Annotated in this window: 55 protein-coding genes (1 of these 55 running past the window's edge); 33 read left to right on the top strand and 22 right to left on the bottom strand. The window is 39.5% G+C overall.

Features of this window, described 5'->3' with window-relative positions; genetic code table 11:
- From HDF25_RS09925 to yidD, 3 genes are all read right to left on the bottom strand, one after another.
- Nucleotides 1–110, bottom strand: the 5' portion of a protein-coding gene (locus HDF25_RS09925; protein WP_184624603.1) for an AraC family transcriptional regulator. It extends 772 nt beyond the left edge of the window; the window shows 110 of its 882 coding nt (coding positions 1–110); the start codon lies at nt 108–110; its stop codon lies off the left edge, out of view.
- A 72-nt stretch (nt 111–182) separates the two neighbouring features.
- Nucleotides 183–1,373 (bottom strand): 4-hydroxybenzoate 3-monooxygenase, encoded by a 1,191-nt coding sequence (locus HDF25_RS09920; RefSeq protein WP_184624602.1) that lies wholly within the window; start codon nt 1,371–1,373, stop codon nt 183–185.
- A 283-nt stretch (nt 1,374–1,656) separates the two neighbouring features.
- Nucleotides 1,657–1,944 carry a membrane protein insertion efficiency factor YidD gene (gene yidD, locus HDF25_RS25985; protein WP_184624601.1) on the bottom strand — a complete coding sequence of 96 codons (288 nt, stop codon included), beginning with the start codon at nt 1,942–1,944 and terminating at the stop codon, nt 1,657–1,659.
- Between the two features lie 329 nt (nt 1,945–2,273).
- On the opposite strand from yidD, the gene HDF25_RS09910 reads away from it, so the two are divergent.
- Nucleotides 2,274–3,101, top strand: coding sequence for a phospholipase D family protein (locus HDF25_RS09910; RefSeq protein ID WP_184624600.1), 828 nt, complete (start codon nt 2,274–2,276; stop codon nt 3,099–3,101).
- Between the two features lies 1 nt (nt 3,102).
- Here the strand turns inward: HDF25_RS09910 and HDF25_RS09905 are convergent, their stop codons facing one another.
- The 6 genes from HDF25_RS09905 to HDF25_RS09880 all read right to left on the bottom strand — a co-directional run bounded on the left by HDF25_RS09905 (nt 3,103) and on the right by HDF25_RS09880 (nt 9,697).
- The gene (locus HDF25_RS09905) at nt 3,103–4,161 is read right to left on the bottom strand and encodes an HNH endonuclease domain-containing protein (protein WP_184624599.1); all 1,059 of its coding nucleotides are present in this window, start codon (nt 4,159–4,161) and stop codon (nt 3,103–3,105) included.
- On the bottom strand, nt 4,158–5,033 hold the full coding sequence (locus HDF25_RS09900) for an HNH endonuclease (protein ID WP_184624598.1): 876 nt from the start codon (nt 5,031–5,033) through the stop codon (nt 4,158–4,160). Before HDF25_RS09900 ends, HDF25_RS09905 begins: the two co-directional genes overlap by 4 nt.
- 292 nt (nt 5,034–5,325) lie before the next feature.
- Nucleotides 5,326–5,664, bottom strand: a complete 339-nt coding sequence (locus HDF25_RS09895) for a hypothetical protein (protein ID WP_184624597.1) — start codon at nt 5,662–5,664, stop codon at nt 5,326–5,328.
- Nucleotides 5,665–6,502: 838 nt separating this feature from the next.
- A complete protein-coding gene (locus HDF25_RS09890; RefSeq protein ID WP_184624596.1) occupies nt 6,503–6,763 on the bottom strand; it encodes a hypothetical protein in 261 nt (86 codons plus the stop codon).
- A 48-nt stretch (nt 6,764–6,811) separates the two neighbouring features.
- Nucleotides 6,812–8,776, bottom strand: a complete 1,965-nt coding sequence (locus HDF25_RS09885; protein WP_184624595.1) for a M1 family aminopeptidase — start codon at nt 8,774–8,776, stop codon at nt 6,812–6,814.
- 120 nt (nt 8,777–8,896) lie between these two features.
- The gene (locus tag HDF25_RS09880; RefSeq protein ID WP_184624594.1) at nt 8,897–9,697 is read right to left on the bottom strand and encodes a helix-turn-helix domain-containing protein; all 801 of its coding nucleotides are present in this window, start codon (nt 9,695–9,697) and stop codon (nt 8,897–8,899) included.
- A 144-nt stretch (nt 9,698–9,841) separates the two neighbouring features.
- Here HDF25_RS09880 and HDF25_RS09875 point away from each other — a divergent pair, with 144 nt between their 5' ends.
- The 3 genes from HDF25_RS09875 (at nt 9,842) to HDF25_RS09865 (ending at nt 12,028) form a co-directional block, all read left to right on the top strand.
- Nucleotides 9,842–10,180: a gamma-glutamylcyclotransferase family protein gene (locus HDF25_RS09875; RefSeq protein WP_184624593.1), complete on the top strand. Its 339-nt coding sequence runs from the start codon at nt 9,842–9,844 to the stop codon at nt 10,178–10,180.
- A 40-nt stretch (nt 10,181–10,220) separates the two neighbouring features.
- Nucleotides 10,221–11,123, top strand: a complete 903-nt coding sequence (locus tag HDF25_RS09870) for an AraC family transcriptional regulator (protein ID WP_184624592.1) — start codon at nt 10,221–10,223, stop codon at nt 11,121–11,123.
- Between the two features lie 71 nt (nt 11,124–11,194).
- Nucleotides 11,195–12,028, top strand: a complete 834-nt coding sequence (locus tag HDF25_RS09865; RefSeq protein WP_184624591.1) for an SDR family oxidoreductase — start codon at nt 11,195–11,197, stop codon at nt 12,026–12,028.
- Here the strand turns inward: HDF25_RS09865 and HDF25_RS09860 are convergent.
- Both HDF25_RS09860 and HDF25_RS09855 read right to left on the bottom strand, forming a co-directional pair.
- On the bottom strand, nt 12,025–12,258 hold the full coding sequence (locus HDF25_RS09860; RefSeq protein ID WP_184624590.1) for a hypothetical protein: 234 nt from the start codon (nt 12,256–12,258) through the stop codon (nt 12,025–12,027). The genes HDF25_RS09865 and HDF25_RS09860 overlap by 4 nt on opposite strands.
- A 20-nt stretch (nt 12,259–12,278) precedes the next feature.
- Entirely contained in the window at nt 12,279–13,274 is a 996-nt protein-coding gene (locus HDF25_RS09855; RefSeq protein ID WP_184624589.1) for a DUF6268 family outer membrane beta-barrel protein, read from the bottom strand.
- 528 nt (nt 13,275–13,802) lie between these two features.
- Between HDF25_RS09855 and HDF25_RS09850 the strand changes: the two genes are divergently transcribed.
- Together HDF25_RS09850 and HDF25_RS09845 are read left to right on the top strand one after the other, a co-directional pair.
- The gene (locus HDF25_RS09850; protein WP_260409351.1) at nt 13,803–14,579 is read left to right on the top strand and encodes a sensor histidine kinase; all 777 of its coding nucleotides are present in this window, start codon (nt 13,803–13,805) and stop codon (nt 14,577–14,579) included.
- Complete coding sequence (locus HDF25_RS09845; protein ID WP_184624587.1) at nt 14,576–15,301, top strand: LytR/AlgR family response regulator transcription factor; 726 nt, start codon at nt 14,576–14,578, stop codon at nt 15,299–15,301. The genes HDF25_RS09850 and HDF25_RS09845 overlap by 4 nt, the downstream gene beginning before the upstream one ends.
- A gap of 34 nt (nt 15,302–15,335) precedes the next feature.
- Here the strand turns inward: HDF25_RS09845 and HDF25_RS09840 are convergent, their stop codons facing one another.
- On the bottom strand, nt 15,336–16,277 hold the full coding sequence (locus HDF25_RS09840; protein WP_184624586.1) for a helix-turn-helix domain-containing protein: 942 nt from the start codon (nt 16,275–16,277) through the stop codon (nt 15,336–15,338).
- A gap of 109 nt (nt 16,278–16,386) precedes the next feature.
- On the opposite strand from HDF25_RS09840, the gene HDF25_RS09835 reads away from it, so the two are divergent.
- A complete protein-coding gene (locus HDF25_RS09835; protein ID WP_184624585.1) occupies nt 16,387–17,961 on the top strand; it encodes an FAD-dependent oxidoreductase in 1,575 nt (524 codons plus the stop codon).
- A 5-nt stretch (nt 17,962–17,966) separates the two neighbouring features.
- On the opposite strand, the gene argH is transcribed toward HDF25_RS09835, so the two are convergent.
- The gene (argH, locus tag HDF25_RS09830; RefSeq protein WP_184624584.1) at nt 17,967–19,580 is read right to left on the bottom strand and encodes an argininosuccinate lyase; all 1,614 of its coding nucleotides are present in this window, start codon (nt 19,578–19,580) and stop codon (nt 17,967–17,969) included.
- 72 nt (nt 19,581–19,652) lie between these two features.
- A complete protein-coding gene (locus HDF25_RS09825) occupies nt 19,653–20,834 on the bottom strand; it encodes a serine hydrolase domain-containing protein (protein ID WP_184624583.1) in 1,182 nt (393 codons plus the stop codon).
- A gap of 126 nt (nt 20,835–20,960) precedes the next feature.
- On the opposite strand from HDF25_RS09825, the gene HDF25_RS09820 reads away from it, so the two are divergent.
- Nucleotides 20,961–21,464 carry a GNAT family N-acetyltransferase gene (locus HDF25_RS09820; protein WP_184624582.1) on the top strand — a complete coding sequence of 168 codons (504 nt, stop codon included), beginning with the start codon at nt 20,961–20,963 and terminating at the stop codon, nt 21,462–21,464.
- 1 nt (nt 21,465) lies between these two features.
- On the opposite strand, the gene HDF25_RS09815 is transcribed toward HDF25_RS09820, so the two are convergent.
- Complete coding sequence (locus HDF25_RS09815) at nt 21,466–21,828, bottom strand: winged helix-turn-helix transcriptional regulator (RefSeq protein ID WP_184624581.1); 363 nt, start codon at nt 21,826–21,828, stop codon at nt 21,466–21,468.
- A gap of 143 nt (nt 21,829–21,971) precedes the next feature.
- Here HDF25_RS09815 and HDF25_RS09810 point away from each other — a divergent pair, with 143 nt between their 5' ends.
- The 7 genes from HDF25_RS09810 (at nt 21,972) to HDF25_RS09780 (ending at nt 27,774) form a co-directional block, all read left to right on the top strand.
- Nucleotides 21,972–22,724, top strand: a complete 753-nt coding sequence (locus HDF25_RS09810; RefSeq protein WP_184624580.1) for a hypothetical protein — start codon at nt 21,972–21,974, stop codon at nt 22,722–22,724.
- A 77-nt stretch (nt 22,725–22,801) separates the two neighbouring features.
- A complete protein-coding gene (locus HDF25_RS09805; protein WP_184624579.1) occupies nt 22,802–23,296 on the top strand; it encodes a GNAT family N-acetyltransferase in 495 nt (164 codons plus the stop codon).
- 81 nt (nt 23,297–23,377) lie between these two features.
- Nucleotides 23,378–24,076: a hypothetical protein gene (locus tag HDF25_RS09800; protein ID WP_184624578.1), complete on the top strand. Its 699-nt coding sequence runs from the start codon at nt 23,378–23,380 to the stop codon at nt 24,074–24,076.
- Nucleotides 24,077–24,152: 76 nt separating this feature from the next.
- Nucleotides 24,153–25,001, top strand: a complete 849-nt coding sequence (locus HDF25_RS09795; RefSeq protein WP_184624577.1) for a tail fiber protein — start codon at nt 24,153–24,155, stop codon at nt 24,999–25,001.
- 184 nt (nt 25,002–25,185) lie between these two features.
- Entirely contained in the window at nt 25,186–26,079 is an 894-nt protein-coding gene (locus HDF25_RS09790) for an SDR family oxidoreductase (RefSeq protein WP_184624576.1), read from the top strand.
- A 31-nt stretch (nt 26,080–26,110) separates the two neighbouring features.
- The gene (locus HDF25_RS09785) at nt 26,111–26,836 is read left to right on the top strand and encodes an SDR family oxidoreductase (protein WP_260409350.1); all 726 of its coding nucleotides are present in this window, start codon (nt 26,111–26,113) and stop codon (nt 26,834–26,836) included.
- A gap of 23 nt (nt 26,837–26,859) precedes the next feature.
- Nucleotides 26,860–27,774: a helix-turn-helix domain-containing protein gene (locus HDF25_RS09780; RefSeq protein WP_184624575.1), complete on the top strand. Its 915-nt coding sequence runs from the start codon at nt 26,860–26,862 to the stop codon at nt 27,772–27,774.
- An 85-nt stretch (nt 27,775–27,859) separates the two neighbouring features.
- Here HDF25_RS09780 and HDF25_RS09775 read toward each other — a convergent pair whose 3' ends face one another.
- Together HDF25_RS09775 and HDF25_RS09770 are read right to left on the bottom strand one after the other, a co-directional pair.
- Entirely contained in the window at nt 27,860–28,651 is a 792-nt protein-coding gene (locus HDF25_RS09775) for an alpha/beta hydrolase (RefSeq protein ID WP_184624574.1), read from the bottom strand.
- A 158-nt stretch (nt 28,652–28,809) separates the two neighbouring features.
- Nucleotides 28,810–29,673 carry an AraC family transcriptional regulator gene (locus tag HDF25_RS09770; RefSeq protein ID WP_184624573.1) on the bottom strand — a complete coding sequence of 288 codons (864 nt, stop codon included), beginning with the start codon at nt 29,671–29,673 and terminating at the stop codon, nt 28,810–28,812.
- A gap of 118 nt (nt 29,674–29,791) precedes the next feature.
- On the opposite strand from HDF25_RS09770, the gene HDF25_RS09765 reads away from it, so the two are divergent.
- Complete coding sequence (locus tag HDF25_RS09765; RefSeq protein ID WP_184624942.1) at nt 29,792–31,165, top strand: glycosyl hydrolase family protein; 1,374 nt, start codon at nt 29,792–29,794, stop codon at nt 31,163–31,165.
- Nucleotides 31,166–31,172: 7 nt separating this feature from the next.
- Here the strand turns inward: HDF25_RS09765 and HDF25_RS09760 are convergent, their stop codons facing one another.
- Nucleotides 31,173–31,700 carry an NAD(P)H-dependent oxidoreductase gene (locus tag HDF25_RS09760; protein ID WP_184624572.1) on the bottom strand — a complete coding sequence of 176 codons (528 nt, stop codon included), beginning with the start codon at nt 31,698–31,700 and terminating at the stop codon, nt 31,173–31,175.
- Nucleotides 31,701–31,852: 152 nt separating this feature from the next.
- Between HDF25_RS09760 and HDF25_RS09755 the strand changes: the two genes are divergently transcribed.
- The 8 genes from HDF25_RS09755 to HDF25_RS09720 all read left to right on the top strand — a co-directional run bounded on the left by HDF25_RS09755 (nt 31,853) and on the right by HDF25_RS09720 (nt 41,811).
- Nucleotides 31,853–32,215, top strand: a complete 363-nt coding sequence (locus HDF25_RS09755; RefSeq protein ID WP_184624571.1) for a winged helix-turn-helix transcriptional regulator — start codon at nt 31,853–31,855, stop codon at nt 32,213–32,215.
- 120 nt (nt 32,216–32,335) lie between these two features.
- Nucleotides 32,336–32,725, top strand: a complete 390-nt coding sequence (locus HDF25_RS09750; RefSeq protein WP_184624570.1) for a nuclear transport factor 2 family protein — start codon at nt 32,336–32,338, stop codon at nt 32,723–32,725.
- Between the two features lie 74 nt (nt 32,726–32,799).
- Nucleotides 32,800–35,265, top strand: coding sequence for an outer membrane beta-barrel family protein (locus tag HDF25_RS09745; RefSeq protein WP_184624569.1), 2,466 nt, complete (start codon nt 32,800–32,802; stop codon nt 35,263–35,265).
- Between the two features lie 46 nt (nt 35,266–35,311).
- The gene (locus tag HDF25_RS09740) at nt 35,312–36,151 is read left to right on the top strand and encodes an AraC family transcriptional regulator (protein ID WP_184624568.1); all 840 of its coding nucleotides are present in this window, start codon (nt 35,312–35,314) and stop codon (nt 36,149–36,151) included.
- Nucleotides 36,152–36,445: 294 nt separating this feature from the next.
- On the top strand, nt 36,446–36,964 hold the full coding sequence (locus HDF25_RS09735) for a DUF2911 domain-containing protein (protein WP_184624567.1): 519 nt from the start codon (nt 36,446–36,448) through the stop codon (nt 36,962–36,964).
- A 27-nt stretch (nt 36,965–36,991) separates the two neighbouring features.
- A complete protein-coding gene (locus HDF25_RS09730; protein ID WP_184624566.1) occupies nt 36,992–38,557 on the top strand; it encodes a M28 family peptidase in 1,566 nt (521 codons plus the stop codon).
- A 314-nt stretch (nt 38,558–38,871) separates the two neighbouring features.
- Nucleotides 38,872–40,080: an FAD-dependent monooxygenase gene (locus tag HDF25_RS09725; RefSeq protein WP_184624565.1), complete on the top strand. Its 1,209-nt coding sequence runs from the start codon at nt 38,872–38,874 to the stop codon at nt 40,078–40,080.
- A gap of 48 nt (nt 40,081–40,128) precedes the next feature.
- A complete protein-coding gene (locus tag HDF25_RS09720; RefSeq protein ID WP_184624564.1) occupies nt 40,129–41,811 on the top strand; it encodes a PNGase F N-terminal domain-containing protein in 1,683 nt (560 codons plus the stop codon).
- 73 nt (nt 41,812–41,884) lie between these two features.
- Here HDF25_RS09720 and HDF25_RS09715 read toward each other — a convergent pair whose 3' ends face one another.
- Nucleotides 41,885–42,769, bottom strand: coding sequence for an NmrA family NAD(P)-binding protein (locus HDF25_RS09715; protein WP_184624563.1), 885 nt, complete (start codon nt 42,767–42,769; stop codon nt 41,885–41,887).
- Between the two features lie 91 nt (nt 42,770–42,860).
- On the opposite strand from HDF25_RS09715, the gene HDF25_RS09710 reads away from it, so the two are divergent.
- Entirely contained in the window at nt 42,861–43,781 is a 921-nt protein-coding gene (locus HDF25_RS09710; RefSeq protein ID WP_184624562.1) for a helix-turn-helix transcriptional regulator, read from the top strand.
- A 43-nt stretch (nt 43,782–43,824) separates the two neighbouring features.
- Here HDF25_RS09710 and map read toward each other — a convergent pair whose 3' ends face one another.
- The 3 genes from map to HDF25_RS09695 form a co-directional block, all read right to left on the bottom strand.
- Entirely contained in the window at nt 43,825–44,631 is an 807-nt protein-coding gene (map, locus tag HDF25_RS09705) for a type I methionyl aminopeptidase (protein WP_184624561.1), read from the bottom strand.
- Between the two features lie 67 nt (nt 44,632–44,698).
- Complete coding sequence (locus HDF25_RS09700) at nt 44,699–45,613, bottom strand: DMT family transporter (protein WP_184624560.1); 915 nt, start codon at nt 45,611–45,613, stop codon at nt 44,699–44,701.
- 179 nt (nt 45,614–45,792) lie between these two features.
- Entirely contained in the window at nt 45,793–46,329 is a 537-nt protein-coding gene (locus HDF25_RS09695) for a hypothetical protein (protein WP_184624559.1), read from the bottom strand.
- A gap of 131 nt (nt 46,330–46,460) precedes the next feature.
- Here HDF25_RS09695 and HDF25_RS09690 point away from each other — a divergent pair, with 131 nt between their 5' ends.
- The 8 genes from HDF25_RS09690 to HDF25_RS09655 all read left to right on the top strand — a co-directional run bounded on the left by HDF25_RS09690 (nt 46,461) and on the right by HDF25_RS09655 (nt 57,515).
- Nucleotides 46,461–47,036, top strand: a complete 576-nt coding sequence (locus tag HDF25_RS09690; protein WP_184624558.1) for a TetR/AcrR family transcriptional regulator — start codon at nt 46,461–46,463, stop codon at nt 47,034–47,036.
- A 55-nt stretch (nt 47,037–47,091) separates the two neighbouring features.
- Complete coding sequence (locus HDF25_RS09685; protein ID WP_221450885.1) at nt 47,092–47,406, top strand: hypothetical protein; 315 nt, start codon at nt 47,092–47,094, stop codon at nt 47,404–47,406.
- A 29-nt stretch (nt 47,407–47,435) separates the two neighbouring features.
- Nucleotides 47,436–48,470 (top strand): Atu2307/SP_0267 family LLM class monooxygenase, encoded by a 1,035-nt coding sequence (locus HDF25_RS09680; protein WP_184624556.1) that lies wholly within the window; start codon nt 47,436–47,438, stop codon nt 48,468–48,470.
- 5 nt (nt 48,471–48,475) lie between these two features.
- Nucleotides 48,476–49,339, top strand: a complete 864-nt coding sequence (locus tag HDF25_RS09675; RefSeq protein WP_184624555.1) for an alpha/beta hydrolase — start codon at nt 48,476–48,478, stop codon at nt 49,337–49,339.
- Between the two features lie 65 nt (nt 49,340–49,404).
- Nucleotides 49,405–51,222 (top strand): serine hydrolase, encoded by a 1,818-nt coding sequence (locus HDF25_RS09670; RefSeq protein ID WP_184624554.1) that lies wholly within the window; start codon nt 49,405–49,407, stop codon nt 51,220–51,222.
- Between the two features lie 180 nt (nt 51,223–51,402).
- Nucleotides 51,403–54,555, top strand: a complete 3,153-nt coding sequence (locus tag HDF25_RS09665) for a SusC/RagA family TonB-linked outer membrane protein (RefSeq protein WP_184624553.1) — start codon at nt 51,403–51,405, stop codon at nt 54,553–54,555.
- 9 nt (nt 54,556–54,564) lie between these two features.
- Complete coding sequence (locus HDF25_RS09660) at nt 54,565–55,932, top strand: RagB/SusD family nutrient uptake outer membrane protein (RefSeq protein ID WP_184624552.1); 1,368 nt, start codon at nt 54,565–54,567, stop codon at nt 55,930–55,932.
- Nucleotides 55,933–56,072: 140 nt separating this feature from the next.
- Nucleotides 56,073–57,515 (top strand): amino acid permease, encoded by a 1,443-nt coding sequence (locus HDF25_RS09655; RefSeq protein ID WP_184624551.1) that lies wholly within the window; start codon nt 56,073–56,075, stop codon nt 57,513–57,515.
- Nucleotides 57,516–57,671 lie beyond the last annotated feature (156 nt).

Below are 57,671 nucleotides of genomic sequence, written 5' to 3'. Positions count from 1 at the left end.
GAAATCTCATAAGTATGGCCGGACGGTGTCTCTGTACCAAAAGCCTTAATGTAGACTCCTGAAAACCAGTCGTCCATACTATAAACAGGTATTTTTTCTTTTTTCCTCATGGACATGATTTATCTTCAATTAATTTGTGATGAAATAACAAAGAACAGGAAAAACAAGCGTTATGGCAACTCTCAATTCGTTCCCCGCTGATATTCGCTATGCAGATGAGCTGCAGTTTCCGAATTGAATAAATTATCAAGTCGCGCGCGCGCAATCTGTTGACGGAACGTCCCGTTTTGTGTAGGATCACCAGCATCGTGCATCATATCAGTCATCCATACTGCGAAATCCTGATAGTTCCAGATATGAGGAAGCACTATCTCGGAATAGTTTTCAAGTGCAGATGTATCTTTGTCTTGCACAGCTTTCAGTATTGCCTGAGACAGGATGTCCACATCATAAAGAGCAAGATTCATTCCTTTGGCGCTGGTAGGAGGCACAAGATGTGCAGCATCACCCACTAGAAAAAGATTACGATATTGCATTGGTGCATAAACCACTGACCGCAAAGGAACTATGAATTTGTCATGGACAACTGCGTTCTGGATGGTTTCATCGTTGAGTCTTAAGCGGATTTCATTCCAAATTCTATCATTTGTCCAGTCTGATGCATTATCGCCCAATGGGCATTGCAGATAATATCGGCTTCTGTGTGGTCCGCGCGGAAGCTGTGCAACACAACCGTGATCACTGATAGCCATAATGGGATCACCAATTACCGGTGCTTCAACAAGTGCTGCAAGCCAGGCATAACCAAATTCATGTGTATACCTGGTTATTACGCCCTCTGGAATTGATGTCCGGCTAATACCACGGTCAGCATCACAACCAGCAATATAACAGCAAACCAATTCATGCGAACCGTTGGCATCCGAATAAGTTACTTTAGGGCAACCTCCTTCTTCATTGTAGATTACAACATCAGACACATCAAACCGTACGTCGCCAGCCATGTTATCAATAAGCTCCCGCATCAGATTACCTACCAGCATTTGCTGAGTACAGAAACGACTGGAGCTACCGACATCTTCTGCTATTTTAAAAATGCGACCCTTACCGTTGAGGCGATAATCAATTGTGGTTGCTACCGGTCCTGCAAGCAGCTTGTCTGCCAGATCCCATCGTTCAAACATACGAACTGCACGGGCATCAACAACTCCGGCGCGTTGCCGCATTTCGATGTAAGAACGATTGCGTCTCTCCAATACAATGCAGGTTATACCGGCCTTTTGCAAGAAAGTTGCCAAAGTCAGACCTGATATCCCGGCTCCAATAATGGCAACTATAGTCTCTTCGGTATTATTATTTTTAACTGTTTTCATGTAATTTTGATTTTTAAGCTTGCAGTTAGCTACTGCTAGTACCTTTCAATAAGTACATCACAAAGTTCGCAGAACTGGATATGCAATTACTTGATGGTTCACGGTTTTAAGTGGACTAATCACGGATACCATATGTAAGCTTGGTAGAGCAAGATTAAACTGTTCATATAGTTTATTTGTATCTCATTATCTAAGTTTGCCATTCTTTTAAGGAATATGTGATATTCAAGTATACCTTTCATCATCTCCATCGGCACTGTTTCCACCAGTTTTATTCTTGTTTCTAAGTTTTTTTTATAAATCTTTCCGAGATCTCATCTTCAGTAAGTATCTGCTGATTTGGTAACACCATCATTTTGCTCTGATCAATGGGGCTTTCAAAAACATGGAAGCCACCCCTACAATTTAGAAAGCGATATCTGAGGGCTAATAATCCTTTAAAAAGGCCTTTGTCTTTTGTTTTCATGTGTACATACTGAGAGCAGCTTATTCGGAATATACATCTGCGTCTTTTGTTTTTCGGGATAAGAACCCAGTAAATTTTAATGAGTAGAATAAGCAGTATTCTCATAATTAAGTCTACTAAAAACAACCATTTGATAAGATGCCATATAACCAGGTTTCGCGCCTATTCCGAAACACCCAGTTTCTGGTTGTACAAAGGTTGAAACACTTTCTAACCTGATATATTCCCAATCTTATTGATTAACAGATTGTGATATGGAGGGGCTTTATCATGCTAATGACCCTTCAAGTAAAATGAGAATAACAATGAGTCGAGATTTGATATGTTTCTTTATATATCATAATATTGCTATATATTAAAAAATTTTTATATTTGATTTAAAGTATCATATAATAAGTTGTTTGACACCTTATTATGTTAACGGCTCAAAATCTATGGCGAAATTCTTAACAACTACGGGAACGGCTTCAGCTATTGAAGAAATTATAAGAAAAGCTAAATCCCAATTGGTGATTGTGACCCCATATTTAATGCTCAACAAGCATGTTGAGCAAAGGTTAAAAGATGCCAATAAGAGAAAAGTACAAATCACCCTCATTTACGGGAAGAAGGAACTTGCACAAAGCCAAGTACAATCTTTGGAGCAACTGCAGCATCTGGATATGTTTTTTTGTGAGAACCTTCATGCTAAATGTTATCACAATGAGACTACAATGGTGATGTCGTCAATGAACCTTTACGAGTATTCGGAAAAAAATAATCGTGAAATGGGAGTGCAATTTGATTTTAATGAAGATAAAGATCTTTTTCAAGATGCCTGTGAGGAAATTGAATCCATTAAGAATGCTTCCAAAGGGATAAAAGAGAAGATGTTTACACCTGGTATTATTGCACCTCATTTGGGTGAAAAGGACTTCCATTTGCCATTGTTACATAAAATGCTTGCTTTTGAATATCCAGATGTGGAGTTTCATTTAGCTACAAGTGCTATACAAGCCCAATTTTGTGAAGATGTGGAGTTGTTTATTGATTACAGAACCAAATTTGGTTTTAAAACTAAACATCAACTGGAATCTTTTAAGTCGGAATTGGACAAGGATAATAAGTACGCAGAACGATGCTTTTGGAATTTGAAATACATGCATTTATATCTTCCTTTAAAACATAATGTTGAAGTAACGGAAGATGAGCAAGTACATATTGCTAATTATTTTATTGATTTCATTAGGATGGCTGTTCGTAAATTATCTTTAAAAAATTAGTCTACATCATAAACTCAAAGCCATTATTACTCGCTATAGTAACCAATGGCTGTATATTGTCCTTAAACCTTTCCTTTAACAATTCCCTTCTCATAGTATGTAGTGAAGCCAAATCTGGGATAAAAGTTAAATAATGTTCCAAGAACTTAGAATCATGACGACGCTCCAAAATGGTTATTAGTCCTCGTTCCTGGATTTCAAAATAGGCATCAAAGTATTTATCCATAGGAGGTAGCTTATCACATTTACTGTTATTGAAGCTTTTATCTGCGGGAATGAGATTCCAAATCAGATCGTGGGAAACAAAACTATATGGAATGAAATGTTCTATCGCATAATCGTTTGTTAACATCTTTCCAGTATAAATGCATCGGATAGGACCGGTATGCTCTATAACAATATCCCAGAACTCTTTGCGTTGTTTAGTTAAATTATTCCGCTTGGGAGGCTTAATGAGCTTATTGGGGATATCTGGGACATTAGGATTGTGTTTTTGTAGATAAAGACCTAAATACCAATAACAGAAAGCTTTTAAAATTCCGCTGTTCTGAGTCAAATAAGAGATCCATGTTGGATTGATTTTTACCTCTTGCTCATTCACGGCATAGAGACAATTATTATGGAAATACTGAGATAGATGATAGATTTCTTTTTTGTTCCCTTTAAGGCTCGGGAACCAAGGGCCTAAAAACCGATGTGGAACCTCTGCATCAAAATGATTCAATATTTTTTTGATGTTGGAAAATTGGCTCTTCTTTAAAGTTTCTATGATTACATGTTTTTTCTCATCAATGCTGATGTTTTCAGTAACAATGATCTGTTTAATGGCTCTTTGGAGTTGATCTTGCTTTCCGAGGTTGATATTGAAGTAATTTACAGTATACCAGGAATTGGCAATCATTCCAGCGAATAGGTGCTGTTTTTGAAGCAAGTAATTTCCCTTTTCGACTTCCTCGATTAAGGAAATGAACCAATAGAATTTATAAGCAGCAGCAGTGTTGTTAAAGCAGGAAGATAGTAGATTATTTTGTAAATCAGTAAATGGGAGTGTGGTTATCATTTCTTTTCCATCTTTTGCTGATGAAATCTGAGATACTTTTTATTTCCTTCTGTAAGATTTTGAATCTTTGAGGTCAAATCAATTTTCAATTTTGTTAAATCATCCCAAGATATCCTGTTAGATTTGAGTATTTCCCCCGATTCTGAGAAAGAAATTAAGAATTTATCGAATAGAGCATTGTAATTCGGGCTTAGTAATAAACCGTTGTCGGGGTCTAGTCTTTCCTCATTAGTACTAATTGCCCAGGGTAGTATATGAGAAGCAATTAATAAATCTACTCTTGGAAAGTCTGTTATAGCACATTTACTCGACCAACGTTTTATGAGGCTTTTTCTGAAATCTCCTTGACCTATGCGGGCTTTTATAATAGCTCTTTTTGTTGTCTCTTTGATTGCTTTTTGTCGCTCGGGGTGGGCGGCAGACGTAACTTGTGGAATATTGAATATACCAATTAATATATCTCCAATAACGTCAGGGACTTCAAAAAGGTAACCCTGGTTAGCACGATCGCCATCTGATGTTATAGGAGAATACTTCGTAGGCCATAAGCCCATGGTTGTAGTATGTATCTCCTTAACTGATAAGGGATGCACTGTAGGTATATATTCAACATCAACTCTTCTACCTTCATTTAGCCAAAGATTTGCATGACTACTTGCTTTATTTGATGAATAGCAATCGTTTAGAGCAATGCCAATCGTTTTAACAATGCCATCTACATTAGAAAAGATTATATCACTTTCTTTAACTTCTTCTAAATTTTCCCAATAAAAAAAACTTTGGTCCTTAGCATTTTGGATGGGGGCCCAGATAAAGCCTTCTTTATGCTCAAACTTATATGAATTACCCTGATTTACCCACCAATATGCCATCTCTTAATTTTTGAGGTTAAGTTGTGAAATTATGTAATAGTTATCAAAATATTGTAAGTCAAATAAAAATTAATTCTGAGGAGTAAAGGCAAAACAGATACTAATATTTCCTAAGGAGCTATTCCTAAGCGAGTTCATTGACCCGTAAAAAAATGTAATAAGTAAGTAACGGATCTAAATTTTGAGCTTTTAGAAAAGTGATTTAATCTCCTCCATTATGTCAGAAATACATGCTTTTCTGAAAAGAGGGCGATTAAAGTAGAAGACGCATGATCTTTTGGTCGACAGTTCATTATTCAGTTTGCGATCTGTTCAGTTTTAAACCGCCCGATAAATATAATAAGGCGATAAATATTGCAATAATTGAATAAAGTGTGCCTGATGTTGTAGTGGTACCGTTCAGACCATCGGCTATTAATTCTCCCATACCACGCAGAAAATAGATTCCCGAAATGATGTAAACTCCGGATTTCGGGAAAGGTAATCGTATACGTTGGTTTGAAGCTGAAAGCCCGTATAACCCAAATACGAAGAATACAACAGCGATAAAAACTGTTAATACATAGGGTAAAATATAATGTATTGCATTTAACTCCTGCATTTCATGTTCAACCCCGGTTGCCCTGAACATTTTCTCTGCTCAGAACAGGCCTGTAATATGTCCAAATGAAATTAAAATATTAATAAATCCAGCAATCCTGAGCATCATTTTAAATTAATATTGGTACAGAGTAAATTACTGTTCCAATTATGAACATAATTGTTAGCACCATATTGACAGGGTCTTTAAACGGTAATTGTTTTTGGTAAACAAATTGTTCAATTGTCCTACCCAGCCAGAACAATGCTGATCCTCCCAATAAAAAAATCCCTATGGTGGTAGTCAACAGTTCATTTATAAAAAAGAAACAAAGGAATGAATGAAAGAAGAAAATGTAGATAATCCGAAGATTTAAGATCTGCATTACAGCTTCATTGTGTGGACGGATTTTTTTTAGCTCTTTCTTCCACTCTAATCTCTTCCAGAAGATGCAGTGAAACAGGGCAAAGAACAGGCTATGTATGCCACCTATGATCAATAATATTTTCATGAAATTTAATTTATTTCAAAAATATCATTGATTATCCTCAATCCATTTGATATAGATCAAATTCTATTTCTCGGGTTTCGGATCCTACTCAACGTTTCTAATGTAATACCCAGAAAGGAGGCTATATGACTTAAGGACACTCTTTGAGTAATACCCGGATAAACCGTTAGCAGATTGTTGTATTTTTGTAATGCAGTTTCGAATTGTAAGGAAACTAACCTTCGCTGAAGCCCGATCATAGTTCTGGTAGTTGGAGCCTTTCTATCTCATGGTACTGGTCACAAAGTTTTAATATTGATTCCTTTGGAAGGATCATGATTGAAGATTTTTCCAGTGTTTCGAAATAGTGGGCGCTGGGTTTGTCGAGAAAGAAACTGTTTATCTCACAGATAAAATCAGTCTCAAAAGCAAACCAGTCACTGATATCTTTTCCATCTTTCCAATAGTAGCCCTCAAAGCACCTGTTATGATAAACATTAAGCCATCTGAATACTGATTTTCTTTAATGAGTATAGTATTTTTCTCAAATACCTCAATTTTTGCGCACTTCTTTAATGCATCCCTGCTCTCCGACTTCAGTTCCAAATACTTTTTGCTGATCAAATCTAAAGCTCCATCAAGACTTACTGTTTCATCCATAGTTGTTATTTAAGCCTGTTGAGTAAGTCGCAAAACTATATTTAAAAATTACTTTTTAAAGCTACTTTCCAGGCTTTCTATTTTCGGGATCATATGGTCACTCTCTCCGTTCAGTACATCTGCAGAGAGGGCGTTTTCTTTTGCCCAGTGGAAAAGTTCCCGGTCATTCCTGGCCATTGCAATCTTTGCAATTCTAAAATAAGCAGAAGCCAAAAAATCCGGAGTCCGAACGGCCATTTGCACAGCTCTTTTGTAATACTCTAAGGCTTTATCTGAGTTACCTTCATTGGCTTTGATGCGGCCAAGATAATACAGGAGCCTGAATTCCAATCCGAAACGATCATTGGGAATACCATTTCCGATATAAGACAACGCTAGCTTTTCTGCCTCCTGATTTTTTTGTTCGATGCGTAGTTTTTGGATGGTGGCTGTTTTTCCAAGCGCCCTGGCTTCTTCGGTCAGGTCTGGTGCCCAATGAGGTATTTTAAATTCCGGATCCGATGTAACAGATTTTACTTTTCCCCTTACGGCGATCACACTTCTGGTATGCTGTGCATTTACTTCTATTTTTTTTGTAATAGAAGTATTGTCCATGAAAACGATTAGAAGTTCAATAGAAAGCTTGTAGACTGGCTTTTGCTGTGATATCTCCACGATGAGTCCTTTGGACGATTGTGTCCAGGATGTGGTCCAGTCGGGAACACCCTTCTGTTCACACCACTGCTCAAAGAACCAGCTGAGACTACTCCCATTGGCCTTCTCTACTTCCTTTATAAACGATGCCCAGGTTAATCTGCTGTGCTGATACTTAGAAGTGATCTGTCGCATTGCGGCATGAAACTTCTCCTTTCCTATTGTATTTGAAAGGAGCTCTAATACCAGGAACCCCTTACTATCAGCAATAATATGTCCATTACTACCGGTGAGTGCGGTTAAAGGTTCGTCAATTCCCACTGATGCATTTTTAAGATAACCAATCCCCGACTGGTCTTTGATATATCCGGGATAACCTGTTTTGCGGTACAAGATTGAATTTTGGGGATCAAAATGGTTAACAACCTGAAGGGAACCATATTGGGCTAGTCCTTCTGATAGCATGTCACTTCCTTTTGTTCCTGTTGACTCTATCAGGTTTCCCCACCATTGATGCGAGATCTCATGACCAAAAAGGGCATAATTAAAACGTCTGAGTTCACTGGTAGGGATCAGAATACCTCCCAATAAACTGGCGCCCCCAATTCCTGTCTGCTCGGAGATATATTCCGGAAGTTCTATAATGGAAAAATTTGGTATGCTGAGGGCACCAAATTTTCCTGTCAGAAAGGTGATTACCTCAGCAGTATTTGCGATGAGTCTGGGATCACATACTGTAGTTTTAAGCGTATAGGTATAGCAGGGGATAGCTCCTCCATGATAATTTACCTGATAATCTGCTATGTACAGAGAGAAAATGTCAGGACGATCGTACGTAAACTGATAGGTCTTTATTCCTTTAGCACTTAGGGTGTCCAGCTTGCTGGCGGCCATTACAGCAGTGATCCCGGAAACTGTGGTTACGCTGATCTTCCCTGTGCCCCGGGTATATCCCTTACTTCCATCCTGGTCCACAGTATTTACCTGGGGATACCAGGCCGATCCATAGCCACTGGCCATGCAAAAATTACTGTCCAGTGTATATTGGAATGTGGGTGCAGCTCCCCGTTCGTACTCATATTTGAGCTTAAGCGGGGTACCAGCATCAAGTTTTCTGGAGAAATGAAACCGGTAAACTATATCATTTGAAGTATTTCTGAATGTATCCCGTTTAGCAACGGTTACAGCAATGCCGCTCAGATCCAGATCGGGTTCTCCAACTCCCTTACTCAATACAACCTCAACAGAATCACGGGAATATTCAGCTATTTCGAACGAAAGGCTGCCGTTAACCCTGAATGTTTTCTGATGAAGATCTGCATCAACATGCAGGTCATAATGTAAATTCTTCTGCCCATATGCTATCATCGTGGAAATCATGATGCAGCAAGTGAAAATGTATTTAAAGTTTTTCCGAAAGTCCATCCCCTTTTTTTTGTTAAAGAGAGTGAATCCGGTGCATTAAAAATTGTACGAGGTAAACTTTTTAAACTTTAAGGTCTATTTACCATTGATTAGGGAACGAAATCTGGAAGGCGGGACGGGATAGTACAAACGGAAAGATTTGATGAAATGTGCCGTATCCGCGAAACCCGTAGTATAAGCAATCTCCGAGATCGGGAGTGTGGTCCCAAAAAGTAGCTGGATACCTTTCTTTAATCTCATCTTTAACCGATATTCTCCAACAGTAAGCCCTTCTCTTTCCCGGAATGCACGTGCAAGATATACCGGATGGACAAAGACCCGCTGTGAGAGGTGTTCAAGGCTATGTTGAGTTTCGAGTTCATCTTCCAGGATTTGCTTGAGTTTTGGCAGCCAAAGTAAACGGGAAGGCAACCTACGCGTTTCCATGGAAGAAATCCAGTTGATGACATACTCCTCAGCATTGCAGGTATCAATATCATTGAGAAACAGGTAAAGCAGTTTGTAGAGATCGGTAAATATCCCTGCACGATATACCCTGGCTTTTCCTGGAATGTAAGCCGCCGTATCCAGACTTAAAAGAGCATCCTGATTGAATTCGATGTTCATACAGCTTCCCCCAACTGCCAGGAAGGAATTTGCATGATTATAACCTGATGGACGAAGAATAACTTCACCTGGAGCTATCTTGCAATTCATATCAGTACTGTTCTCCGTGTAAGTTCCCCGGATAAGCATACTCAGATAGCTGTTTTGATGATAATGCTGTTCAATATTACTATAAGATTGATAATTGGTAATATTGATCCGAAAAAAGTTGCTCTCCACTTTTTTCTCTTCTATACCAAAATATTTTCCAGTTGTCAGTGATATTGACATGATCGGTTCATGATAGGATTAAGGTAAATATATCATTTTTAATTGACGAATACATTGCAATTGCAGGGCTATTGCGATGGAAAGCTTTGGGTCGAATAGAAATATAGTGGTACCTTTAGCCCGGATGTTAAAACCTTACGATACATGAATACTGAAAATTTATTTTCCTACGGAACCCTACAGAACAAAAATGTACAAATAAAAAATTACGGCAGAACGCTGGAAGGAAAATTGGATAAGCTAACTGGATATGCATTGTCAATGATAGAAATTACTGATGCAGCGGTAGTAGCCTTAAGTGGGGCAACACATCATCCTATGGTTAAACATACTGGTATTGTTACCGATGCAGTTGATGGGATGGTTTTTGAAATTTCAGCAGCCGAACTTAAACAAACAGATGAGTACGAAGTTGACGATTATAAGAGGGTAGAGGTTACATTAGAATCAGGTAAGAAAGCCTGGGTGTATATAAATGCATAGATTAATTGATTAGAAAAGTTTGGGACTTGCAAACCGCCCTATGGCTAAAACAACGGAGTCACTTGAAGAATTTTACAGTCATAAGTTAAACAAACCATTAGCAAACTCAAATCATATTGGGCAGTTCAACGTGTTCAGTATTAAGGATCAGATAAAGTCTAATTCGTCATCTCCCACTTATATCCGTCGTGATTTTTATAAGATCATGCTCTTTCAAGGTGAAAATATTTTTCATTTCAGCGATAAAAGTATACCTGTAAAAGGGAACACACTGCTCTTTTTTAATCCGCAGGTTCCTTATACCTATGATGCACTTAAGGCTGATACAGATGGTTATTTTTGTGTTTTTAAAGATGAACTGTTTAAAAACAATTACCGGATGAATCTGAATGAACTCCCCTTGTTTTCTTCCACAGATCAGCCCATATTTATGCTTGGTGCTGAAGAAAGTAAAGAAGTGAATATTTGTTTTGAAAAAATTATCAAGGAGTTTAATTCAGATTATATCTATAAATATGAGCTGATAAAGAATTATATTGTTGAGTTGATTTATTTAGGGATGAAGCTTCAACCTACGGCGAGGCTTTATCAACATCCGGATGCAAGTTCCCGCCTTACTGCTGTTTTTACCGAATTACTGGAACGCCAGTTTCCGATAGAATCAACCGCTCAACGCTTTGAGCTGCGTTCGCCAAAGATGTTCGCCGACTGTCTTGCAGTTCACGTTAACTACCTGAACCGTGCAATAAAGAAGAATACAGGACGAACGACCACTGACCATATTTTTGAAAGGCTGACCACTGAGGCTAAAGTGTTGCTACGCCACACTAACTGGAGCGTAGCAGAGATTGGTTACGTATTGGGGTTTGAAGATCCAGCCCATTTTAACCACTTTTTCAAAAAGCGGACGAACAATACACCGCTTACATTCAGATCGGTTTGAATCTGACAATCATTGGTTCCTATCAGACAATTATAATAGCCCCCATCATCCATAGTTTTGTAAAAAAAGTTATGGACACAAACAAGGTATGGTACATTACCGGCGCATCTAAGGGGCTGGGCTTGTCATTGGTTAAACGATTATTAACATATGGGTACAAGGTTGCAGCTACATCACGAAACGTCAACGCCTTTGAGGCAATTACTGGTTACCAGGAAAATTTCTTAGCATTAGTTGTAGATCTGAAAAATGAGGAGTCAGTAGCAAACTCCTTTAGAGAAACGGTTAATAAATTTGGCAAATTAGATGTTGTAATCAATAATGCAGGTTATGGATTGGGCGGAGCGCTGGAAGAATTGACTACTGCAGAAATAGCTGAAAACTTTGACGTTAACTTCTTTGCTGTAGTACGAGTGATACAGCAAGCCTTGCCTTATCTAAGAAAACAAGGTTCTGGGTTTATTATTAATATTTCTTCCATTGCGGGTTTTGCTCCGGGTACAGGCTGGTCAATGTATTCGGCAGCTAAGTTTGCAGTGAGTGGTCTGTCAGACGCACTGGCAAATGATTTGAAGCCGCTCGGTATATACGTCACAAATGTAATGCCCGGTTGGTTCAGAACCAATTTTGCTCATTCTGATTCTATCGCGTATAATAAAAACCACATGGAAAATTATGATTATCTGCGTGAGTTTCATGAAAAGATGAAAAACATCGATGGCTTACAATTGGGTAATCCGGACAAGGTTGCCGATGTGTTTATCCGGTTGGTTAATAGTGAAAATCCTGCAGTAGATCTTTTTCTGGGCAGTGATGCCTTCATCCGTGCAAAAGCCAGGTTAGAACAGCTCAATGGTCAGCTGGACGACTGGAAGTCGCAAAGTTATGCTACTGATTTTGATTAAACCACCCAGCTATCGAGATCATAAGGAAGATGAATGCAGATGAAATTGTTGTTCAGAAGAGAGAAGATAATATCTTCCACATGGAAGAAATTTCCCTCGACCCTAAGTATCTTATCTTCGTCTCCCAGATCGAATGAAATGGTGAATCTGGGATATTTGTCAAGCAGCTCATGAATGATCCTCCTTGCAGCTACGGAATGTTTAACATTTGTTTTGAAAATCTCTATCATGATTAATTCTTATGATTTCTTTAATGCTTCTTCCCCAATACAGAGAAGGGGTTAAACGATATACCCATTTTAAAGTAAAAAGCTGGATCCGGTGTAATTTTGTATACCGGATCTGCAAATGATTCTTCTTTTTTAAATATTCTGCCAGAAGGGGTGTACTTCATTCCGCTTTTTGCAGTAATCATAAAATATTTACCAATCGCATGTTCGTAAGTCAGACCTGAATTGATGTCGAGTTGCCGGTATTCATATTTTTGATTAGTGCCGTCCAGGTTGTACAGGTAAAATGAAGTCCTGTCTAATTCTGAACCCAATGAAATTCTCCCATTGTTGTTAAACACCATTTTTCTTAAATACAGACTTCGGGGAAGTACAATGTCAGCAATTAGTCCATTATTGAATTTGTGCTCATAGGAAAAGGTAGGAAGGAATGGGGTCTGGGCACTTGGATCAATGCTAACTAAAAATCCGGCAGTCATTTTTGTACGTTGATTGGCTTTCAATACCATTGTACCTGTAAATATCCCTCTTACTCTTTCCAGATATTTGTTACTGCCATCTACTATCACACTGGAATTATAAATTATTCGCTTTCCGAATAAAGAAGAGAAATAGGTGAGGTTAAGAGATGAAAACAGGTATTGGAAATTATTAGCAATGGTGATGCTTTTCTCTGTGCCAGGCTGTACAATTTGAGCCTCTGTTGAAGTATAGCTATAGCCTAGAGTTGTACTCAAAAGCCAGGTTTTTCTTTTGATGAAGTTGATATTTGCGCTCACTTTAGCCTGTTGAAAACGGCTTATCCTACTTTCTGGTAACATATTTCCACCTTTTTCTGATTTGAAGCTATAGGGCGTGGTATAGGTGAATTCAAGGTTTAATGGACGGGTAATCGCAAATTTGTCTGTGGTAAAAGTGGCGAATTTTTTAGGAATGCTGTCTGTAATCTGGGAAAAGCAATTGATTGCTGAGACGAGCATACTCAATGTTGTCACCGTTCTTTTTATCCTGTTCATATTTTATCTTAAAATTGAAGTAGTTTGGGTAAAACTGAATACAAAGCAAGACATAATGTGAACGCACTTTTTTGTTATTATACCAGATCCCCTGGATAATATACCAGATGACTTGTATCACATACCAAATTATAAACCTGTATTTGGTATATTACAGGAACCATTTGGTATAATTTTGTCAAATGGCCCGGGGCATAGCCCTATCTTTGTCGATGTTAGAAAATCAAAATGAGAGAAGATCCGGAATTGGAGAATAGCAATCTCCAGCAGCTGATTGTTAGTGACAGATACAGGCTTTTACGTCATACTGTACTTTTACTGGTAATGTTTGTTGCGATTTTTTATTCCAATTGGCAGTCTGAATATTCCGGGCCTTATAGGTTTTACAGACTCCTATGTGTTTATGGGGGATTGATTGTAATGTGCTATGTCAATATGTTTGTATTGGTTCCTGTGTTCTTTTTTAGGGGCAGATATGTATTGTACATGCTATTTTTTTTGCTACTGATACTTCTTTGTCAGATTGCCATGTCCAACTTATTGTATGCATTCGAGATACCAAGGCCCTCTCTGGGCTACCAACATTACAGGGAGAGTGACAGGGGTTTTTATGAAGGCCTCATTATCCTGACTCCAATTATCCTGGTAACCACCATGATTAAATTATTTCAGCGCTGGACCAGAGATAATAAGCGGATAGCGGATTTGCAGAACATTACCCTGATGATGGAACTCAATGAATTGAAGAATCAGATTAACCCACATTTTCTTTTCAATATGCTCAATGGCATAAAAGCATTAGTACGAAGTGACCCAGAAAAAGCTACCCAGGTCATCATGAAGCTGTCTGAATTTCTACGCTATCAGATTTACGAGAACAATGAAGAGAAGACACCCCTTAAATCAGAAATCACTTTTTTATCGAATTTTCTAAACCTGGAAATGCTGAGAAGGGACAGGCTTTATGTTGATATTAATATTCCGGAAAACCAGGAAATATTGAACGGGATCTTTGTTCCCCCTAATTTGTTTACAACCTTTGTAGAAAATGCCGTTAAACACAGTGTGGATATTAGCGGCGGGGAACCCTATATCAGGATTAAGTTTATTCTTGTCGAAAGCCAGCTTCATTTCTTTTGTACGAATTCCAAAGATCCACTGTTTACCCCTAATGATCAAAAGAGTAGCGGATTAGGGCTTGCAAATATTAAACGCAGACTAGAGCTGTTATACAAGGAGAGTTATTCTTTGACAATAGATTCCACAGAAAACCAATTTTCAATCCTATTAAAATTGCCCTTATGAACTGTATCATTGTCGACGATGAACCACTTGCCAGAGCAGAAATGGAGGCATTGATCAACGAAGTATCTTCTATTGAAATACTAGGGAGTTTTTCAAATGCCTTGACGGCTCTTGATTTTCTAAAATCAAATCAAGTCGATCTGGTTTTTCTGGATATTGAAATGCCTATGGTCACCGGACTTGATTTTGCGGCACAATTACCCGGGGCAACACTGATCATCTTCACAACAGCTTACGCTCAGTATGCATTAAAAAGCTACGAATTTGATGCTATTGATTATTTGCTTAAACCTGTAGACAAGCACAGACTGGACAAAGCGATCAAAAAAGCAGAGGCCTATCAAAAACTGTTGTCGGACAGTCCTGAAAGAAATACCATCGAAGGTAACACGAAGGAATTTTTACTGATTAAATCAGACCGGAGATTTCATCGGATAAAATTTGAAGATATTAGATTCATTGAAGGACTGAAGGATTATGTAGTGATCCATTTAGCAGGTCAAAAGCTGATCACCGCGATGAATTTAAAAACGTTTCACCAGAAAATCCCTCAGGATGTCTTCCTGCGTGTGAGTAAATCCTATGTAGTGAACAAAAATTATATAGAATCTTTCGACTACCATACCATCTACATTGGGGGAAGTGAAATACCTTTAGGTGAGGTTTATAAAAAAGAATTCTTCACGATATACTCTGGAGGCTCAATCTCGCCTGAGATTTGAAATAGCTATTGCGACTTATTAACGGTTTAAAGTTTTATTTACTTGCAGAATACTTCTTTGGCTTTACACCGATATGCGCTTCAAACAATCTTGTAAAATGGCTAAGGTTTGAAAAACCTAAATGATAACCTACTTCAGACACCGACAAGTTTTCTTCTTTGATCAGATAGGCTGCCTGTTTCATTCTGAAAATCTGGTAATAGCTGTAAATACTGTTTCCGAAAATCTGTTTAAAAAGTCGCTTTAGTTTAGACTCACTCATCCCCGAAATTTTCACCAGTTCAGGGAGTTTCGGAGGAGTGGCAATGTCTGAAAGAAGTTTATCCTTTATCTCATAGATCTTTTTAATATCAGCAATATTTAATCTTTGCAGCGAAGTATCTTGTCTTTTTAGCAACTCCACAAATAATAAATAAATCAGTTCTTCAGCTTTTATTTTGTAATAAAGATCCTGTAATTCTTTTGAAGGATTTGCAGTGACAATATCAGTCCCAACCTCTTGTATTTGTGGCGAGATTATTTCCTCAAATAAAAACGGTTGATCACCAGAAGTTATCATTTGCAAAAGTGTATCTCCCGCTTTTGGCTTCAGCAATTCTTTTAAATAAGCTGTACCTACCGTGATCACTATTGAATTGATTTTTTTGTTGGCGGGAAGATATTCAATATTAAACCCAGTAGTGGCTACCTGCACCGATGGCAACAGTTTGATATCATCTTTTGATTGATAAATATTGTGAAAAGCAATCATAATAAATTTGTTTTCTTCATTACCGATTCCTCTGTCCAATACCCAGTCATCCTTCAGCTCATATTGCCGTACGATTAGCCTTAATCCAGGATTGATAAAAAAGCCCTTAATATAACCAGTGCCCATATCCGAAGGAATAGGTGTCACACCATTTTCCAGCTTGTCTCCAATTGCCTTTGCCGGGTCTTTTGAAACCTCACTTTTCTCTTTTGTATCTGATGTCATATGTTGACCGATTAGAACTATTCTTTGATCAAATCTAGCTATTTTGTTTTTTATCGGTCATCTATATTTGTGTTATTAATTATTCATCAATAAAAACACAAGCAGAGAAATGGAACAGCAAACTGAGAAAACGCAAGTAATAATTCTGGGCGGTGGAATTACCGGCCTCACTGCTGCGTTGTATCTGGCGCAACAAGGAGTTGACTTTATTCTGATAGAAAAACACATAGGTACTTCCATATATCCAAGAGCAAGAACTATTGATGTCAGAACGATGGAGCTATTCAGAGGACTTGGGCTTCATGAAGATTTACGTGAAGGTGGAAAATCATTAGCTCCTGCCTGGGGCATCATCCGTGGAAATAACCTGATGGAGGCTTTGCGAAATCCTGTTGGAAAAATAACCCCCGGTCAGTTAATGGAGGCACAAAAAGAATTGAAGTCCTTTGCCGAAAAATCTCCCGAAACTGTATGTCGTTGTACACAGGATATCAGTGAAGCTATCATCTGTGAAACCGCAAAAGAGCAGGGGTTAGATCTTCGTTTTTATCACCAGATGTTATCTTTCGAACAAGATGAAAATGAAGTAGCGGTTTTGGTGGAAAACAGAGTAACCGGTGAGCAATATATAATCATGGCAGACTATATGATTGCGGCAGATGGCGCTAATAGTGTGGTGAGAAAACAGTTGGATATTCCTGTATCTGGTAACGGTTCCTGGACGGATTTACTGAATATCTATTTCGAGGCCGACTTGGAGTATTTAGTGAAAGGGAGGGAGTTTAGCCAGTTTCTGATCGATACACCAGAAATAACAGGTTTTCTTTTGACCATTAACAACAAAGATAAGTGGGCATTTCATTTACGTTTCTATCCTGAAAACGGTGACACAATAGCCAGTTATCCCGAAGAAAAACTGATCACAATCCTTCGGCGTATTTTGGGTATTGCTGATCCGGAGATTTCTATTCTTAAAGTTTTACCATGGCAACTTACAGTGATAATTGCCAGCCAGATGCGTATCAATAGAATTTTTCTTGCGGGAGATGCTGCTCATACAATGACGCCTTATGCAGGCAAAGGTGCGAATGCGGGTGTCCAGGATGTACAGAATTTAGCCTGGAAACTGGCTGCAGTTTTGAAACATGGGGCAGGAGATGTCTTATTGGATACTTACCATGCTGAACGTCAGCCGGTAGGGGCCTATTATGCCAGGCTTTCAGGCGAACTGGCGGATAAAAATGGACTAATCAATAATGTATTGATGGTTACCAAAGCCAAAGATCTGATAGGATTACCGGATTATGGTTATGATTCGTCGGCCATTAAAAGAGAAGTTGATTTGCCGTTTAGTTATTTTATTGGAGAACCAGGAACGCGCGTCCCACACCTATGGCTTAATGAATCTCAGACCATATCCTCACTTGACTGGATAAGAGGCCAGTTTGTGTTAATCGCTAATAGTAACGAAGGCTGGCAGGTGGAACGTGATCAGGTGGAACAGCAGCTAAACATCAATATTCAATTAGTCACACCGAACGACGAAAATATATTGGAAAAATGGAAGGAACTTACCCATACATTACATGATGAAGCTTTACTAATCAGGCCCGATGATTTCGTCGCAGCAAAATTAACATCAGACAATCTGCTGGATGTGATGCGATCAATTTTAAGTCAATAGAACGTCTATTGACAATACTCCTTCACTAATTCCATCAATTCAATGTTTTTTCTATTTAAATGTACCTTCTGTTTTTCCAGCCAGAGTGCCTTAGTGACAACATCCTTTTGACCGGTGGAGATCATCTCCATGACCGGTGAAATGGCTGGCATCCCTGGTCCTGTTTTATGTGCTACACTTTGGACAGGATCAAGGGCTGCCTGTAACTGCTTTTCAGAAATTGTCAGCTCATGGCCTAATCGTTTCTTCGCTGCGGTCTGAATCATCTTTAAAGTAATTTGATCAGCAGTTTTCTTTTCCGTTATCGCCTGGCCAACAACTGATGCAATAACTTCATGTGCATCCCTGAAATCAAGGTTAGTGTTCCTGACCAATAGATCTGCAAGATCAGTCATCGTGGAGAAATTCTCCCTGGCATATCTGAGCATGGTTTCCTTATTAACCTGTAAGGTACTAACCACGCCGGTCATAGTATGGGTTGCAGCAAGAAGAGCATCCAGGGCCTTTGGCTCCAGCATAACCCTTACACCGCTATGCTGATATTCGATGCTATTTAGTGAGGTCAATACAGACATGAGTTGTCCTATGGTTATTGACGCAGCTTTCCGGGTTCTTTCAAGGGCATCGGGATTCTTTTTTTGAGGCATCATACTGCTTATACCAGCATAGGAGTTATTCAGCTCTACCGAGTTGTATTCATCAGTACTCCATAGCTGAATTTCCGATGCAAGACGGCTGAGATCACTCATGAAGATCGCGTTATCAGAAGCGAATTCGGCGATATGATCCCAGCCGGCAACTCCTTCTATGGTATTAACGACAAGCTGGTTAAAACCCAACAGGTCAGCAACTCTATACCTGTTTAAAGCCCAGCTCGTGCCTCCGCTTGCTCCAGAACCTAAAGGGCATTGATCAATACGCTCATAAAGCTGAAGATAGCGTTCTAAATTTTTCGCCAGGCTTTCATCAATAGCAGTTAAATAATGAGCAAGCGTACCTGGTTGCGCCTCTTTTCTATGAGTGTAAATCACCATAACAGTTTGCAGGTGATCAAGTGCTTTGGCCTGGATTGCTTTACGCAGGTTGATAACAGATTCGATTACCTCAAGTAGCTGATCACGTAAAAACAAGCGGTTTGTCGTATTGTCCAGATCATTACGACTACGACCGATATGCATTTTTCCGCCAACATTGCCAATTTCTTTGATCAGCTGTGCTTCGTAAGGAAGGTATACTTGCAGGGAGGGATTTGCGATGGCTAACTTATCGACTTTGAGCAGCCCATTAAGTATATCTTTGGCTTCTTTATGGTTGATGATCTTTTGTTCGGCCAGCATGATTACATATGCCTTATGTAATAGCATTTGATAAGGAAATGTGGCACTAACCAGATTTTTCGCACTGACTTCATAATCATAAAGTTCCTGAAATTCCGGTGCCTTTGCACCAGAAGTACGGCCAATACGGCTGGCATCCTGTAAGGTTTTACCTGAAGTGTTAATTGAACTTCCCATTGTTAAATCTTTTCCATTTAATAATTGCGCCCTCAGTTTTAATGGTAAAAACAGAGATATTCCCGCTGCTATGACAAACGGATAGTGAATTTTAAATTTCATCATGAGCACAAAGTAAGTAAAAATATTATACAAATGAAACTTGGTTGCGTTTGAATAGATTGTAATAATCTACATTCAGAACAAAAGATTAAATGTTTCTTTCACGTTCAGGATCTTCATTACTTTCGAATTTGGATCGGGTGAAAAATAATTAAGCAGGATCACCATGGTCACTTTCTGTTCCGGTAGATAAAAAGCCTTTCCTATAAATCCGTAGACATGGCCATCATGCCCCATAGCCTGACCCTGATCTGTTAACAGTTTCATCAGCCCAAGCCCATATTCTTTATAATAAGCCAGATCCGGGTTGTCAAAGAGATCGGAAGGGTCTATAGGCTTTGGTTTAAAAGTCTCCATCATATTGATCGACGGCTGTGAAAGTATTTTTCCGGTCAGCAATGCCTCTAAAAATGTTGCCACATCCTGCGAGTTTGAAATCATACCTCCATCTAAAGCACCTTCTCCACCAACAGCATCGTTATCTAAACGGGTTACTTCCAGTAAGTCGCCCGTTTTGTCTTTTTCTCTCAGATAACATTTGGTCAGTGTAGCAGGGATAATGGTACTTGCAAAGGTACTTCTAAGATGCAGTGGGTTAATAATTTTCTCTGTTACAACCTGGTAAGCTGGTTTACCCGTTACATATCTGATGACCAGCGAAAGCAACAGGTAATTGCTGTTAGAATAGGATGACCCTTGTCCTGTAGGGAATGAGGCAGGTTTATCATAAATAAATTGCAGGTAGCGCTCCGGTGGGGACTTGATAGATGTCCCATTTAAGATGCCGGTTCTCACTGTTTCATCAGTCAGATATTCCAGTATGCCCGCCGTGTGGTTCAGACATTGTTCAATTGTTGCTTCATTCGCATTAGCTATATGATCTGTAATATTTCCGGGCACGTATTTACTGATTTTATCCTTTATGTTTAGTACCCCATCTTCCTGCAATTTTAAAATGGTAGCCATTGTAAACATCTTGGTTATACTGCCAATTCGCAAGGTGTTTTCTGGCCTCATGGCAATTTTGTTCTGCACATCGGCCATGCCGCCAACCCCATTCCATATACCCTGGGGTGAGATTACTGTTACGCTAACTCCGGTGGCGCCAGCTTCCATAAATCTGTCAATGATCCGCTGGTACTTGTTGCCATTTGGATTTGGTACAGGGTTAACAGGACAATCGCTCTTTTTGCATGAGGTGGTAAAAACAATGGCCATAATCATGACTATTGTTTTGAAACAATTTTGTCTTCTCATTTTGTTGATGTTTTTAATCCGAATTTTAAAATGAGACACCGATTTGTGGTTTTACCCTTATATATTCGGTTATTATGGGGAGGATTCCGAATATTTATTTCGTAATTGCGCAATTAAGTTTAGATAATGGAGAATACAGCATATACACTTCAACGTCTGGTACCAGCACAATGGGAGGAGTATAAATCAATCAGACTTGAAGCATTGAAAACCAATCCTGAAATGTTTGGTAGCAATTACGCGAAAGAAGTAGCATACAGCCAAAATGACTGGCTATCTTTTTTAGAAAGTGATTCACGTGCCATGTTTGCTTTGTATCACGATAAATCGCTGATTGGTTTATCTGGTGTAACCCTTAAAAAAGATGATGCTACAACAGCTATTTTATTTGCATCTTTCATTAAGTTATCGCACCGTGGAAAAGGCCTGTCAAAATTATTTTATGAAGCCAGAATTGACTGGGCACGTCAAAAAAAATGCGGATCAGTTATTGTCTCTCATAGAGCTGGTAATGAATTCTCAAAAGCGGCAAATCAACGCTTTGGCTTTACATATACGCATGCCGAAGAAGTCAGCTGGCCGGATGGAGTGCGTGCGGATGAGTTGATGTATAAACTGGAATTAAGTTAGCTTATACAGCTTTTAATTTATTTCTCTGCAATTCATTAAAGACAGGCATATAATCACTTCCCCATTTTTCCATATGTGAAATAAGAGGTAATAAAGTTGCACCAAAGTCTGTTAAAAAATATTCAACCTTTGGCGGAAGTACAGGATATATAATTTTTGTGACTACACCATGATCTTCTAATTCCTTTAGATGAAGATTTAAAACACGTTTGGTTGCATCAGGATGATTTCTATGTAAGTCGCTTGGTCTTCTGATTCCTTTGGCTATTGAATCAATCAGGCATGGCTTCCATTTCCCCCCAATTATTTCCAGTGTTATGCTCATTCCGCAATTAAGATCTTTTGGAATCTTTTTTTCATACATAATAACCTCCGTTTTATCGGTACAAAAATAGAGTTAAAGTTCATAGGTGACAACGGGGATAAAATTATCCCTATATGAACCTTTTATCTGTAATTGTATGGGCTGCGCTGGGACGGTACCTTTGTTGCTTAAACTTATAAAACATGGAGATTTCGAACAGTGAAAAGGCTGCGGCCATTCAAAATAGCATAGAAACCAGTACTTTATCACAAATAGGTCTGATAAACCCAAAATCATATAAACAGCATAATGTAAATGTGGCAGATGGCTTTGATGCAATTTTAGCATTACATGATCTGATGCCGATGGAAAAAGTTTACACCAACGTGATCAGAGCATTTCAAGATGGTGATATAGGTTTTGTACATGTTGATTATTATTTATTTGAGCCTACAGTGGCTTTTGATATTCATCGGTTCGAAAATGGATTAAGTGTAGAACATTGGGACAATTTGCAGACCAACCCGAAAAGAGTCAATAAAAGCGGCAGAACAATGGTGGATGGTAAAACCAAGGCTATAGATCACCATCTGACCGAGGAAAATAAAAAATTAGCATCAACCTTCGTTAATGACGTACTTGTCGGTAAAAATTTTGATAAAGCTCAGGATTATTTTAACGGAGATGTGTTAATTCAGCATAATCCAAATATGGGAGATGGGGTGTCTGAATTCATTAAGGTTTTGAAAGATGAAGAACAAATTTACACTTCTGTACATCGGGTTTTGGGAGAAGGAAATTTTGTTCTGGTTCTCAGTGAAGGATATATGGAGAACTTACATTGTGCCTTCTATGATTTATATCGGATTGAAAACAATAAAATTATAGAGCATTGGGATGTTATTGAAGAAATTCCTTCGTTAGAAAATCAAAAAAATACAAACGGGAAATTTTGATTGGCCGGCTTGTTTGATGATGACGAAATAGTAATTTTATCCCCGGACATTAAATCCGGAACTGATTCAAATTTACTATGAAGATTATTGCTGCCCAACTGGAAGATACTGATCAGATTATGCTCATTATAGAGCAGGCTAAACATATTATGCGGAAAAATGGCAATCAAACACAATGGATCAATGGATATCCGTCAAAGGAAATTATAGAAACTGATATTCGTAATCAACATGCTTTTGTGTGTCTGGAAAATACGGAGATAGTAGGTTACTTTTGTTTTATAGAGGGAAATGATCCCGATCCAAACTATAAAGTAATTGAAGGCGGAGCCTGGTTAAATAATGCCCCTTATGGAGTAATACATCGGTTGGCTTCGTCCGGAACGGCAAAAGGAATTGCTAGAAAAGCATTCGGTTTTGCATTTAACCAGATCAGTAATGTTAGAGTTGATACCAATCATGACAATATTCCAATGCAAAATTTTCTGAAGAACAGTGGTTTCACCTATTGTGGAGTTATCTATGTAAGTGATGGAACTCCAAGGGATGCCTTTCAGAAGACATTACCGTAAATTGTGCTATCATTACCTCAAAGCAGCTATTTCATACGCTCTGGAAAGGCAGTTTCTTTGTATCAGTTAAAAATTTGATACATGGAAATATCCATCATTAATAAAATCAGAAAAAGAACAGATAGGTTTGTTGAGTCTCAGCTACTCAAAATTGGTCGGGTATTAGATGTACGGGTCTGGGAAACCGGAAATATCATTGAGGTCGATTTGCATCTGCCAATGGCGAATATAAAACGGTGGACGAGAGTGCCTTTTATTAAATTTCGTGTTTCAGAACTATGCTTCCAGGATTATACACCATTCGGTTGGGATGATGAAACGGGTACCTGCTCAATTCTTATTGATACTTCAGATAGCGGCGCAGGAAGCCGCTGGGCAAATAGTCTGCGGACCGGAGATCAGGTCTACTATCTGAAAATTGAGCATCAGGCTCAGCCACCACATTTGACAGATATGGTTGTGGGTTTGGCTGATGCAAGTAGTTTAGGATATCTTCTGGCTTTGCAGTACCTAACGCTCCCGGGCAGTCGTTTTGATGGTGCTGTATTACTGGACAGCCCGGGTGCAGGACAGTTATTCAAAGATTATTTTGATTCTCCGGTAACTATACTGGCCAACTATAATGAAATGGCTGACTGGTTAATGATGGAGGGCTTCTGTACAACACATACCTCATTTTATCTAAGCGGAACTCATAGTTTAGTTAAACCTTTGCACAAGGCATTAAAAATCTTAGGGCATACGAAAATCCATATATATGAATCTGACTTAAGCCTGTAAGATTGTTTATTTTGTTTTAACTTCGTGGTATAAACATCAATTATAATATAACAAAATTTACTTTTATTAAAGTACCATGAAAAAAATCTTACTAACGATTCTCTGTACAGGTCTGTTTTTCGTTTCCCGGGCACAGGAGACACTTCAAAGTGTAACGGACCGGGGCGCCGCGACAACAAAAACAATTTCTTTCACTTCTGGTATTGAGGCTGTAAAATTAATTGGGAACAGCTATATCTATTTTTCTAATAGTACGAATAATGTTAGAAATGGATACATTCAACATGCAGGTACTGAAATCGCCTTTCAGAATTCTACCGGAGGTTTTGGATTTAGTGGCACCGGTAACAGCTGGATCACAGGTGGTAATGTAGGAATTGGAACAACAAAGCCGCAGGTAAAACTTGATTTGGGTACTTTTGAAGGGTGTACTTTAAGATTTCAGAAAGCAACAGCTACAGGAAGCTCATTCCTTCGTTTTTATGATGAAGGTGGAATTCCTAAAGGTTATGTTGGTGTATTTGGAAAAAATAGTGATTTATATATAGATCCTGCAGATGCGAATCTGCTGGTAACAAGCGGAAATGTAGGTATAGGGACAGGTTTTCCAACAGAAAAACTTTCAGTTAAAGGTAAGATCCGTGCTCAGGAGATCAAAGTTGAAGGCAATAACTGGCCAGATTATGTCTTTGAAAATGATTACAAAAATGTATCACTTAGTGAAATTGAAAAATTCATTAAAATAAATAAACATCTTCCTGAAATGCCCTCTGTAGCACAAGTTAAAGAGGATGGAATTAGTCTGGGTGAAATGAATGCAAAGTTGCTGAAGAAGGTTGAGGAATTGACATTGCATATGATCCAGCAAGAAAAAGATATGCTTAAGCTTAAGAATGATATTAAAATACTTAAAAAGAAAAGATAGATTATCTCAAGATTCCATAATTAATAAAAGGCTTCTTCTAATCAAATAGAGGAGGCCTTTTTCATTTCTGAATTCCAGCGCAATTAAGAAAACAGGTTTTGCCTACAACATTTACGGATTAGGCTACAACCGTTGTCTGGTAGCTAAGGATATTTGTATAAGGAAAAATTAAAAATCAGATTTTATGAAAGTATTTGTTACCGGCGCTACAGGTTTTGTAGGTTCAGCCATTGTTAGGGAATTACTTCAGGCAGGTCATCAGGTACTCGGCCTTGTTCGTTCAGCGAAAGATGCGGAGTCATTGACCAGGTCTGGTGCTAAGGCTCATATAGGAAATCTTAATGATTTAGAAAGTTTGCGAATTGGCGCTGCGGCTTCGGATGGTGTGATCCATACTGCTTTCAATCATGATTTTTCACAATTTAAACAGAGTTGTGAGAATGACAGGCATATCATCACAACATTTGGTGAGGTACTTGCTGGCACTGAACGCCCCCTGATTGTTACGTCCGCTCTTGGTTTGTTGCCACAGGGAAGATTGGTCACTGAGCAGGATATAGCTGTTGCCGGTCCTAATCCACGTCTGGCATCCGAAGAAGCGGCTGATGTTGTAGCAGGCCGGGGTGTGCGTATCTCGGTTGTGCGTCTTCCTCCCTCAGTTCACGGCGATGGTGATCACGGTTTTATACCGATGCTGATTGAAGTTGCCCGTAAGCAGGGGATATCAGTATTTGAGGACGAAGGACTTAATTATTGGTCTGCTGTACACCAGCTGGATGCGGCTAAACTTTATCGGTTGGCCCTGGAAAAGGCAGCTCCGGGAGGAACCCGTTACCATGCTGTTGATGAAGAAGGTATTGCGTTCCGTTATATTGCTGAAGCGATAGGAAAGGGCCTTGGTATCCCGGTGGTGTCCAAATCAAAAGAGGAGGCCGCAGCAAACTTTGGATGGTTCGCACACTTTGCTGCAATGGATATCCGGGCCTCGGGCCATCAGACACAGCAAGAGTTGAAATGGTCTCCTTTGCAACCTGGCCTTATCGCCGACATGGAAAGTGGCAGCTATTTTTCGGCTTAAAGTATAATCAATTAATAAAACTAAATTATAGATGATGAAAACAGTTTTGATAACCGGAGCAAATAAGGGAATTGGCTTCGAAACTGCAAAGCAATTAGCACAGCTTGGGTATTACATATATGTGGGCAGCAGAAACCTTGACAATGGATTGAAAGCAGAACAGCAATTAAAAGCTGAAGGTCTTTCTAACGTAGAGGCTATTGAACTTGATGTGACAGACAGAGAATCAATTAATAGAGCAAAATCAGTGCTGGAAAATAAAATAACTGCACTGGATATCCTGATCAATAATGCCGGTATTTCTGGTGAACAGCCTCAGAATATCTCTGTCTGTGATTTAGCTATCCTGCGCCGGATTTTTGAAACCAATTATTTTGGTGCCATTCAGGTAACACAGCAGTTTCTTCCGCTGTTAAGGAAATCTGAAACGCCAGCCATTATCAACGTTTCCAGCGAAGTAGGCTCTCTTACTTTACATACGGCACCGGGGAGAAGCCCGAACTGGGATAACTTTCATGCCTATGGATCTTCCAAAACAGCGATGAATGCTTTCACAATAATGCTGGCTAACGAACTCAGCGGTACTAATTTTTGTGTTAACAGTGTTACACCGGGTTATACTGCTACTGATTTAAATAATTTTCAGGGTGTAAAAACGGTAGGGCAGGGTGCTAAAGCTATTGTAGACCTGGCAACGCAGTATCAGCCGGGAGTAACGGGTAAGTTCTTTAGAGAAGATGGTGAAGTAGCCTGGTAATTAAATTTATATTATATTGAACTATGCTAAACAAACAACCTTACCGGGTTAAATCTATCAGTGAATACCATCAGCTCCGGGGGCTGGGTAAACCAGAGCATCCATTGATCAGCGTAATAAATTATACTGATATTATACAGTCGCCCGAAAATAATAAGATCAGCTGGGTACATGATTTTTATTTTATCGCGCTGAAGAAAAATATAAATACCAAGATCAGATATGGGCAGCAGGACTATGATTTTGATGAAGGCGTTATGTTTTTTATTGCACCTGGACAGGTCTTTAAAATAGAAGTAACCAAGGTGTCTTCAGATCGGTCAGGCTGGTTTTTGCTTATTCACCCAGATTTCTTCTGGAACTTTCCTTTGGCCATATCGATCAGGAAATACGAATATTTTGGCTACTTGGTTCATGAGGCACTCTTTCTCTCACAAAAAGAAGAAGATATAATTTCGCACCTTATGCAGGATATCCAAAGGGAGTACCTCGCTAATATTGATACATTCAGTCAACAGATTATTGTTTCGCACATTGAAGTTCTGCTTAATTATGCAGACCGGTTTTACCATCGTCAGTTCATCACCCGCAGAATTGCAAATGACCAGATTCTTACTCAGGTAGAAACGTTATTAAATGCGTACTTCGATAAAAGTGCAGTAGATAAAGGTTTACCAACCGTACAGGATCTTGCGGGGCAGCTGAACGTTTCTCCGGATTATCTCAGCACCTTGTTAAGAATAACTACCGGACAAAATACACAGCAGCATATCCATGATAAACTCATTGAAAGGGCAAAACAAAGACTGTCTACTACGTTATTGTCAGTCAGTCAGATAGCCTATGAACTAGGGTTTGAGCATTCCCAGTCATTCAGTAAGCTATTCAAAACCAAAACGAGGCTTTCACCACTCGAATTCCGGAAGTCACTTAATTAAGGGTTATCTTAATGGAGGCATGGACCTCAAAAAAACCGTTTCTTATCCTCAAGAAACGGTTTTTTACTAAAAGCATATCTGGCAGTTAATTTTTCACCGAAGCATTTTCTGCCGCTTTGATAATTACACCCGCAACAATTTTAGGCTGTGACATGAAGATCACATGGCTGCCTTTTACCTCTGTCACTTTGGTATTTGAACGTTTATACATCGCACGCTGAATGTCAGGGTTGATACTTTTATCTTCAGTAGCAATCAGACCATAGGTAGGTTTGTTTCTCCATGCAGGGTTAGTAATAGGAGTAACAAATCCTTTCGCATAAAACGCCCCTTGTGAAGCATACATGAAATCGGCCTCTTCTTTACTGATATCAGCACAGAAACCAGCATGGTATTTAGCTTTGTCATAATAAACGATGCCTTTATCATCAGGAGCTAAAACACCATTTTCAGGAGCTGGAGGAGCAGTTTGTAACCATTGTAATGCTGATTCACCTTTGTCTGGCTGAAATGCAGCGATGTAAACAAGTGCCGCTACCTTTGGATGATTGCCTGCTTCAGTAATCACTGCACCGCCCCAGGAGTGCCCGGCTAATACTGCAGGGCCATCCTGTTTATCCAGGGCAAGTTTTACGGCAGCGACATCGTCTTCTAAAGAGGTTAGTGGGTTTTGAACAACGGTCACATGATAACCTTTCGCTGTAAGTTCAGTATATAATGATTTAAAACCTGAACCGTCAGCAAATGCACCGTGAACCAATACTACATTTTTAACTGTTTGTGCCTGAGCTAAATTAGCCACACCTGATACTACAGCGGTTAATACTAAACTAACCATGCCTTTTTTAATTCTGTTTTTGAATGTTGAAGTTTTCATTTTATTTTAATTGTTGTAAATGATTGAACAATACAAAGTTGCACTCAAATTTCCGGGGAGGAAATATTGCCAGTTCCCGAAGAGTTGTAATTTCTTCCCGTAGGATACTGATGCCTGTAAAAAAATAAAAAGACACTAAGGAAATTGCAGAAGAGAGACTACTGTGTCAATTCAGATGGTGCTTTATCAGTTCTGAATACCACAGGGGATTGTTTGGTATGTCGCTTAAAAAAATTACAGAAGTAAGCCGGATCATCAAAGCCCAGTTCATAGGTGATCTGTTTAACCGATTTGGTAGTATAATAGAGAAGGCGTTTGGCCTCCAGAATAATCCGGGCTTGTATTACCTGCTGTGGTGTTTTATCATGATAAAGAGAGTAGATGTTAGACAGCGTTTTTGGCGATTTATTTAATAAACCGGCGTAGTAATTAACAGTATGTTCGCTCCTGAAGTTAACTTCTACCAAAAGATTGAATTTTCTGAATATATCCAGTTTTTGGTCCTGATGTTTTTCTTCCGGAACATATTTGGCGCGGGCAAGTTTAGTTACCACGATGATTAACCGCTTCAGTAGCATAACGAGCATTTCATTTTGTATATGATGATCCTGCGTATTCAGTTCCTGGATGAAAATATCCAATAATAGCCTGAGCCGGTATAATTCCGGGTCGTCAAGACTGATAAACAGGATGTCTCCCATACCAAAAAGAAAACCTGCACAGCTGACTTCTGCATCATGGTCGATCACACAATAAAACTCTCTGTTGAATTGCCATGCAACAATATTGGCAGGCTTTTCGAAGGTGAAAGACTGGTCGAACATTAACGGAAGCAGCGTATCCGTATTGAATTCATGAGCTGCCCCATCTATGGTAACCGTTTGTTTTGGCCCCGTATTCCAGGCAATTGTGAAATACTTTTTTGCACGGTCACGGGTGTAAAAGAAACGATCGAAGTCTTCTTCACCGTTGATGAGTAATAGATCTCCACCCGTTTTCTGATCTGAGAGCGTTAACTTCATGGATAGTTTTTCTTGTATAAAGGTAGCGGAAAATTGATAAAGATTTAACTATACCTTTGTTAGGTCAGTTAAACTATTTACACCAGTAAGAGTCAGGGTAATGATAAATTAAAGAAATATGAAAAAGATAATACTTGTCATTTTAGCGGCATTCGGATTAACCTCCTGTAGTAAAAGTAATATCAACCCCCAAATTTCACCCTCACAACCGGCCAATGGAATTCCTGTATCGGTTACTATCAACCAGAATCAACCAGGATATGTAATCCCAGTAACTTTTCAAGGCTTTAGCTTTGAAGTCGGGATCTTGCCAAAATTACCTTCTTTTCTCAATGCGAACAATACGGTGTTAATTCAGCTGATCAAAAACCTCGGGTCGGGTATACTGCGTATTGGGGGGAACAGCAGTGACAAAACTTCATTAACCAATACTAATATTGATACCTTTTCTGCTTTTGCCAAAGCCACGGGCTGGCAGGTTATATTTGGCCTTAATTTAGGTAGCTATAGTCCCGATGTGGCTGCTACTGAGGCCAGTTATCTCAGTAATAGCCTTGGTAGCAGTCTGTATGTATTACAGAATGGGAATGAACCAGATCTTTTTTATAATAATGGAATTCGTAACCCTTCCTATTCTTACTCAGACTATCAGGCAGAATGGAATAATTATTTTTCAGCTATTCGTAAACTACTTCCACAAGCCCCTTTTGCCGGGCCGGATGTGTCTAATAATACAAAATGGATTAGTAGCTTCTCCGCAAATGAAAGTGCCAACGTAAAACTGATAGACGGACATTACTATAACTCAGGCCCAGGCACTAATCCAGCTATTACTTATCAGACTCTTTTAGCGCCCAATACCAGATTATCAGCTTACCTTAAAGCGCTGAATACAGCATCGTCCCAAGCTCATTTACCTTATCGTATTTCAGAATGTAATAGTATTTATGGTGGTGGTAAAGTGGGTGTAAGTAATGTATTTGCTTCTGCGTTATGGGCATTGGATTACATGTGGCAGGTGGCCGAAAACAATGGGAGTGGGGTTAATTTTCATGGTGGTAATAGTGGTTCTTACTCACCTATCGCACTAGATAATAACGTGATTACAGCCCGTCCCGAATACTATGCGATGCTGGCTTTTAAATATGGAACTACCAGTGGTACCATTGTACCGGCAACAATCAGTCAGACAAACTCCAACTGTAGTGCTTATGCCTGTACAAATGCCAGTACAACTTATCTTACCCTGATCAATAAAGATGCAGCTGATCTTTCTTTTACAGTACAACTGAGCAATGCTGCGTCTAAAATTCAGATAGCCAGACTGACAGCACCAACTATTACTTCGACAACAGGAACTACTTTTGCCGGGACCAGTGTAAATGCAGATGGAACTTATCAGACTGGTCAAACTGAAAATTATACGGTCAGTCAAAAAACTTTTATCGTGAATGTACCTGCCGGAAGTGCAGCTGTGGTAACCGTAAATTAAAACCGGACTATATAGTTTCTATGAAGGAGATATAATCCTTAGCACTTTTTTCTATTCTTTCTGTCCGGGCATTGTGTTCTGCTCCATAAAAAGTAAAGAATGATTTATAATCGGCCTTTACATAGTCGAAAGTCAGCTCAAAAGGGGCAGTCAAATGTTCCATGGTATATTTGTAGCGCCCTGAAGCGGTGTAATCTTCTTCATTGATACCTGCTGTAATGCCTAATGCGATTTTTTTATTGGCCAGCTTATAGGGGCTGGTCGAACCATATGCCCATCCGTAAGTTAATACAACGTCCAGCCATTCTTTGAAAAGCGGCGGGCAATTAAACCAATAAAAGGGGAATTGAAATATAATCTTATCATGATTCTCTATCAACTGCTGTTCTTGTTCAATATTGATTTTATCCGGGTACAAATTATGCAGATCATGTAATTCATACTTTTCCGGGTATTTTTTTAATTCTTCAATCCATCGTTTGTTAATGACAGAGTTTTCAAGATCGGGATGAATAATAATTACTAAAGTTTTCATTTATTGCTTTTCATTTGTCGGCACAAATATGAATTATGCAGCCGGGCTGGTCAATACGTGTTCAATTAATCATCTGGTGATAAATTATTCACCATGCTTTAAACTGTCCGATTGTATACTTTTATACCTTTAAGAATAAAATTATTAAGGGTATGTATCAGCGAAAGATTCCAATTGATTATGAATGCGGGTTAAGTGTTGCTATGGAAGTAGTAGGTTCTAAATGGAAATTTTGTTTACTTGATGAGATTTCGAAGGGGATAAAACGTCCCAGAGATCTGGTCAATGCGATCAATGGGATTACTAAACGGGTATTGCAGAAACAGTTAAGTGAACTGGAGTTGCATGGACTCCTGAGTAAAACAATTTATCCGGAAGTACCTTTAAGAGTAGAGTATTTTCTTACCCCATCGGGAGAGTCGCTCCTGCCTTTAATTTCGGCGGTAGATCAATGGGGTATGGGGTTTGCCTCTCAGCTGAAAGTTATATTGGAAGGAAAAGATTCAGAGATATAGATTTAAAAACAGAAGTAAATATCTTTTACCTCGGATCGTCCAAGCACTCCCCTCATAATGCCATTTTTTATCATTTTATCCTGCTTTACTTTGCAATAGAAAATAAACCCTGTTCAAAAAATGGATAACAAAATTTTTATTACCGAAGGTTTCAAAAAGATATTTGGGACTGCTGAGTTTGATGAGGCTTTTTTGCGCCAGCTATTTGACACTTCTTATATTCAGCATGTTGATGGGAAGACCATGGGTCTGGAAGAGTTTATTCAACATATGAAACTGTTGAAAGAAAGGACACAATCGATTCATGTTGATTTCAGGTCAGTTATCACAGAAGGGGAAATTGTATTCTCCAATCATGTAGTCGAGGCATTAATGAAAGATGGATCATCTTCAGTTATCCAGGTAATTGCTGAATTCAGAATTAATAATGGAAAGGTATATTATTGTGATGAGCTGACACATCTGATTTCGGGGGATGCCGCGAGCCGGGATTTAGGCTCTGCACATTAAACCTTTTTAAATGTACTGATTAAGTGAAAAAATGTACAGGTTATGAGCCTCTGTGCCTGTATATTTTTGTCCTTATGAAATCTACTGCAATTCAATCAATCGCTATAATCTTATTTTTTCTGGGATTAAGCTCAAGCTCTTATGCACAAAATAACGGCAGAATAAATGGCCGGCTGAAAGATGCCAGGACACTGGAAAGTCTGCAGTCTGCTACAGTAGTGGTTCTGGATAAAAAAACAAATGCCGTTCTGAAAGAAGCTTTGTCAGATACTAATGGTGCATTTACTTTAGATAATCTGCCCGATGGCCTACTACTTTTTAAAGTGGGTTATGTAGGTTATAAAACTTTTGTTAAGGATAGTTTAATCATTTCAGCTGGCAACCGGACTATAAATTTAGGTGATATCAAAATGAATGCCTCCGAGAGTAGCATGCTAAAAGAAGTCGCGATTACAGCTACCGGAAGCAATGAGCAGATAGGGATCACGAAGAAGAAATTTCTGGTAGAGCAAAGCCTGGTCAGTAAAGGAGGAACCGCGACAGATCTGTTGCAAAATATACCAACTATAATCGTAGACGGGGGTGGTAAAGTAAACCTGAGAGGTTCTGCCAATGTACACGTTTTAATAGACGGTAAGCCCTCCCTGATTGCAGGTGGGGATATCACACAAATACTTCAGTCCTTACCGGCGAGTTCTATAGAAAGCATTGAAGTTATTACGAACCCTTCAGCTAAATATGATGCAGAGGGAGACTCAGGGATTATTAATATCATCCTGAAAAAGAATAAAAGACTGGGATTTAATGGTTCAGTCAATGGATCTGCCGGTACGAGGGGTAATTACAACGGAGGCCTTAACTTAAGCTTTGAAAACAGTAAGGTAAACGTTTACACCAATTATGATTTTCAACGAAGCGATACATGGAGTAACGGAAGGCAGGTTATTCAGTTTCTGAACCCGGAGGGGCCTGTTGTTTATTCGGATGAAACGTTTCCGTCTGTTACGATTAATAAGATACACAATGTTAAGGCAGGTGTTGATTATTTTATCAATCCTAAAACCCAATTGAGTTTTTCGGGAGGTTTTAATTCAAACAGACTGAATAAAGATGAAACCTTAAGCATAAACCAATCTGCTGCTGATCATTCGGTTATTCAAACTATCAATAGTAAAAACCTCACAGATAGCAAGGGAACTACTTATAATCTCAATATTGATTTCGTCAAAACATTCAATAAGCCGAAGGAAGAATTAACGGTAAGTATCGGCTATGCACATGGAACAGGTAATAGCGTCCAAAGCTTTGATTCCAATACCCGGAATATCGGCGCTAATCAGCCCGATGAGCTTGTTACAGGTGTTCTTCGTCCGCTCAGTGATAACAGTAATAGTTATTACAACATACAAACCGATTATGTATTACCTATAGGAACAGGAAATCTGGATGTGGGTTATCGTAGTCAGATCCGTACTGATAACCGGAATCAACTGGTTTATAACCTCAATAACACGACTGGGAATTATGATGAATACTATACCTTGAGTAACCTTTTTTATAGTAAAGATCAGATTCATGCGCTGTATGTCAATTACCAGAACCAAATAAATAATTTTAGTTACCAGATTGGACTAAGAGGGGAGGATGCTATATTAAAGGGTAATGTCAAAGGATATGATACCACCGCGGTTCCATATACCCTTCCGGTCAAAGTAATCAATACCAGGTTATATCCGAGCGTAACCCTTATACAAAAACTAGGGGGTGATCAGCAGCTGCAATTCAATTATGCAAGAAGGGTTACCCGTCCAAGTCCCCGTAATTATAGCCCTATTCCTGATATTTCCGATCCTGTCAACTACGATGTGGGTAATCCCAATATCTTACCTCAGGATATTCATGCATTTGAATTCGGATATAGCAGGAACTGGAGCAAAGTAAATCTTACTTCAAGTCTTTACTATCGTATAACCAATGACTTTATTCAGCACCTTGAAACCGGGCCGGTAAACGGGATTATTACGACTATCTCTGAGAATATCCCACATGCTTATACAGGAGGTCTTGAAATTATCGGTCGTTTCAGATTCATAAAGGGATGGGATTTTACGTTGAATACAAACCTGTACGAGAATAAAACGGATGCCGCACCAGTCTATGGGATTGCTAAAAGCAGCGGGTTTAGCTGGAATGTCAACCTCACCAATAATTTCCTGATCACAAAGAATATCTCTCTTCAGCTGCGGGGAGATTATCAGGCGGCCAATGTGATAGCTCAGGACAGCAACCATGCAATTTATGGCATTGATGCCGGAACAAAAATCAGCATCCTTAAAAACAAAGCATTTATTACAATCAACGGACGGGATATTTTGAATACCCGAAAGTGGAGCTTTACAAGAACAAGTAATGATGTGTTACTTGATTTTGAAAGGAGGACTATCCGGGCAAGAGCAAGCGTCAGCCTTACCTATAACTTTGGAAAAGATATTTTTAAAGCAAAGAAAATAGAGCATAGTACTGAACATCAGGAGAACTAATACAAATTTAAACTGTGTTGACGTTTTATCTGTAACTTTAAGTACTATGGCCAGAGAATATTTATATGATCCCTTCGAGATTGATTTCAGGAAACTGGAAGTGTTTCCTACATCAGTTTATAAAAATAACTTTTTCAAGCTCATCTATATCATAGACGGAACGGGTGTTCAGTTTATGAACAAACACCATTTTAACTATCGTAAGGGGAACATGTTTTTAATTACACCTGCGGATAGCTATTCATTTAAAATAGAGAAGGAAACTTCATTTTTCTTTTTAAACTTCAATGATGTTTATATCAAGCCTAAAGCCAATAAAGACAATGACTGGATACAACATATGGAAAATATACTCCAGAATGCCAGTCACAGGCCCGGGTGTATTTTAAAAAATGCAGCAGATAAGCCAGTTGTAGCCTCTTTGGTAGACTGTATTGATAAGGAAAATACTTACGGACAGATCTATTGTAACAAAATCATCCAGCAGATTGTAAATACACTAATACTTATCGTAGCCAGGAATATTGCCCTTAAGCTGCCTAAAAATGTCAAAGAAAGTACCGGAGAGGCGGTATTGGATATTTTGCATTATATCCAGGAGAATATATTTGAACAGGAAAAATTAAGAGTAGAAAAGATGGGTAATCAATTAGGTATTTCCCTGAGTTATTTAGGCCGTTATTTTAAGAAACAGACAGGAGAAACCTTACAACAGTACATCTCCAACTACAAATTAAGATTGATCGAGTCCAGACTTTTAAATAGCGATATGCGGATTAACGAGATTGCTTTTGAACTTAATTTTACTGATGAAAGCCATCTGAACAGGGCTTTTAAAAAACATAAAGGAGTAAGCCCGTCCGAGTATAGAAAGAAGTTCGCGTAAGGGACAATCGCGGAATTATCGAAGTAAGATTTTAAGTTTATTGAATCATAGCTTTCTCTGGTGAACAACTTTTTCAATTTTTTCAGGAAAAAGGCCATCTGCCCAAGTGAAATAGTTTTTTCGTAAACGGCTAACTTATTCTTTCATGGGCTTGTAATCTTCTAACTCCATCATTCAGAAAAGTACAGAATAAGTGAAGAATTATACAACGGCGGCGAAAGGCTGCCGTTTACTTTTGTTATGGTCTTTAGCACAGAAATAAAGACATTTTGTAACACCAGTAAATAATTTTTTATGAAAAAAATCAGAAATATCCTGTTCCTGTCTTTAATGGTAACGGTAATCTCGACCGGAGCATTTGCTCAAAACAAAAAGCCAAGGGTAAGCCCGCCCGAAACAGCAACAGGGATGATTAAAAAAGCAACTATCACGATTCATTACAGTAGCCCTTCAGTGAAGGACCGTAAGATATGGGGAGGACTAGTTCCTTATGATTCTGTATGGCGGGCAGGTGCTAATGAGGCTACTACTTTTGAAACTACCAGAGATATCAAGGTACAAGGGAAATTGTTACCTGCTGGGAAATATGCTTTCTTTCTGATCCCGAAGGAAAATGATCAGTGGATAGCTGTATTCAATAATGTTCCCATACAGTGGGGTGCTTTCAAATATGACCAGTCAAAGGATCAGTTACGTGTAACTGTAAAACCAAAGAAAGCAGCTATGAAACAGGAAATGTTAGTGTATCATATCACCTCTGGTGGTTTCTTATTGGATTGGGAAAATCTATCTGTACCTGTTTCTATTAAATAAATCCGCTGGTTGTAAATTCTTGTAACAATGATCAAAATCTTGAAGATGAAAGCCATCACCTGTTTTGTTTTTTACTTCCTGGGGCTCGCTTCGGTTGATGCCCAGGTGGCGTATAAAGAAGCGGTTAAGTTTGCTGACGATATTAAAACAGAAAACCTGAAAAAGAACCTGTCCATTATTGCAGGTGCAGAAATGGAAGGCCGTGAAACAGGTACTCCGGGACAAGCAAGGGCAGCAGGCTTTATTGCAGACTACTATAAACAGATTGGCTTACAACCCGGTAATAACGGTAGTTATTTTCAATATTATCCGCTGATCAAAGACAGCGTTGCAGAAAGTACTTTGCAAATAAACGGAAAGGCGTTTAAATACGGTGAGGATTATACGCTGCCTGCATCAATAAATAGTAATGGAACAATTCAATCCGATTTAGAGGTTGTTTGGGGTGGTTATGGCATTTCTGATTCTGCCTACAATGATTTGAAAGATGTTGTTGCAAAAGGCAAGGCTCTTCTTGTACTGACAGGTGAGCCGCAAATGGAGGATAAGACATATTTATTTACCCATACCAAACGTCCGTCCCGCTGGAGTAGCTTAAGTGCCGGAGTGAAACTGAAAGCGCAGGCTGCAGCAAAGCTGGAAGCTAAAGTGTTGTTCATTATAGATACGAATTTTATCTGGAAGAATAAATTCATCAGCCCGATCAGGCTGGTGCCAGATGCTAAAGACAGTATTTCCATGAATGTCTATATAATTTCTAAGGAAATGGCAAAAGTAATAGCAGGAAGCAATTACGACAGGTTGGTAGGATCAGCAGGAAAAATACATCCTGCCGGTTTTCATGCGTTGATTTCCTTGTTTACCTCACAGCAAGTCAGCCACAAAAATATACAGGCCAGTAATGTGATGGCCTATTTGCCAGGGACTGATAGAAAAGATGAATTACTCATCATATCTGCTCACTATGATCATTTAGGTGTACGTAACGGAAAAATATTTTACGGAGCTGATGATAATGGTTCGGGTACTGTTGCCGTATTGGAAATGGCCAGGGAGTTCGCAGCAGCTAAAGCAGCTGGTCATGGGCCGCGCCGCAGTGTACTTTTTATGAATGTTTCGGGAGAAGAAGAAGGTTTATGGGGTTCAGACTATTATACAACACATCCCGTATATCCTTTGGTGAATACGATTGCCGATTTAAATACCGATATGATCGGACGAATAGATCCACTTCATGAAAATGATCCCAATTATCTTTATATTATTGGTGATGATAAACTGAGCTCTGTATTACGTCTTGTCAATGAAGGAAACAATAAGGCTTATGTCAACCTTAACCTCGATTATAAATACAATGCCCCGAACGATGCCGAGAAGATCTATTACCGTTCTGATCATTATAATTTTGCCAAAAACAGGATCCCCATTATCTTCTTTTTCGATGGTATCCATGCAGACTATCATCAACCTTCTGATACAGCAGATAAGATTAACTATGAATTGATGGCAAAGAGAATGAAACTTGTTTTTTATGACGCATGGTCGATTACCAACCGTTACGAAAGATTGCCGGTTGACAGGAATGAAAAGTAGCTGTACTATTCTGGTTAAATAGTAGTACTGTTCTGGATGAGTCCATATTCAGGGTATCCCGCGTGTATGGTGAGGCCACGTTTTTCCTAAGTAAAAGGTGGCCTCAACGTGGGGTAATGTTGGCCTCATGTTGGCCTCATCTCGAACACTACCCCAACGGTAGCCGACCACATCCTAACTAGTACTTTATTTGGATACAAGGATATTCACCCTTAAAAATATCCGTTTGACCGAGTTTAATGTGGTGTTTGCGCTTTGATTAGATGAATGTCCTTCGGTGGTACTTAAATTCGCTGATATTTGAATTCATTTCCATGGATAATCATAACTGTAAACACGTACTCATTTCTGGAGCCAGTATTGCCGGGCCGGCATTAGCCTTTTGGCTCAACAAATATGGCTTTAAGGTCACTATCATAGAGCATGCCCCAGAGCTTCGTAAAGGTGGTTACAGGGTGGATATTAGAGGAGTAGCCGTTACTGTAGCAGAGCGTATGGGTATTTCAGATCTTATCCGTCAAAAGGCTGTAAGGATCCGGCAATCCCAGCTTATCAATAAAAAAGGAAATGTAATTGCAAGTTTTGATCCTGATGAATTTGGGATGAGGCAGGAGCGCGATATAGAAATACTCCGTGGAGATCTCTCGGAGATCTTATACGAACAGACTCAAGATCATGTAGAATACCTCTTTGATCATTCCATTAAAACAGTTGAAGAAGAAACCGATGGAGTTAAAGTTTGTTTCCAGAATGGAGAAGTGCGCAATTTTGATTTATTGGTAGCGGCCGACGGACTGAGGTCTAATGTCAGAAAACTGGTCTTCGCTAAAGAGGAGGAGTTTGTTAAACATCTTGGTTATTATATTTCCATTTTCTCCATTCCCAATGCATTAAAGCTCGACCAGGAAGAAATTGGATTGCAGAGCCCGGGAAAAGTAGTTAATGTGTTTAATATCCATAAAGATGAGCCCTCAAAGGCATTGCTTCTTTTTTCAGGTCAAAATCATGATTCCAGAGATATCGGAAAACAGCAGGAAATCCTGACTGAAAATTTTAAAAATGAGGAGTGGGAGCTTCCTGCTATTCTGAAAGCGATGCCAGGGAGCCCGGATTTTTATTTTGATGCGATCAGTCAGATTCACGCCCCGGAGCTTTTCAAGGGAAGAACCGTTTTACTCGGAGATGCAGGATATTGTCCTTCTCCGGCTTCAGGACAAGGTACCAGTCTGGCAATGGTAGGAGCTTATGTATTGGCTTGTGAATTAGCTAAATGTGCCAGTTATCAGGAGGCTTTTGAGAATTACAGCAGAAAAATGAGTGAGTATATCAGGATAAACCAGGAGTTGGGGCTGACTGTGCTCGATCAGATGATTGCTAAAACAAAAACAGCGATTTTTATGCAGAATTTATTCCTGCGGGCGATGAAGTATATGCCCTGGAGAAAAAAAATAGTGATGGCTTTCGTAGGTAAACTACAGCAAAAGGTTGATTATGCAGCAAATGCGATAGAACTTGATATTTAGTTTACGCTAATCTGTTAATTAATGTCTCTATGCTTAACTTTACCTCCAATGAAAACCTTAATAACCGGATATATGTTGCTTTTAATGAGTTCCTCATTATTTGCACAAAAGAAGAATGCTGATCTTTCCCAGGCAGTTGTGACTTATAAGTTTCGTAGTAATGGGAAAGCTACTGGTGGAGAGCTAAAACTATTTACTGTCGGGACGCAGGCTCACCTGGTCCGTCAGGATAAACAGACTGAAGAACAGTTTCTGGAATTTAAAGAAGGAGTAACCTGTCAGGTACTCCATAGTAAAGGTACTTTATATACCCTTAAGAAACCATTTTCAGAGTACATTAAAGCCGAATTACTCCCCGGCATAGATACCATCTGTGGTATTGCCTGTAAAAAGGCAAAACTGTTTATCCGTTCCAATACTATTGAGGTATGGTATAATAATGATTTAAAAATTAAAGGTACACCTGCCATTTCGATTGGTCCCGACCTGGGGCTGATTCTAAAAGTAATCCGCAATGGGAATTCTGAAACCATAGCTACCAAAATTGATTACCGCAAAATTAACCCTGCCGAACTCGCCTGGCCAGCACAATGGGGAGTTTTACTGGATGAACCAGCCTATCAGCGCCAGGTTATTGAGAGCAGGTATTCCACTATACAGATTTTTAACGATGAGCAGATCTCTTTTGGTAAAAAGATTGAAAACCCTGCAGGTGAGCAATCCAATGTTACTTATCATTTCGCGGGAGGGACTGTTATCCTTAAAAAAGTAAAACTTCCGGCAGCAGCAGCGGGACAAAACCTTTTCGCTGAACTGGTACAGCACTCCAATGGTGACGCTTATGACCGTACAGGCTCTGTCTTTATGATTCCGGTAGATAAAAATATATCTTTCCTGAAAGCCCTTCAGAATGGCTTACAGGTACTTCCGGTATATGAAGCTAAAAATGGTAAGAAATATCAGGGGGTAACAGCTACAGACCAGTATTTACCACCTTTGGAGCTAATGCGGTTTTTTACTTCTTTCGGAGTTGGACATTTTAATGCACAGGCGAAAATAAAGGGATATAACTGGGCAGATTCTGTAGTTTATAAACAAGACATCACTGCTTTATTACCAGCGCTGCAAGGCGAGGTATGGATTGGTGTTTTTATTGGTAATTATGACAAAGGCGGTCATAAGGCCAGTTTGTACCTGAAATACTATCCAGCAGAGGAGGGGGAAGACAAAAAACTGAAGAACACCTGGCTCATGCCAGCTTTCAATACCACCAACTTAATGGAAATGGCAGGACAGGAGTACGCCACAATGTTTGATAAAGATTCGCTTACTGTTTCTGTTACTGTACCTGCCGGAGTTAAAAACCTCCGTTTAAGATATCTGACAACCGGACATGGGGGATGGGAGAATGGGGATGAATTTGTACCCAGACAGAATGAAATTTTCGTAGATGGTAAACGGGTGTATAATTTTATTCCCTGGAGAGAAGACTGTGCTACTTACCGGATGTTAAACCCTGCTTCTGGCAATTTTGGCAATGGTTTATCTTCTTCTGATCTGAGCCGCTCTAACTGGTGTCCGGGGACGATTACCCTGCCTGTAGAAATTCCTCTGCCAGAGCTGAGTGCTGGAAAACATATTTTAAAAGTAGCTATACCCCAGGGTAAACCTGAAGGAACGAGTTTCAGTGCATGGAATGTATCCGGTGTACTGATCGGAGAAAGGGAGTAGATCAAAGTTAAAACAGCCCCCTCTCTAAAACCTTAAAGAAGGGGTTGTTTAAATCACACCCAATTATAACTGATTATCTGAAATAGGCAAGATGATCTTCGACAAATGACTGAACAGATCTCGCCGGTCTTTTAAGAATAGTTGAAACAGCATCACTTACATAAGCTGTCTTTCCTTCCCTCTGGGCCTCTGCGTAAGCAAGTATAGATTGTATGGCTATAAGTGGCAGACCTTTTTTCTCCAGTCTTTCTCTCGCACCTGCGATACTCAATGCAGTAAACCCGGTTTCTTTTCCGGTGACCTCGCTGATGATTTCTGCTACATCATAGAAATTTACAGCTTCCTGACCTGTAAGCAGGTAAGTTTTACCGGCATGTTTTTCAGGTTCAGTCAATACTTTAAACGCGACCTCACTAATATCTCTCAGATCGATATATGCTCTTTTGCCTTCAGCAGTTGCTTCATAGATTTTATGCTCCTGTTTTACCGTGACTGCCAGATCTCCAAGCCAGTTCTGCATGAAAGCGTTAGGCTGTAGTATGGTCCAGTTTAATCCTGAAGATTTAAGGAATTGTTCCACTTCGCCATGTGCTTTTCCGATAAAGGAATCCGGAATATAAAAGGGTGAATCCTGAGCTACAGCACCCGATGATAATTTGACCAGATGATGCACACCATAGGCTGCGGCAACTTCAATAACGTTCTTTTGCTGCTGAACAAATGCCGGCCCATGTCCTGAAAGCAGAAATACTGTCCCACCATGTTTTAACACATTTTGTAAGGAAGCCTGATCAGTAATGTCTGCCTCTATCCACCGGACATTGTCCATTGGTTTTGCCTTATTGATATCCCTTGTTACAGCAACAGTACTCAGCTGTGCTTTTGATAAATGGTGCAGTAATTCAATACCTATATTTCCGGTTGCTCCGAAAACTGTAATATTTCCTGATTTTGTCATATTATAACTACTTTTACAACAGCAAATTTAGAGAGGTTAAGCCCTGTCTTCTAACGCATAAGGAAGTCAAAACAACGCAAAAAGAAATGTGATGCGTATAACTATTCAAGCAACAGCAAATGACCTGAAATCAAAAGAGGTCAGTTCATTAATGAAGAATAAATATATTTTCCAGGATGATTCAGGATATTCGATGTTTCTGGAAGAGGTTACATTCAGGCAAATTGAATTATGCTGGGGAAGTTATACGAATCCAACGCAAAGGATATTAACCATTCAATCTGATAAACCAGCTATCGTTTCTCATTTTCAACTGTCTGATTCGGTCGTGGAGGCGCAGCGTGAGTCACTGAGAGAAAAGCAGTTTATGGTCTATCAGCAAATGGCAGGAAGTTATGATTTATCGATAGCTCCGACGCAGAAACATCCCAGGACCTTTTTTGAATTGAGTATTTCCGATCGGTTTTTTAATAATCTGGTGACCGAAGAAAGCGATTTCTTAATGAATTTTCACCGGCGTTCCAATCATGTTGCTGACATGCTCCCCGAAATGTATGAGATTATATATAGTATGGAACATGCCCCATATACTGGCGACCTGAAGGGGATATATCTTGAATCAAAAGCTGTTCAGCTGTTTTTAGCACAGGTCAGCCAGCTGGATCGTTTGAACAAAAGAGAATCGAAATTGAAAAGGTATGATATTGACTGTCTGTATGCTGTTAAAGAATACCTCGACCTGAATTATTTCGCTGATTTATCCATTGTAGATTTAGCCAGGGAAGCGGGAATAAATCAAACAAAACTTAAGGCTGGGTTTAAAGAGTTGTTTAATCATACGGTATTCGGTTATTTACGTGACCTGCGGATGTTGGAAGCGAAAAGACTTTTGCAGGATGAAGGTTTAAACGTCAATGAGGTTTCAGAACGGATTGGTTACAGCTATCCTCAACATTTCAGCTCGGCGTTTAAAAGGAAGTTTGGAGTTTTACCAAAAGCGATTAAAATATAAAAGCCCTGTCAAACAGGGCTTTTATATAATCCGATGAGGATTATTATAATTCGTAATAAGAAGAGTTGAGTTCCTTATTTGCTTTTTCTGCTTTTTCGATTGGTGCATAATCCGACAAGATTAATGCCTGACCTTTTTTAACACACACATCATGTTCAAAGTGAACAGAAGGCTGACCATCTTCAGTTTTAACCGTCCATCCGTCTTCTTCGGTGAAGATATGTCTGCTACCCATATTAATCATAGGTTCAATAGCCAGGGTCATATTCTCCTTCAACATGACACCAGTTCCTTTTCTACCATAATTTGGTACCTGAGGATCTTCATGCATATCTCTGCCAAGACCATGTCCTACCAGTTCTTTGACAACGCCATAACCTTCTTTTTCCGTGTGAACCTGGATGGCATTGGCAATATCTCCTACACGTTTTCCGACAACAGCCTGTTTAATTCCTTCGTATAAGGATTCTTTGGTTACACGGACAAGTTTCAGGATGACCTGATCAACTTCACCGATAATAAAGGTATAAGCATGATCTCCATGAAATCCATTTTTATAAGCGCCTACATCTACCGAAATGATATCGCCGTCCCGAAGTGGAACATCATTTGGGAAACCATGTACTACTGCGTCATTTACCGAAGTGGTAATATTGTAAGGGTAACCGTGAAAGTTTAAAAAAGAAGGTGTTGCCTGATGATCAGCAATAAATTCGCCGGCGATTTTGTCCAGTTGTAAAGTTGTTAATCCCGGTTTAAGTATTTTAGCAATTTCTGCAATAGTCGCACTGACAAGCAACGCACTGATCTGCATCAATTTTATTTCATCTTCAGTTTTATAAATAATCATAGTTTACAAAGATAGTAAGTACCTGGTTATAGTAAAAGTAGTTTTATGAAGAGTTTTGGGAAATATATTAACAGTTAATTTTTTCAGGTTCTTTTTTGCTGAGTTTTTGATGTAAATAATCGGAAAGGATGATTAATAAAACGGCACTGAGAATCAATAAGATCCCTAAGACAAGATTTCTGGTGATCGCTTCTTTAAACACCAGGATACCTACGGCGACCGCAACTACCGGCTCGAGAGCTCCTAATATAGCCGTGGCTGTAGAGCCGATATACTGTACTGCGAATATCATCGCCAGACAGGATAATGCTGTAGCAAAAAGAGCTAGTAAAATCAAATCAGCCACGGCAGTGGCATCTGGTATCGGTGCTAACCCACCAGTTATTTGTGCTTTGACGAAGAAGAAAGTAGCGCTAATTGCTGTTGCATAAAAGGTTAGCTTATAGCCTGACATCAACTGGATCTTCGATTTGTTGACCACAACAATATAGACGGCATAACAAAATGCTGCGAACAAAATGGTAGCGATCCCCATTGGATTTAGCGTAATGCCGTTTTCACTTTTATAAAGAAGGGAAACACCCAAAAAAGCAATCAGTATCGCCGCTGCTGTTATCGCATTTATCCTTTCCTTGAAAAAAACAGCCATCAGAACTGCAACAAATACAGGATAAAGGAATAGAATCGTCGAAGCTGTACCTACGCCCAGATAATCATAACTTATAAACAGACATTGGGCCGAGATAGCATATAATATTCCAAGAACAATCAACAGGCTGAGTTCCTTTTTCTCAACGGCAAAAGATTGTTTTTTGAACAGCATCCATAAGGAGATGAATAGAGATGCACAGGCAAAACGATAGCATAAAACAGTATCGTGAGATAGTCCTTTTTGTACTAAAGGTAAAGCAAACAGAGGGATGAGCCCAAATGTGGCCGATGATATACAGGCCCAGAAATAACCTTTGATTTTCGCATTCATAACAATAAATCTTCCTTCGTTATTGTGATCTACCTCCAATGTCCGGAAAGATTTGACGATATGTGATAGGTTCGCCGGCAGAGAAATTGCTGCCGGTTCGATGTGATAAAGATACAGAGAGGCCCTGAATTTTTATAGTTGAAAAAGCAGGTTTTTAAATATTTATGCGGGTCGTAAAATCAATTGAAGTGAACTTCTTTTTTATAGGTGTAATAATATACAATTGCAGCTAATTTCTGATAACTTATCCCTAGTTCATTAATTTCTATACTTTTTATAGTACCATTCAGATCTTCCAGTAACAAAAAGCTTTCGGAACTGCCGCGTCCCTGTTGTTTAACCATGATGTATCCTTTTACTATATCAGCCCACAGATAACTTTCATTCTGGAAGACAAACTTTTCCCGGTCAGCATATACACTAATCTGTGGCATTTTTTTCTTTCGTAATAGCGCTCTTACAGGATAAATAATATAGAGGAGTGGAATGAGAGGGAAGAAGTATAATGACGACCTGAAATAATAGAGTGTGATTGCTAAAAGGATAAGTGCACAAATCAGAAATTGTTCCCGGTAAACCAAAGTAACAACTGTCGGTTCTGATAGTTGATCCAGATAAGAGGAAGAGGCTACTTCCTTTACCTCTTTGATATTTAAATCCCGGATAAAGAAAGCTTTAGAATTATAATCTTCTTTGAATTTTTCGAGAGGGGTCATTTTGCAACAGTTGTTGAGATCTGCCAAATTAGCTTAAATAATGATGGTTTTTATTACTCATTCACTCCTAGTAGTAAAATAAGTTAAAATTAATTAGAACAATCGTTCTAATTATATATCTTTGTACCATTATGGCACGTAGCAAAGAGTTTGACCCTACCGAAAAATTAGTGAAAGCCCGGGATCTATTTTGGGAAAAAGGGTATCATGTCACTTCTATGCAGGATCTGGTAAGTGAAATGCAGGTAAACCGCAGGAGTATGTACGATACCTACGGGGATAAGTATAAGCTATTTACTGAGAGCCTGCAGAGTTATGCACTGGAAACCTACAGTGAGTATAAACTGGCTGCTCTTGGTGAGGAATCACCGCTAAAAGCTATCGAACTTATTGTTTACAAAGCTATAGCCCGGTCATTTGAAGAGAAAAAAGTATGTATGGTGGTTAAGTCATCTTTTGAAGTCGCCCCTCTTGATCCCGGAGTCCGCGAATTATTGAAACAGCTAACCCAGAGACTTATTTTTATTTTCGAAGACCTGATCATTAAAGGACAGCAGGCTGGAGAGATCTCTTTAAAAAAAGATGCTAAAAGGGCTGCGCAGTTTATGGTGGGCAGTTTTGCAGGATTATGGCAGATGCAGGCCTTGTTTGATGACAGAGAAATGGTTGAACAGATGGCAAAACAAAATATTGAAAGCTTGAAATAGCTTTTTTTTACCCTATAGTAGAATGATCGTTCTATTATTAATAATGATAATCACAATGAATAACAATGAGCAGAACAATAGCATGGAACTTACCTATTTGCTGAAGCATCAGCAGGATAAAAATCTGGATGTTATCTCCACAATTTTAGCTAATAATGCATTCTGGAAGATTTTTCCTCCGGAAGATGTCGAAGTGCTGAGCTGGAAAGTACTGATAGGGCTGGGGCATGTGGTTACGCTTAGGTTTGCAGTCAGCAGGCTCCGTGAAGTTAATCTTGCGATAGAAAGAGGCGCCTGGGGAGCTTTTGACACGGAAGCTTATAGCACTTATGATTACCTGCAGGTCTGGCAGGAGAAAGCGGAAAAATAGTATCATCTAAAATATAAAACAATTACAATATGGAGTTAGGAATCAGTCTGTTTGGCGATATACATGTCGATCCGCTGACAGGAAAAATGCAATCCGCAGAACAACGTCTGAAAGAATTAATGGAAGAAATCAGGCTTGCTGATGAAGTTGGTCTGGACATCTTTGGAATAGGAGAGCATCACCGGGAAGAATATGCAGTATCAAGTCCGGAAATTGTGCTGGCGGCGGCATCAACGATCACAAAAAATATAAAATTAAGCAGTTCAGTTACGGTTTTAAGTTCATCGGATCCTGTCAAACTGTATCAGAATTTTGCTATGGTTGATTTGCTTTCTGGTGGCAGGGCGGAATTGATGGCAGGAAGAGGAAGTTTTACAGAATCGTTTCCGCTATTTGGCTATAATTTACATGATTATAATGCTTTGTTCGAAGAGAAATTGAATTTATTGCTAAAAATTAATAGTGAGCAACAGATCACCTGGAAAGGTCAGTTCAGAGCACCTCTGGCGGATCAGAAGATATTTCCAAGAGCTGTAAATGACAATCTAACTGTATGGATTGCTGCGGGGGGAACACCCGAATCAGTAATTCGCGCCGGACGTTTAGGTCTGCCACTGGTTTTTGCAATTGTAGCCGGAACACCATTGCAACGTTTTCAATCACTTTACGAACTATACAAAGAAACTTATCAGCAATATGGGCACGATAGGTCCCGGTTTCGGGTGGGGATGTTTTCACATGCTTTATTTGGCGAAGATGCTAAAGTGGTAAGTGAATATTATTATCCGCTTTATGCTGCACAAATGGACAGGATCGGGAGAACCAGGGGCTGGTTCCCGTTTCAGCGGCAGCAATACGATTTTGGACGGTCCAGAGAAGGAGCCATGTTTGTGGGCGGTGCGGAAGAGATTATAGATAAGATCTTATATGCACATGAGCTATTTGGGATCACCCGGTTTTCGGCGCATATGGATGTGGGTGCTCCATCACACAGTCACCTGATGAAATCCATTGAATTGTATGGAACTAAAATAGCCCCGGAAGTTCGGAAGGCCTTATCTTAAAAATAATGATGAAAAATATAAAAACTATAAATCTTTGGGAGGGAAAATTTCCTACGCAAAGTGGATTAACGGGACACCAGATCTCAGATCCGGATGGAGTTTTAGAGCTCACTAATGTGACTGAAACAGAATTGATAATTTATTCTCCTGATAGCAGTTTGAATACAGGAATTGCTACAGTGATCTGCCCTGGGGGAGCCTACGCGGGTTTGGCCATCACCAGCCAGGGGCATGATTTTGCAATTTGGCTATCATCAATCGGGATAACTGGTATTGTATTAAAATACAGAATGCCAAATGGAAACAAAGAGATCCCTCTCGATGATTTACAGAAAGCTATAAGTTACGTACGTGGAAATGCTGCCAGCTTAGGGATCAATGAAAACAAAATTGGCGTAACCGGTTTTTCAGCTGGTGGCCATCTTGCCGCATTAGCTTCTACGCTGTTTTCGGAAGTGGGGTTGAGTAACCGTCCCGATTTCTCCATCCTGTTTTATCCCGTGATTTCTATGGGCAGGCAGACTCAGTCTGATACAAGGAAAAACTTGCTTGGAGATAACCCTTCACCGGAAACTATAGAAAAATATTCTTGTGAGTCGCAAGTCCTGCCAAATACACCGGCGACATTAATCCTGGTAAGTGATGATGATACGGTAGTGAATCCGGTTAACAGTACTTTATATTATCAGGCCCTAAAACAATATGATATTCCTGCGGCTTTACATGTTTTTCCACAAGGAGATCATGCCTGGGGAATCAAAGGAGTGAATATGTTTGGTGGGAAATTTGACTATACGGAAGAAATGAAATCTTTAATTATCAGATGGATCATGAGATTTGCTACAGAATATACTTGTGCGGTAAATTAATTATCTTTAATCATGCAACCTTTTCCTGAAAGCAAGCGTCATTTAGATATAAAAATATCATTCTGATGAAAATAATGAGGCACGCTGTGATTTTTATTTTTCTGCTGGCTAACCTGGTAAGCGGTGGGCGTTTGTTTGCGCAATCAGACAGCGATACGCAATCACAATTAAAAAAAGTAGAATCGGGATTGGTTCCTCCTGTTCGTTTTGAAGGAGATTCGGTCTGGACTATTGAGGGAAGGATGAAACACTATGGAGTGCCAGGGCTGAGTATTGCTGTGGTTAAAGATTCTAAAATTGCCTGGGTAAAAAGCTATGGGATCATGGATCGTACAAGCCGGTTACCGGTTACCAATGAAACACTTTTTCAGGCAGCTTCGATTAGTAAAGCTGTGAGTTCCTATGCTGCATTAAAAGAAGTGGAAAGAGGAAAACTCAGTCTTGATCAGGATGTGAATTTGTATCTTAAATCCTGGAAAGTTCCCGAAAATGAATTTAATAAGGATAAAAAAGTATCTCTGAAATATCTCCTGAGCCATAGTGCCGGTGTGACTGTCGGAGGGTTTTTAGGGTATAAGGTTTCAGATCAGGTACCTACTTTATTGCAGGTACTCAATGGAGAAGCTCCTGCCAATTCTCCTCCCATCAGAGTTGATAAAATACCTGGAGGAAGCTTTCGTTATGCAGGAGGTGGTTATGTGATCTTACAGCAGATGTTGATGGACATAGAAGGTAAAAGCTATCCGGAGATTATGAATGAACTGGTCTTGCAGCCTCTTGGAATGACCCATAGTACTTATAGCCAGCCATTACCGGATAGTAAATTAAAATGGGCCGCAACCGGATATCTTCCTGATGGTTCTGAAGTACCTGGTAAAAGACATACCTACCCGGAAATGGCACCTGCCGGACTCTGGACAACTGCTGAAGACCTGGCCCGTTTTATCATTGACATACAACTTACTTTAAAGGGAAAGAGTAGTAAAATAATTTCAAAAGAGATGGCGGATCAGATGACCAGTCCTTTGATTGAAAAATATGAGGGTTTAGGTATTTTCCTTGGACAAAAAGATGGCGACTCCTATTTCAATCATGGTGGATGGAATGAAGGTTTTTCAAGTCAGTTTGTCGGCAGTAAAGATAAAGGGTATGGCATTGTGGTGATGACCAATGGTAATCAGCCGCTGCTGGTGAATGAATTGATACGTGCTGTGGCCAATACTTATAACTGGCCGGGTGTACTGCCTGTTTATAAAAAAATGGAGATTACCGCCATAGATATGCAACAGGATACGGGACGGTACCTTGCTGAAAAACATGAGGTTATTAAATTGTACACACAGGGAGATAAACTGTTTTTTCAGAAGAACTTTGAGGAACCTGATGAATTATTCAAAATCGCAGATAATACCTTTACCAGACGTAACTGGGATGCGAAAATTAAATTTGTAGTTAACCCTTCAGATCATATCAGACATATCGTCTTTTTAGAGGAGAGTGATTCAGTTCATTATCTTAATCCGAAGCTTAAAACAGGTGAAAAGGTGCCTTATGAACTAGTTCTGGATGGCCAGTTTGAAAAAGCTTTATCCGCTTATCAGCAGATAAATTCCGGTAATTCTGCTATTGATGCCGGCCATCTTAACCAAATAGGGTATCAGCTGTTAAGAATGAAAAAATCTAAAGAAGCCATAGCTATATTCAGGCTCAATACGCTGCTTTTTCCTGATAATTTTGATGTTTATGACAGTTTAGGAGAAGGTTATATGAACGCTGGTGATAAGATATTAGCAAAAGAAAACTATCTGCGGTCATTAAAACTTAATCCGAATAATAAAAATGCGACCAAAATGCTCCGTCAATTGGATAATCCTGGTCAATAAAATGTTTTACTGAATGTTGTTTCTTTCTACAAGCTGTTGAGAAATGCCACAGTTAATAATTAGTCTTTTTCTGTAAATTACTTAAAACTAATACTTTAAATTTTTCTGATTTTATGGTTGGATAGTTGCGCTTTGCACAGTTTGTTGCAAGCCCAATATTTAAATCATAGCTCATATCAGATGAAAAGAAACCCTTTACCGTACTTCGTATTCCTGCTTGTTCTGGTGTCTGCCACCCAGTTCGCTCATGCCTCTTCTTTAATGAAAGACATATCCAGTTACAGGGCTGTACTATTTCAACAGGATACTACCCGCAAAGATTCTGTGAAAAAAGATTCAATCAAAGCCGTTCCGCCAGAAGTGAAAACTGTACAGGATTCTATTCTTGGCAAAGTGATGGATGCTGGTGGTCCGATAGCTGGTGTAATTATCACTGTAAAAGGGGGGGCTGCCAAGGCTACCACCAATAGCGGAGGGAATTATAAGATAGCAGCGGCTCCGGATGCCACGCTGGTGTTTTCCTATATAGGATTCACTCCTAAAGAAGAACCTGTGAACAACCGGAAGATGATCAATGTACTGCTTCAGACTACATCAAAAGCGCTAAAGGAAGTTCAGGTAGTGGCTACCGGCTATGGGACTGTCAACCGGGCAAAACTGACGAGCTCAGTGTCAAGTATTCAGGCAGACCAGATTAAAAACGAAGTTTTGCCGACCATATCTCAGGCCATACAGGGAAAAGCCGGAGGGGTTCAGGTTACGCAGAAATCCGGATCTCCCGGAGGAGGTCTGAGTATCCGGGTTAGAGGAACCACTTCAATTAATGCCAGTTCAGATCCTTTGTATGTGGTTGATGGAATTCCTGTGAACAGCACGACGAACTTTACTGGTGGAAGCGACTTTAACTTTGGCGGAGGTACCCAGGGAATTAACATTCTGGCTTCGATTAACCCGTCAGATGTGCAGTCTGTTGAAATTTTAAAGGATGCGGCTTCCTCCTCAATTTATGGTGCAAGAGCTGCCAATGGAGTTGTGCTGATTACAACTAAAAAAGGACAGCCAGGGTTAAGTACATTTAGTTTTAACGCTTATGAAGGTTTCTCCGAAGTCCCTAACGAACGCAGATATAAACTGATGAATACGGCCCAGTACCAGGATTATATGAAGGATTATTATAAATATCTTCCGGACGGTAATGGTCAGCCAACACCTGTTCCCGCTGGTATCCTGGCCAACCCGGGGATCAATACAGACTGGCAGAAAGAGATTTTTAGAATAGCCCCGACCTGCAGTTATGAACTATCAGCAAGGGGCGGATCAGAGAAAACGCAATACTATACCTCCATCGGTTATATGAAACAAGGTGGTGTGATTCAGAATTCAAATTTCAGCAGGTTAAGTGCAAGACTGAACCTGGATCATCAGCATAGTGATAAATTAAGGTTTTCTGCCAGGGTTAACCTGACCCGTGCATTGAATGACCGGGTACAGGAAGAGAATTCAAAAGAAGGTTCTACTAAAAGCGGGATTTTTGTAGCACCCAATATCCCCGTTTACAATCCCGATGGCAGTTATGCTTATGATCAGGTAAATACCAGCAGGGAAAATCCTGTAGCTATGCTACAACTGCCTGTTAACCATTCAGAGACATTCAGGATGCTGGCCAGTGCCTCTGCCGAATATAAAATTATTCCGGAACTGACCTTAAAGACAAATTTTGGTGCTGATATGAGTTATATTGATGAAACATTCTTTATGCCGCCTAATGGTATCCGGTCATTTGCTGCGCAGGGGGGAATCGGGGCACAACGAAATACCAGGGACCAGTTATGGATTAATGAAACTACGCTGAACTTTCAGCGATCATTTGGCGATCATCATATAGACGCGCTTGCAGGAGCTTCAGTTCAACAATCCCGGATTCAATTCGTGGATGCACGCCGTTCTAATTTTCCCAATAATGATATCAAAAATATTTCTGCCGGCGGTACACTGACAGGGGCAAACTCTTTTCCCGAAGAATGGAGTATTGCTTCTGCCTTTTCGAGAGTCAATTACGATTATAAAGGGAAATATCTTTTAACTGCAAATTTCAGGGTTGATGGATCTTCCCGTTTTGGAGCGAATAACCGTTATGGAACTTTCCCTTCTTTTGGAGCAGCGTGGCGGGCTTCGGACGAAGATTTCATGAAAAGCTACAAGATCATCAGTAATCTTAAATTCAGGGCAAGCTGGGGTATCACCGGAAATCAGAATATTCCGAATTATGCCAGTTATTCATTGTACAGCGGTAATAACAACTACCTCGGAAATACTGGTTATGTGCCTAATGTACTCGGCGATAAGAACCTGAAATGGGAGACCACCGAACAAATGGATTTCGGACTGGATCTTGGTTTGCTGAATAACCGTATATCCTTACTGGCAGATTATTATATTAAAAATACCTCTGATCTTCTGGTAGGGATTTCGATTCCCGGAAGTTCAGGTTATCAGACCCGTTTTACCAATGTAGGTAAGATCCAGAACAAAGGATTTGAATTTGAATTAACTACACAGAATCTGGTTGGAGAATTTAAATGGAATACCTCCTTTAACATGTCCTTTAATAGAAATAAGGTCGTATCCTTACCAGGAGGAGAGCTGGCAGGTGGCGTCGGAAACCTGAATATCGCCAGGGAAGGTTTACCATTAGGTACTTTTTACGGATGGAAAATGTCAGGTGTGAATCCGCAGACAGGTCTGATTGATTATGTGAAACGTGATGGGAGTGTCGGGCCACCTACCGATCCGAATGACCGTGTGATTATAGGTAACCCCAATCCTGATTTTTATGGAGGAATTACTAATACCTTTCAGTACAAAAACTTTGACCTGAGTATCATGGGGCAGTTTTCTTATGGAAATGACGTGTTTAATTATAACCTGGCTTCTGGTCTTGACGGAAGTAACAAAAGCAGTAACGGTTTTACAGACTGGACCAGACGCTGGAGAAATCCGGGAGATATTACTGATATCCCACGCCCGACTCCTGGTAGCCTGGATAATATTGCCATCTCTGATCGTTTTGTCGAAGATGGTTCTTTCTTCAGATTGAGGAACATTACCCTTGGGTATACTTTCAGTGATAAAGTACTGCAAAAGCTTAAAGTAAGAAGTTTACGTGTTTACACTACCGTTCAAAACGCATTCGTATTCACAAAATACAGAGGGTATGATCCTGAAGTGAGTTCTAATCAGGGGGGTGCCAATCAGGGGTTAATCTATGGTTACGACTATGGTAGCTACCCACAGCCCCGGATATTTACTGCAGGTGTTAATTTAACTTTCTAATCCAAGATCATGAAGACAATTTCCAAATATATTTTAATAGCTACTGTTTTAATCAGTTTTTCGTCCTGTAAAAAATTCTTAGATAAAGAGCCTATTTCACAAATCACCCCAGAAGATATTTTTACTACAGAACAAGGTGCACAATCTGCTGTAATGGGAATGTACAGAACTTTACTCAGTTCTTATTCCTATGGACAATCTGTAGTCATTGTTCCGGAATTTTCGGCACAGCATGTCAATCATGTGGCAAGTTATCCGGAGTATATTGATTTTAAATCAAATACCGTCCGTATTGATAATCCCTGGGTACAGAACATCTGGAATGCATCTTACGCGGCTATTAATGCTGCTAATAATGTAGTTGTCAATGTAAATGCAATGCCGCAGAATGCCATAAGCCCTGAAAAAAAGGCTCAGCTGGTCAGAGAGGGAGAGTTTGTAAGGGCATTAAATTATTTTTTACTGGTGAGGGCATTTGGCGAAGTTCCTTTAATCATCACGCCTACCAGCGAGACTACCAATCTTAAAGTTCCCCGCAATACAGTTGCCCAGTTGTACACGCAGATTATTTCAGATCTTAAAGATGCGGCCAATCTGCCCAATAGCTACAGCAGCAATGCCGAGACTAAAGGAAGGGCTACCGGAAATGCAGCCAAAGCATTACTGGCTAAAGTATATCTCTATTATGGAAGTACGACGAAAGATTATACTGATGCAGCCAGATTAGCACTTGAAGTTATTTCCACAGGAGGATATACGTTGCAGGATGACTTTGCCTCTATATGGAAAACAGAAAACACCTCAGAATCAGTTTTTGAGCTGCAGTTTGATGCACAGGCAACTAATGCATTGGCCTCGGTTAGTAACCCAAGCCCTTCTATGTTGTTTTATTCGGCTGCCAATGTAGCTGGTTTATATGATTCTGCTGATAAAAGACGTCTGTTTACCGTTTATCAGAATACACCCGAAGACCCGAAATTTTACATCGGTAAATACAGGATATTTAGTCCGGCAGTTCAGAATTTTCCTGTGATCAGACTGGCCGAGTTATACCTGATCCATGCAGAGGCCCAGGCCAGGGTAGAAGGAACTGTGAGTACTGCTGCCTATGACTCTTACCGGAAAGTACGGGACAGGGCAGGATTGGTTACACCGGCTCAACTCACATTTACCTCGCTGGATTCATTTATCACTGCGGTACAGCATGAAAAAAGACTTGAACTGATGTTTGAAGGAGAGGCCTGGTTTGATTACTGCAGAACTGGTCTTGCACTGACAGAAATGATGAGTAAAGCTGACCGGAATTATTTTCTGTACCCGATTCCGGATGCAGAGCGAAGGAATAATCCATCTCTGACCCAGAATCCTGGATATTAATTTTTTGTCGGAAAATCTAAATTAATTGAGCTTTTAATCGCTGATTGAAGATAAGTTTTACACTTTTGTTGAAATTTTGGATGTTTACAGGTACTTTACCCTGAAACACTCATTTTAACATTATATCAACAGCATAAACATTGAAAGAAGTAAACGAAAAACCTGAGGGACAAAAGCTCAAAAGAGGTTTACAAAACAGACATATCCAATTGATTGCACTCGGCGGTGCTATCGGAACAGGTTTATTTTTAGGGATAGGTCCTGCAGCCGTACTGGCAGGACCATCTGTTATTTTAGGTTATGCCCTGGCTGGCATTATTGCATTTTTTATTATGCGTCAGTTGGGTGAAATGGTTGTTGAAGAACCGGTATCCGGAAGCTTCAGCCATTTTGCTTATAAATATTGGGGAACTTTTGCCGGTTTTGCCTCAGGATGGAATTACTGGGTACTTTATATCCTGGTTAGTATGTCCGAATTAACCGCAATTGGGATATATGTACATTTCTGGTGGCCTACAATACCTTTATGGACATCGAGTCTTTTCTTTTTCGTGGCGATAAATGCCATCAACCTGACTTCTGTTAAAGTTTACGGTGAAGTAGAATTCTGGTTTTCTATCATTAAAGTGGCGGCCATTATAGCAATGATTCTTTTTGGCATTTATTTACTGGTTAGTGGAACAGGTGGTGAACAGGCAAGTGTACAAAATCTCTGGAATGACGGTGGATTTTTTGCCAAGGGTTTATTCAGCTCAGATGGGAAGGGTGGCTTTCAGGGTTTATTTGCTGCAATTGCATTGATTATGTTTTCTTTTGGTGGATTGGAGTTAATCGGAATAACTGCTGCAGAAGCTGAGAATCCGGAGAAGACTATTCCAAAAGCAACTAACCAGGTCATCTACCGTATCCTGATTTTTTATGTAGGAGCGTTGGTTATCCTGTTTGCCTTGTCTCCCTGGAAAAATATTACAACAGACAGCAGTCCCTTTGTAACAGTCTTTGAAAGTCTGAAAGGTTTTCAGTTTAATCTTTTGGGTAAGACAGTTTATTTTACCAGTGTAATTGCCAATGTGCTGAATGTAATTGTTCTGACAGCAGCATTATCAGTTTATAACAGTTGTGTTTACAGCAATAGCCGGATGCTTTTTGGTTTGGCCCAGCAAGGTAATGCACCTGCTTTTCTATCTAAATTAAACAGAAATCATGTGCCGATTATGGCCATCATGGTGTCTGGTTTGTTTGCAGCTATTTGTATTATTATCAATAAAGTGATACCTGATAAGGCGTTGGAGATCCTGATGTCGCTGGTGGTATCCTCATTGATTATCAACTGGCTGATGATTAGTATTACGCATTTGAAGTTCAGAAAACAGAAGCAAAAGGATCAGGTTAAAACCAAATTCCCTTCCTTTATTTATCCTTTGTCAAACTATATCTGCCTGGTCTTTCTGGTTGGAATTTTAGTAATGATGTGGATTACTGGTATGAAGATGCCTGTAGAGCTGATCCCGGGATGGCTTGTTCTGTTGTATCTTTGTTATTTGCTGGTGATGCGGAATAAGAAAAAGAATTCGGCTGTTTAAGGGATTTACTCACTTTTTTGATTAACCTATAAGACAGTTTGGTAAGTCTGTCCATTCCTGCCCTGAGTTTACATAAGAAAGTTTTTCAAAGCAGAAAAATGAGTATAGAAAACGAACATCCCAAGAAAGGGAAAGGAGGCAGAACCTCGCCACATT

Source organism: Pedobacter cryoconitis, assembly GCF_014207135.1.
Classification (GTDB): Bacteria; Bacteroidota; Bacteroidia; order Sphingobacteriales; family Sphingobacteriaceae; genus Pedobacter; species Pedobacter cryoconitis_D.
This window is presented reverse-complemented; position numbering and strand designations above follow the sequence as displayed.

Coding starts and splice junctions, on each gene's coding strand:
- HDF25_RS09720 (WP_184624564.1), top strand. CDS start 40,129: ATGAAAACCTTAATAACCGGATATATGTTGCTTTTAATGAGTTCCTCA.
- HDF25_RS09785 (WP_260409350.1), top strand. CDS start 26,111: ATGATGAAAACAGTTTTGATAACCGGAGCAAATAAGGGAATTGGCTTC.
- HDF25_RS09745 (WP_184624569.1), top strand. CDS start 32,800: ATGAAATCTACTGCAATTCAATCAATCGCTATAATCTTATTTTTTCTG.
- HDF25_RS09690 (WP_184624558.1), top strand. CDS start 46,461: ATGGCACGTAGCAAAGAGTTTGACCCTACCGAAAAATTAGTGAAAGCC.
- HDF25_RS09840 (WP_184624586.1), bottom strand. CDS start 16,277: ATGACATCAGATACAAAAGAGAAAAGTGAGGTTTCAAAAGACCCGGCA.
- HDF25_RS09820 (WP_184624582.1), top strand. CDS start 20,961: ATGGAGAATACAGCATATACACTTCAACGTCTGGTACCAGCACAATGG.
- HDF25_RS09890 (WP_184624596.1), bottom strand. CDS start 6,763: ATGGATGAAACAGTAAGTCTTGATGGAGCTTTAGATTTGATCAGCAAA.
- HDF25_RS09750 (WP_184624570.1), top strand. CDS start 32,336: ATGGATAACAAAATTTTTATTACCGAAGGTTTCAAAAAGATATTTGGG.
- HDF25_RS09775 (WP_184624574.1), bottom strand. CDS start 28,651: ATGAAAACTTCAACATTCAAAAACAGAATTAAAAAAGGCATGGTTAGT.
- HDF25_RS09875 (WP_184624593.1), top strand. CDS start 9,842: ATGAATACTGAAAATTTATTTTCCTACGGAACCCTACAGAACAAAAAT.
- HDF25_RS09905 (WP_184624599.1), bottom strand. CDS start 4,161: ATGATAACCACACTCCCATTTACTGATTTACAAAATAATCTACTATCT.
- HDF25_RS09670 (WP_184624554.1), top strand. CDS start 49,405: ATGAAAATAATGAGGCACGCTGTGATTTTTATTTTTCTGCTGGCTAAC.
- HDF25_RS09660 (WP_184624552.1), top strand. CDS start 54,565: ATGAAGACAATTTCCAAATATATTTTAATAGCTACTGTTTTAATCAGT.
- HDF25_RS09865 (WP_184624591.1), top strand. CDS start 11,195: ATGGACACAAACAAGGTATGGTACATTACCGGCGCATCTAAGGGGCTG.
- HDF25_RS09780 (WP_184624575.1), top strand. CDS start 26,860: ATGCTAAACAAACAACCTTACCGGGTTAAATCTATCAGTGAATACCAT.
- HDF25_RS09880 (WP_184624594.1), bottom strand. CDS start 9,697: ATGTCAATATCACTGACAACTGGAAAATATTTTGGTATAGAAGAGAAA.
- HDF25_RS09770 (WP_184624573.1), bottom strand. CDS start 29,673: ATGAAGTTAACGCTCTCAGATCAGAAAACGGGTGGAGATCTATTACTC.
- HDF25_RS09815 (WP_184624581.1), bottom strand. CDS start 21,828: ATGTATGAAAAAAAGATTCCAAAAGATCTTAATTGCGGAATGAGCATA.
- HDF25_RS09800 (WP_184624578.1), top strand. CDS start 23,378: ATGGAAATATCCATCATTAATAAAATCAGAAAAAGAACAGATAGGTTT.
- HDF25_RS09860 (WP_184624590.1), bottom strand. CDS start 12,258: ATGATAGAGATTTTCAAAACAAATGTTAAACATTCCGTAGCTGCAAGG.
- HDF25_RS09920 (WP_184624602.1), bottom strand. CDS start 1,373: ATGAAAACAGTTAAAAATAATAATACCGAAGAGACTATAGTTGCCATT.
- HDF25_RS09855 (WP_184624589.1), bottom strand. CDS start 13,274: ATGAACAGGATAAAAAGAACGGTGACAACATTGAGTATGCTCGTCTCA.
- HDF25_RS09760 (WP_184624572.1), bottom strand. CDS start 31,700: ATGAAAACTTTAGTAATTATTATTCATCCCGATCTTGAAAACTCTGTC.
- HDF25_RS09715 (WP_184624563.1), bottom strand. CDS start 42,769: ATGACAAAATCAGGAAATATTACAGTTTTCGGAGCAACCGGAAATATA.
- HDF25_RS09685 (WP_221450885.1), top strand. CDS start 47,092: ATGAATAACAATGAGCAGAACAATAGCATGGAACTTACCTATTTGCTG.
- yidD (WP_184624601.1), bottom strand. CDS start 1,944: ATGAGAATACTGCTTATTCTACTCATTAAAATTTACTGGGTTCTTATC.
- HDF25_RS09695 (WP_184624559.1), bottom strand. CDS start 46,329: ATGACCCCTCTCGAAAAATTCAAAGAAGATTATAATTCTAAAGCTTTC.
- HDF25_RS09895 (WP_184624597.1), bottom strand. CDS start 5,664: ATGTTCAGGGCAACCGGGGTTGAACATGAAATGCAGGAGTTAAATGCA.
- HDF25_RS09900 (WP_184624598.1), bottom strand. CDS start 5,033: ATGGCATATTGGTGGGTAAATCAGGGTAATTCATATAAGTTTGAGCAT.
- HDF25_RS09885 (WP_184624595.1), bottom strand. CDS start 8,776: ATGATTTCCACGATGATAGCATATGGGCAGAAGAATTTACATTATGAC.
- HDF25_RS09870 (WP_184624592.1), top strand. CDS start 10,221: ATGGCTAAAACAACGGAGTCACTTGAAGAATTTTACAGTCATAAGTTA.
- HDF25_RS09825 (WP_184624583.1), bottom strand. CDS start 20,834: ATGAGAAGACAAAATTGTTTCAAAACAATAGTCATGATTATGGCCATT.
- HDF25_RS09790 (WP_184624576.1), top strand. CDS start 25,186: ATGAAAGTATTTGTTACCGGCGCTACAGGTTTTGTAGGTTCAGCCATT.
- HDF25_RS09845 (WP_184624587.1), top strand. CDS start 14,576: ATGAACTGTATCATTGTCGACGATGAACCACTTGCCAGAGCAGAAATG.
- HDF25_RS09700 (WP_184624560.1), bottom strand. CDS start 45,613: ATGAATGCGAAAATCAAAGGTTATTTCTGGGCCTGTATATCATCGGCC.
- HDF25_RS09910 (WP_184624600.1), top strand. CDS start 2,274: ATGGCGAAATTCTTAACAACTACGGGAACGGCTTCAGCTATTGAAGAA.
- HDF25_RS09795 (WP_184624577.1), top strand. CDS start 24,153: ATGAAAAAAATCTTACTAACGATTCTCTGTACAGGTCTGTTTTTCGTT.
- map (WP_184624561.1), bottom strand. CDS start 44,631: ATGATTATTTATAAAACTGAAGATGAAATAAAATTGATGCAGATCAGT.
- HDF25_RS09850 (WP_260409351.1), top strand. CDS start 13,803: ATGTCCAACTTATTGTATGCATTCGAGATACCAAGGCCCTCTCTGGGC.
- HDF25_RS09755 (WP_184624571.1), top strand. CDS start 31,853: ATGTATCAGCGAAAGATTCCAATTGATTATGAATGCGGGTTAAGTGTT.
- HDF25_RS09810 (WP_184624580.1), top strand. CDS start 21,972: ATGGAGATTTCGAACAGTGAAAAGGCTGCGGCCATTCAAAATAGCATA.
- HDF25_RS09680 (WP_184624556.1), top strand. CDS start 47,436: ATGGAGTTAGGAATCAGTCTGTTTGGCGATATACATGTCGATCCGCTG.
- HDF25_RS09740 (WP_184624568.1), top strand. CDS start 35,312: ATGGCCAGAGAATATTTATATGATCCCTTCGAGATTGATTTCAGGAAA.
- HDF25_RS09675 (WP_184624555.1), top strand. CDS start 48,476: ATGATGAAAAATATAAAAACTATAAATCTTTGGGAGGGAAAATTTCCT.
- HDF25_RS09835 (WP_184624585.1), top strand. CDS start 16,387: ATGGAACAGCAAACTGAGAAAACGCAAGTAATAATTCTGGGCGGTGGA.
- HDF25_RS09735 (WP_184624567.1), top strand. CDS start 36,446: ATGAAAAAAATCAGAAATATCCTGTTCCTGTCTTTAATGGTAACGGTA.
- argH (WP_184624584.1), bottom strand. CDS start 19,580: ATGATGAAATTTAAAATTCACTATCCGTTTGTCATAGCAGCGGGAATA.
- HDF25_RS09665 (WP_184624553.1), top strand. CDS start 51,403: ATGAAAAGAAACCCTTTACCGTACTTCGTATTCCTGCTTGTTCTGGTG.
- HDF25_RS09710 (WP_184624562.1), top strand. CDS start 42,861: ATGCGTATAACTATTCAAGCAACAGCAAATGACCTGAAATCAAAAGAG.
- HDF25_RS09805 (WP_184624579.1), top strand. CDS start 22,802: ATGAAGATTATTGCTGCCCAACTGGAAGATACTGATCAGATTATGCTC.
- HDF25_RS09725 (WP_184624565.1), top strand. CDS start 38,872: ATGGATAATCATAACTGTAAACACGTACTCATTTCTGGAGCCAGTATT.
- HDF25_RS09730 (WP_184624566.1), top strand. CDS start 36,992: ATGATCAAAATCTTGAAGATGAAAGCCATCACCTGTTTTGTTTTTTAC.
- HDF25_RS09765 (WP_184624942.1), top strand. CDS start 29,792: ATGAAAAAGATAATACTTGTCATTTTAGCGGCATTCGGATTAACCTCC.